General features: G+C 60.9%; 58 protein-coding genes and 2 pseudogenes (2 of these 60 running past the window's edge). 36 read left to right on the forward strand and 24 right to left on the reverse strand.

Annotated features, from left to right (window positions below; translation table 11 throughout):
* The 4 genes from ACA054_RS30255 to pilG all read right to left on the reverse strand — a co-directional run.
* Positions 1-1,883, reverse strand: the 5' portion of a protein-coding gene (locus ACA054_RS30255; protein WP_497687405.1) for a methyl-accepting chemotaxis protein. 178 nt of this gene lie to the left of the window's left edge; only the first 1,883 of its 2,061 coding nucleotides appear in the window; the start codon lies at positions 1,881-1,883; its stop codon lies off the left edge, out of view.
* A gap of 181 nt (positions 1,884-2,064) precedes the next feature.
* Positions 2,065-2,598 (reverse strand): chemotaxis protein CheW, encoded by a 534-nt coding sequence (locus tag ACA054_RS30260; protein WP_497687406.1) that lies wholly within the window; start codon positions 2,596-2,598, stop codon positions 2,065-2,067.
* A gap of 10 nt (positions 2,599-2,608) precedes the next feature.
* Complete coding sequence (gene pilH, locus ACA054_RS30265) at positions 2,609-2,974, reverse strand: twitching motility response regulator PilH (RefSeq protein ID WP_007987790.1); 366 nt, start codon at positions 2,972-2,974, stop codon at positions 2,609-2,611.
* Between the two features lie 57 nt (positions 2,975-3,031).
* Positions 3,032-3,436, reverse strand: a complete 405-nt coding sequence (gene pilG, locus ACA054_RS30270; RefSeq protein WP_046818327.1) for a twitching motility response regulator PilG — start codon at positions 3,434-3,436, stop codon at positions 3,032-3,034.
* Between the two features lie 242 nt (positions 3,437-3,678).
* Between pilG and ACA054_RS30275 the strand changes: the two are divergent.
* From ACA054_RS30275 to ACA054_RS30310, 8 genes and pseudogenes are all read left to right on the forward strand, one after another.
* Positions 3,679-3,756: pseudogene (locus ACA054_RS30275) on the forward strand (outer membrane lipoprotein carrier protein LolA); the annotation flags it as partial.
* Between the two features lie 25 nt (positions 3,757-3,781).
* Complete coding sequence (gene gshB / locus ACA054_RS30280) at positions 3,782-4,735, forward strand: glutathione synthase (RefSeq protein ID WP_497687407.1); 954 nt, start codon at positions 3,782-3,784, stop codon at positions 4,733-4,735.
* Positions 4,736-4,799: 64 nt separating this feature from the next.
* Positions 4,800-5,699, forward strand: coding sequence for an energy transducer TonB (locus ACA054_RS30285; protein WP_497687408.1), 900 nt, complete (start codon positions 4,800-4,802; stop codon positions 5,697-5,699).
* 172 nt (positions 5,700-5,871) lie between these two features.
* A complete protein-coding gene (locus ACA054_RS30290; RefSeq protein WP_497687409.1) occupies positions 5,872-6,444 on the forward strand; it encodes a YqgE/AlgH family protein in 573 nt (190 codons plus the stop codon).
* The gene (gene ruvX, locus ACA054_RS30295; protein WP_020797382.1) at positions 6,444-6,881 is read left to right on the forward strand and encodes a Holliday junction resolvase RuvX; all 438 of its coding nucleotides are present in this window, start codon (positions 6,444-6,446) and stop codon (positions 6,879-6,881) included. Before ACA054_RS30290 ends, ruvX begins: the two co-directional genes overlap by 1 nt.
* A gap of 86 nt (positions 6,882-6,967) precedes the next feature.
* Complete coding sequence (gene pyrR, locus ACA054_RS30300; RefSeq protein ID WP_497687410.1) at positions 6,968-7,471, forward strand: bifunctional pyr operon transcriptional regulator/uracil phosphoribosyltransferase PyrR; 504 nt, start codon at positions 6,968-6,970, stop codon at positions 7,469-7,471.
* A gap of 27 nt (positions 7,472-7,498) precedes the next feature.
* Positions 7,499-8,503 (forward strand): aspartate carbamoyltransferase catalytic subunit, encoded by a 1,005-nt coding sequence (locus ACA054_RS30305; RefSeq protein ID WP_007913665.1) that lies wholly within the window; start codon positions 7,499-7,501, stop codon positions 8,501-8,503.
* Positions 8,500-9,771: a dihydroorotase gene (locus ACA054_RS30310; protein WP_497687411.1), complete on the forward strand. Its 1,272-nt coding sequence runs from the start codon at positions 8,500-8,502 to the stop codon at positions 9,769-9,771. Before ACA054_RS30305 ends, ACA054_RS30310 begins: the two co-directional genes overlap by 4 nt.
* A gap of 83 nt (positions 9,772-9,854) precedes the next feature.
* Here the strand turns inward: ACA054_RS30310 and ACA054_RS30315 are convergent, their stop codons facing one another.
* Complete coding sequence (locus ACA054_RS30315) at positions 9,855-10,286, reverse strand: NINE protein (protein ID WP_497687412.1); 432 nt, start codon at positions 10,284-10,286, stop codon at positions 9,855-9,857.
* A 249-nt stretch (positions 10,287-10,535) separates the two neighbouring features.
* On the opposite strand from ACA054_RS30315, the gene ACA054_RS30320 reads away from it, so the two are divergent.
* Positions 10,536-11,153, forward strand: coding sequence for a C40 family peptidase (locus ACA054_RS30320; protein WP_497687413.1), 618 nt, complete (start codon positions 10,536-10,538; stop codon positions 11,151-11,153).
* Between the two features lie 133 nt (positions 11,154-11,286).
* On the opposite strand, the gene ACA054_RS30325 is transcribed toward ACA054_RS30320, so the two are convergent.
* Positions 11,287-12,321, reverse strand: coding sequence for a type IV pilus twitching motility protein PilT (locus ACA054_RS30325; protein ID WP_497687414.1), 1,035 nt, complete (start codon positions 12,319-12,321; stop codon positions 11,287-11,289).
* Positions 12,322-12,377: 56 nt separating this feature from the next.
* Here ACA054_RS30325 and ACA054_RS30330 point away from each other — a divergent pair, with 56 nt between their 5' ends.
* From ACA054_RS30330 to ACA054_RS30370, 9 genes are all read left to right on the forward strand, one after another.
* A complete protein-coding gene (locus ACA054_RS30330; RefSeq protein WP_497687415.1) occupies positions 12,378-13,064 on the forward strand; it encodes a YggS family pyridoxal phosphate-dependent enzyme in 687 nt (228 codons plus the stop codon).
* A gap of 21 nt (positions 13,065-13,085) precedes the next feature.
* A complete protein-coding gene (gene proC, locus ACA054_RS30335) occupies positions 13,086-13,904 on the forward strand; it encodes a pyrroline-5-carboxylate reductase (protein WP_497687416.1) in 819 nt (272 codons plus the stop codon).
* A 24-nt stretch (positions 13,905-13,928) separates the two neighbouring features.
* Entirely contained in the window at positions 13,929-14,516 is a 588-nt protein-coding gene (locus ACA054_RS30340; RefSeq protein WP_497687417.1) for a YggT family protein, read from the forward strand.
* A gap of 191 nt (positions 14,517-14,707) precedes the next feature.
* On the forward strand, positions 14,708-15,847 hold the full coding sequence (gene metX / locus ACA054_RS30345) for a homoserine O-succinyltransferase MetX (protein ID WP_497636995.1): 1,140 nt from the start codon (positions 14,708-14,710) through the stop codon (positions 15,845-15,847).
* Between the two features lie 7 nt (positions 15,848-15,854).
* Positions 15,855-16,475, forward strand: a complete 621-nt coding sequence (gene metW / locus ACA054_RS30350) for a methionine biosynthesis protein MetW (RefSeq protein ID WP_497687418.1) — start codon at positions 15,855-15,857, stop codon at positions 16,473-16,475.
* 25 nt (positions 16,476-16,500) lie between these two features.
* Entirely contained in the window at positions 16,501-16,935 is a 435-nt protein-coding gene (locus ACA054_RS30355; RefSeq protein ID WP_497687419.1) for a DUF4426 domain-containing protein, read from the forward strand.
* Complete coding sequence (gene rdgB, locus ACA054_RS30360; protein WP_033043028.1) at positions 16,932-17,528, forward strand: RdgB/HAM1 family non-canonical purine NTP pyrophosphatase; 597 nt, start codon at positions 16,932-16,934, stop codon at positions 17,526-17,528. Before ACA054_RS30355 ends, rdgB begins: the two co-directional genes overlap by 4 nt.
* 62 nt (positions 17,529-17,590) lie before the next feature.
* Complete coding sequence (gene hemW, locus ACA054_RS30365) at positions 17,591-18,730, forward strand: radical SAM family heme chaperone HemW (RefSeq protein ID WP_497690394.1); 1,140 nt, start codon at positions 17,591-17,593, stop codon at positions 18,728-18,730.
* A 9-nt stretch (positions 18,731-18,739) separates the two neighbouring features.
* Positions 18,740-19,063, forward strand: a complete 324-nt coding sequence (locus tag ACA054_RS30370) for a DUF3392 domain-containing protein (RefSeq protein ID WP_008063519.1) — start codon at positions 18,740-18,742, stop codon at positions 19,061-19,063.
* Positions 19,064-19,194: 131 nt separating this feature from the next.
* On the opposite strand, the gene trmB is transcribed toward ACA054_RS30370, so the two are convergent.
* The 4 genes from trmB to ACA054_RS30390 form a co-directional block, all read right to left on the reverse strand.
* The gene (gene trmB, locus ACA054_RS30375) at positions 19,195-19,920 is read right to left on the reverse strand and encodes a tRNA (guanosine(46)-N7)-methyltransferase TrmB (RefSeq protein ID WP_008065101.1); all 726 of its coding nucleotides are present in this window, start codon (positions 19,918-19,920) and stop codon (positions 19,195-19,197) included.
* 9 nt (positions 19,921-19,929) lie between these two features.
* On the reverse strand, positions 19,930-20,724 hold the full coding sequence (locus ACA054_RS30380) for a thiazole synthase (RefSeq protein ID WP_497687420.1): 795 nt from the start codon (positions 20,722-20,724) through the stop codon (positions 19,930-19,932).
* A 60-nt stretch (positions 20,725-20,784) separates the two neighbouring features.
* Positions 20,785-20,985 (reverse strand): sulfur carrier protein ThiS, encoded by a 201-nt coding sequence (thiS, locus tag ACA054_RS30385; protein ID WP_497637000.1) that lies wholly within the window; start codon positions 20,983-20,985, stop codon positions 20,785-20,787.
* A gap of 71 nt (positions 20,986-21,056) precedes the next feature.
* A complete protein-coding gene (locus tag ACA054_RS30390) occupies positions 21,057-21,437 on the reverse strand; it encodes a DUF423 domain-containing protein (RefSeq protein ID WP_497687421.1) in 381 nt (126 codons plus the stop codon).
* A 74-nt stretch (positions 21,438-21,511) separates the two neighbouring features.
* Between ACA054_RS30390 and mtgA the strand changes: the two genes are divergently transcribed.
* Entirely contained in the window at positions 21,512-22,234 is a 723-nt protein-coding gene (gene mtgA, locus ACA054_RS30395) for a monofunctional biosynthetic peptidoglycan transglycosylase (RefSeq protein ID WP_497687422.1), read from the forward strand.
* Positions 22,235-22,413: 179 nt separating this feature from the next.
* On the opposite strand, the gene rpoH is transcribed toward mtgA, so the two are convergent.
* The 4 genes from rpoH to ftsY all read right to left on the reverse strand — a co-directional run bounded on the left by rpoH (position 22,414) and on the right by ftsY (position 26,415).
* Positions 22,414-23,268: an RNA polymerase sigma factor RpoH gene (gene rpoH, locus ACA054_RS30400; RefSeq protein ID WP_008065085.1), complete on the reverse strand. Its 855-nt coding sequence runs from the start codon at positions 23,266-23,268 to the stop codon at positions 22,414-22,416.
* A 113-nt stretch (positions 23,269-23,381) separates the two neighbouring features.
* Complete coding sequence (gene ftsX, locus ACA054_RS30405) at positions 23,382-24,404, reverse strand: permease-like cell division protein FtsX (RefSeq protein ID WP_497687423.1); 1,023 nt, start codon at positions 24,402-24,404, stop codon at positions 23,382-23,384.
* Entirely contained in the window at positions 24,401-25,072 is a 672-nt protein-coding gene (gene ftsE, locus ACA054_RS30410) for a cell division ATP-binding protein FtsE (RefSeq protein ID WP_497687424.1), read from the reverse strand. Before ftsE ends, ftsX begins: the two co-directional genes overlap by 4 nt.
* The gene (gene ftsY, locus ACA054_RS30415; RefSeq protein WP_497690395.1) at positions 25,069-26,415 is read right to left on the reverse strand and encodes a signal recognition particle-docking protein FtsY; all 1,347 of its coding nucleotides are present in this window, start codon (positions 26,413-26,415) and stop codon (positions 25,069-25,071) included. The genes ftsE and ftsY overlap by 4 nt, the downstream gene beginning before the upstream one ends.
* 533 nt (positions 26,416-26,948) lie before the next feature.
* Between ftsY and ACA054_RS30420 the strand changes: the two genes are divergently transcribed.
* The 5 genes from ACA054_RS30420 (at position 26,949) to ACA054_RS30440 (ending at position 32,294) form a co-directional block, all read left to right on the forward strand.
* Entirely contained in the window at positions 26,949-28,304 is a 1,356-nt protein-coding gene (locus ACA054_RS30420; protein ID WP_497687425.1) for a M16 family metallopeptidase, read from the forward strand.
* Positions 28,297-29,787 carry a M16 family metallopeptidase gene (locus ACA054_RS30425; protein ID WP_497687426.1) on the forward strand — a complete coding sequence of 497 codons (1,491 nt, stop codon included), beginning with the start codon at positions 28,297-28,299 and terminating at the stop codon, positions 29,785-29,787. The genes ACA054_RS30420 and ACA054_RS30425 overlap by 8 nt, the downstream gene beginning before the upstream one ends.
* Positions 29,787-30,401 carry a 16S rRNA (guanine(966)-N(2))-methyltransferase RsmD gene (rsmD, locus tag ACA054_RS30430; RefSeq protein ID WP_497687427.1) on the forward strand — a complete coding sequence of 205 codons (615 nt, stop codon included), beginning with the start codon at positions 29,787-29,789 and terminating at the stop codon, positions 30,399-30,401. Before ACA054_RS30425 ends, rsmD begins: the two co-directional genes overlap by 1 nt.
* A 63-nt stretch (positions 30,402-30,464) precedes the next feature.
* The gene (locus tag ACA054_RS30435) at positions 30,465-31,463 is read left to right on the forward strand and encodes a hydrolase (RefSeq protein WP_497687428.1); all 999 of its coding nucleotides are present in this window, start codon (positions 30,465-30,467) and stop codon (positions 31,461-31,463) included.
* 3 nt (positions 31,464-31,466) lie between these two features.
* Complete coding sequence (locus ACA054_RS30440) at positions 31,467-32,294, forward strand: AraC family transcriptional regulator (RefSeq protein ID WP_497687429.1); 828 nt, start codon at positions 31,467-31,469, stop codon at positions 32,292-32,294.
* Between the two features lie 7 nt (positions 32,295-32,301).
* On the opposite strand, the gene ACA054_RS30445 is transcribed toward ACA054_RS30440, so the two are convergent.
* Both ACA054_RS30445 and ACA054_RS30450 read right to left on the reverse strand, forming a co-directional pair.
* Positions 32,302-33,156: a sulfurtransferase gene (locus tag ACA054_RS30445; RefSeq protein ID WP_497687430.1), complete on the reverse strand. Its 855-nt coding sequence runs from the start codon at positions 33,154-33,156 to the stop codon at positions 32,302-32,304.
* A 48-nt stretch (positions 33,157-33,204) separates the two neighbouring features.
* Positions 33,205-33,873 (reverse strand): TetR/AcrR family transcriptional regulator, encoded by a 669-nt coding sequence (locus ACA054_RS30450; RefSeq protein ID WP_497687431.1) that lies wholly within the window; start codon positions 33,871-33,873, stop codon positions 33,205-33,207.
* Positions 33,874-34,020: 147 nt separating this feature from the next.
* Here ACA054_RS30450 and ACA054_RS30455 point away from each other — a divergent pair, with 147 nt between their 5' ends.
* The 5 genes from ACA054_RS30455 to ACA054_RS30475 all read left to right on the forward strand — a co-directional run bounded on the left by ACA054_RS30455 (position 34,021) and on the right by ACA054_RS30475 (position 38,777).
* A complete protein-coding gene (locus ACA054_RS30455) occupies positions 34,021-35,451 on the forward strand; it encodes a coniferyl aldehyde dehydrogenase (protein WP_497687432.1) in 1,431 nt (476 codons plus the stop codon).
* A gap of 28 nt (positions 35,452-35,479) precedes the next feature.
* The gene (locus ACA054_RS30460; protein WP_497687433.1) at positions 35,480-36,025 is read left to right on the forward strand and encodes a twin-arginine translocation pathway signal protein; all 546 of its coding nucleotides are present in this window, start codon (positions 35,480-35,482) and stop codon (positions 36,023-36,025) included.
* Between the two features lie 128 nt (positions 36,026-36,153).
* The gene (locus ACA054_RS30465; protein ID WP_497687434.1) at positions 36,154-37,755 is read left to right on the forward strand and encodes a GMC family oxidoreductase; all 1,602 of its coding nucleotides are present in this window, start codon (positions 36,154-36,156) and stop codon (positions 37,753-37,755) included.
* Positions 37,756-37,864: 109 nt separating this feature from the next.
* Positions 37,865-38,344, forward strand: a complete 480-nt coding sequence (coaD, locus tag ACA054_RS30470; protein WP_180202280.1) for a pantetheine-phosphate adenylyltransferase — start codon at positions 37,865-37,867, stop codon at positions 38,342-38,344.
* A gap of 181 nt (positions 38,345-38,525) precedes the next feature.
* The gene (locus ACA054_RS30475; protein ID WP_003195146.1) at positions 38,526-38,777 is read left to right on the forward strand and encodes a YfhL family 4Fe-4S dicluster ferredoxin; all 252 of its coding nucleotides are present in this window, start codon (positions 38,526-38,528) and stop codon (positions 38,775-38,777) included.
* 129 nt (positions 38,778-38,906) lie between these two features.
* On the opposite strand, the gene ACA054_RS30480 is transcribed toward ACA054_RS30475, so the two are convergent.
* The 3 genes from ACA054_RS30480 to ACA054_RS30490 are packed head-to-tail and all read right to left on the reverse strand — an operon-like array spanning position 38,907 to position 40,951.
* Positions 38,907-39,227, reverse strand: coding sequence for a multidrug transporter (locus ACA054_RS30480; RefSeq protein ID WP_497687435.1), 321 nt, complete (start codon positions 39,225-39,227; stop codon positions 38,907-38,909).
* 53 nt (positions 39,228-39,280) lie between these two features.
* Positions 39,281-40,093: a bifunctional DNA-formamidopyrimidine glycosylase/DNA-(apurinic or apyrimidinic site) lyase gene (gene mutM, locus ACA054_RS30485; RefSeq protein WP_497687436.1), complete on the reverse strand. Its 813-nt coding sequence runs from the start codon at positions 40,091-40,093 to the stop codon at positions 39,281-39,283.
* Between the two features lie 42 nt (positions 40,094-40,135).
* On the reverse strand, positions 40,136-40,951 hold the full coding sequence (locus ACA054_RS30490) for an HDOD domain-containing protein (RefSeq protein ID WP_497690396.1): 816 nt from the start codon (positions 40,949-40,951) through the stop codon (positions 40,136-40,138).
* A gap of 231 nt (positions 40,952-41,182) precedes the next feature.
* On the opposite strand from ACA054_RS30490, the gene ACA054_RS30495 reads away from it, so the two are divergent.
* From ACA054_RS30495 to ilvD, 4 genes and pseudogenes are all read left to right on the forward strand, one after another.
* On the forward strand, positions 41,183-42,379 hold the full coding sequence (locus ACA054_RS30495) for a class I SAM-dependent rRNA methyltransferase (protein ID WP_497687437.1): 1,197 nt from the start codon (positions 41,183-41,185) through the stop codon (positions 42,377-42,379).
* Between the two features lie 206 nt (positions 42,380-42,585).
* Positions 42,586-43,827, forward strand: a complete 1,242-nt coding sequence (locus tag ACA054_RS30500; RefSeq protein WP_497687438.1) for a multidrug effflux MFS transporter — start codon at positions 42,586-42,588, stop codon at positions 43,825-43,827.
* Positions 43,811-43,888: pseudogene (locus ACA054_RS30505) on the forward strand (outer membrane lipoprotein carrier protein LolA); the annotation flags it as partial. The gene ACA054_RS30500 and the pseudogene ACA054_RS30505, both read left to right, overlap by 17 nt.
* Before the next feature lie 249 nt (positions 43,889-44,137).
* Positions 44,138-45,979, forward strand: coding sequence for a dihydroxy-acid dehydratase (ilvD, locus tag ACA054_RS30510; RefSeq protein ID WP_497687439.1), 1,842 nt, complete (start codon positions 44,138-44,140; stop codon positions 45,977-45,979).
* 98 nt (positions 45,980-46,077) lie between these two features.
* Here ilvD and mgtE read toward each other — a convergent pair whose 3' ends face one another.
* Together mgtE and ACA054_RS30520 are read right to left on the reverse strand one after the other, a co-directional pair.
* Positions 46,078-47,427, reverse strand: coding sequence for a magnesium transporter (gene mgtE / locus ACA054_RS30515; RefSeq protein WP_497687440.1), 1,350 nt, complete (start codon positions 47,425-47,427; stop codon positions 46,078-46,080).
* Positions 47,428-47,891: 464 nt separating this feature from the next.
* The gene (locus tag ACA054_RS30520; RefSeq protein WP_497687441.1) at positions 47,892-48,947 is read right to left on the reverse strand and encodes an HAD family hydrolase; all 1,056 of its coding nucleotides are present in this window, start codon (positions 48,945-48,947) and stop codon (positions 47,892-47,894) included.
* Between the two features lie 240 nt (positions 48,948-49,187).
* On the opposite strand from ACA054_RS30520, the gene ACA054_RS30525 reads away from it, so the two are divergent.
* Entirely contained in the window at positions 49,188-50,579 is a 1,392-nt protein-coding gene (locus tag ACA054_RS30525; RefSeq protein WP_497687442.1) for an L-cystine transporter, read from the forward strand.
* A 122-nt stretch (positions 50,580-50,701) separates the two neighbouring features.
* Here the strand turns inward: ACA054_RS30525 and ACA054_RS30530 are convergent, their stop codons facing one another.
* Entirely contained in the window at positions 50,702-51,214 is a 513-nt protein-coding gene (locus ACA054_RS30530; RefSeq protein WP_497687443.1) for a dihydrofolate reductase, read from the reverse strand.
* An 85-nt stretch (positions 51,215-51,299) separates the two neighbouring features.
* On the opposite strand from ACA054_RS30530, the gene ACA054_RS30535 reads away from it, so the two are divergent.
* Positions 51,300-52,670 carry a DUF2868 domain-containing protein gene (locus ACA054_RS30535; RefSeq protein ID WP_497687444.1) on the forward strand — a complete coding sequence of 457 codons (1,371 nt, stop codon included), beginning with the start codon at positions 51,300-51,302 and terminating at the stop codon, positions 52,668-52,670.
* A complete protein-coding gene (locus ACA054_RS30540; protein ID WP_497687445.1) occupies positions 52,663-54,039 on the forward strand; it encodes a GTPase/DUF3482 domain-containing protein in 1,377 nt (458 codons plus the stop codon). Before ACA054_RS30535 ends, ACA054_RS30540 begins: the two co-directional genes overlap by 8 nt.
* 132 nt (positions 54,040-54,171) lie before the next feature.
* Here ACA054_RS30540 and ACA054_RS30545 read toward each other — a convergent pair whose 3' ends face one another.
* Together ACA054_RS30545 and ACA054_RS30550 are read right to left on the reverse strand one after the other, a co-directional pair.
* A complete protein-coding gene (locus tag ACA054_RS30545) occupies positions 54,172-54,729 on the reverse strand; it encodes a phosphonate degradation HD-domain oxygenase (RefSeq protein WP_497687446.1) in 558 nt (185 codons plus the stop codon).
* Positions 54,729-55,069: the 3' portion of a TIGR03364 family FAD-dependent oxidoreductase gene (locus ACA054_RS30550; RefSeq protein ID WP_497687447.1), read on the reverse strand. The gene runs 793 nt beyond the window's last position; only the last 341 of its 1,134 coding nucleotides appear in the window; its start codon lies beyond the right edge, outside the window — the gene reads right to left on this strand; it ends in the stop codon at positions 54,729-54,731. The genes ACA054_RS30545 and ACA054_RS30550 overlap by 1 nt, the downstream gene beginning before the upstream one ends.

A 55,069-nucleotide genomic window follows, 5' to 3' on the forward strand; every position in this document is an offset into this window, starting at 1 on the left:
GCAGACGACGTCTGTTGTTGCGCGGCGTTGGAAATGCTCTGGATCAACGCCGCCAGGGTCTTGGACACCCCTTCGATTTCTTCCAGGGCCACACCGGCATCCTGCGCCAGACGCGCGCCGCGCACCACTTCGGTGGTGGTCTGCTCCATGGAAATGACCGCTTCGTTGGTGTCGGCCTGGATCGCCCGCACCAGAGTCTCGATCTGCCGCGTCGCAGCCGAAGAGCGTTCCGCCAGGCGCTGCACCTCGTCGGCGACCACCGCGAAACCACGCCCGGCATCACCGGCCATGGACGCCTGGATCGCCGCGTTGAGGGCGAGGATGTTGGTCTGGTCGGCAATGTCATCGATCAGGCTGACAATATCGCCAATTTCCTGGGAAGACTCGCCAAGACGCTTGATCCGCTTGGCGGTGTCCTGGATCTGTTCGCGGATGTTGTCCATGCCGTGGATGGTGTTGTGCACCACCTCGTTGCCCTTGTTGGCGATTTCCACCGAACGCTCGGCCACCGCCGAGGATTCGGCGGCGTTGGCCGACACCTGATCGATGGACTGAGCCATGTCGTTGATCGCGGTGGAGGCTTCGGAAATCTGTTGGGCCTGATGCTCCGAGGCCTGCGCCAGGTGCATCGCGGTGGCCTGGGTTTCCTGCACGGCGGCAGCGACCTGGCCGGCCGTGAGGTTGATCGTTGCCACCAGATCGCGCAGTTGATCCACGGAATAGTTGATCGAGTCGGCAATGGTTCCGGTGAAGTCTTCGGTCACCGTAGCGGTCACGGTCAGGTCGCCGTCGGCCAGGTCTTCGATTTCGTCGAGCAGACGCATGATCGCGTTCTGGTTGCGCTCGTTCTTTTCGGCGGTTTCGCGCAGTTGGCGATTGGTTTCGCGCACCATCACCAGGCCAATGAGGATGATCGACATCAACGCCGCCAGGCCCAGGACATAGCCGCCGATGGTGTCGGTGTCACGTCCTCCGGCAAGGTTTTCGAAGCCGCTGGCCAGGTGGGAAGCTTCGTCGAGCAGGGTTTGCGACAGGCTGAAAATATTGGTGGCCGACTCACGGACCTTGAACAGCTCCGGTGAGGTCTCGAGGATTTCATCCACTGAGCCGGAGACAAACTCGAACAGCTCGGAAATCTCGATCAGCCGCGCGCGCGCGTCACGGTCCTCGACCTGGCTAACCCGCAGCGCCGCGTTGCCCTGGAGCATACCGTTGAGCACCTGGCCGAAACGCGCCGCATCGCGGCCGAATGCATCGGCAGCCTGCTGTGAGTTCTCGTCGCCGGACAACACGGTATTGACCGCACCTAAAATACGTTCGGCCAACAGTGATTGACGCTGGGCCATCGCCACCTGCGCAGCCGGGGCGCCGCGTTGCAGCAGGGTTTCCACCACTTTTTCGTATTCGACCTGCAACTGCGGGACGGTTTCGGCCAGGGTCGCGGCGACCTGATGCAGCGACAACACCGTCTGTTCGCTGGACAGGATGGCGTCGGTGTTTTTCAGCAGGCGTTCCCAGTCCAGTTGCACGGCGCGCATTTCCGGGCGCACGCTGGCCGGTGCCGGTGGCAGGCCGGTGGCGGGGTCGCCTTTCTTCAGATAGCTCCAGCGCCGGGCAAAATCGTTGCGCGCATCGCTGAGCAACTTGAACGCCGCGGCCTTGCCGGCAGCGGCTTCGGTGGCATTCTTGGCAATGCGCTGGGACAGCACGCGCAGCTCACCGGCGTGGCCGATGTACTGTTTGTCGTAAGTGGCCTGGGTGTTGAGGTACGCGAAGTTGGCGAACAACAACATGATGAAGATGATCAGTGCGATGAACAGCGCGATGATCTGCGAACGACTGCGCGACGCTTCCATTGGCTTGTTTGCTTTTGCTTTTGTCATCGGTCTTCGCCTGTTAACCCATACCCTTCAATACTCGCCGAAGAACCTGTGGGAGCGAGCCTTGTGGTGAGGGGATTTATCCCCGTTGGGTCGCGTAGCGGCCCCCAAAAAAAGGACTGCTTCGCAGTCCAACGGGGATAAATCCCCTCACCACAAGGCTCGCTCCCACATGGGTCCGCGTTTATACCGCGACGTTCATGAACCCCTGCGACCGCGCCAGCGTAAACAGGCTGAACACCTGCCAGCCCTGCTCGCGCTGAAACCGGCCGGTGATGAACGGTGCGATCGGGCCGCCCAAAGCGTCTATCGGCTGCAGACTGTCCCGGACAAAGTGCTGCAAACCAACGACCTCGTCGACCAACAACCCGGCAAACACCTCGTCATGCTCCACCACCAACACTCGCCGCTGCTTGCGCGCCGCCGAGACTTCCTGGCCAAAGAAGCCGCACAGATCCATGATCGGCAACAACCGCCCACGCAGATTGGCCACGCCCTTGACCCAGGACTTGACCCCCGGCACCAGGGTAAAACGCGGCTCGTGCAACACTTCACCGACTTCGCCCATGGGCGCGACGTACCAGTGTTCGCCCAGGCGAAAACCGATGCCGCTCCAGCTGTCCTGGCGGGTCGGCTGGGAAGGTAAGTCCGCCGCCAGCAAACGACAGCGCCGGTCGATCTGCAGCAGCAGTTCGAAGGCGGTCAGTGATTCGCTCATGGCCCTGTGATCAACCGGCCAGCACGTTGTTCAGGGTCTTGATCAGGGTGTCTTCGTCGACCGGCTTGGTCAGGTAGTCCCTGGCCCCTTGGCGCGTGCCCCAGACCTTGTCGGTTTCCTGATCCTTGGTGGTGATGATGATCACCGGGATGTGCCCGGTTTCCGGGTCTTTGGTCAACTGGCGGGTTGCCTGGAAACCGTTGAGTCCGGGCATGACGATGTCCATCAGCACCGCGTCGGGTTTTTCCTGGCGGGCCAGGGCCACGCCGTCTGCGCCGTTTTCGGCTTTCAATACTTCATGACCGTGCTTTTCCAGCATGCCGGTCAGTTTGTACATTTCAGTCGGCGAATCATCGACGATCAGGATACGTGCCATGGTCTTCCCCATTCTTGTCGGCGCAGGGCCCAATGGCCGAGCGTCACTGTAGGTGTCTTACTGCGGCAAAACAGCGGCAAAGCCCGGAACATGGGCCTGGATCGCGTTCAGCAGTTCTTCCTTGCTGAAAGGTTTGGTCAGGAACTGGTCGGAGCCGACGATGCGCCCCTTGGCCTTGTCGAACAGCCCGTCCTTGGACGACAGCATAATCACTGGCGTGGACTTGAATGCACTGTTGTTCTTGATTAAAGCGCAGGTCTGATAACCATCCAGACGCGGCATCATGATGTCGACAAAGATGATGCCGGGGTGGTGATCGGCGATCTTGGCCAGGGCATCGAACCCGTCGATGGCCGTGATGACCTCACAACCCACGTTCTTGAGCAGTGTTTCGGCGGTGCGGCGAATCGTTTTCGAATCGTCGATCACCATGACCTTCAAGGCGCTGGGTTGCTGTTCCATAATTGCTCTACCGTCGCCTTTACGAATCTATTTGTCCATTTGCGGGTCGTCGAGGACTCGAAACCCTTGATGCTCAAGGGCCGGCACGACATGGCAGCCTTTTTAGCACAGTCTCCAAATCCAATCTATCGGCCGGCCCTGACAGTGGTTTTTCCTTGACCGGGGACACACTCAGCGCCACTCTGACGCCACTTTTATACGGTCCTTTGGATTGATCTTTTGTGGGAGCGAGCCTGCTCGCGATGGTCGTCAACGATGACGCTGACCGCCTGATGCCCCGAGGCGCTCTGAGGTTTATCGCGAGCAAGCTTGCTCCTACAGCCCCTAAATTTTGAGGAAACCACCATGAGCGTTCGTGTCGGGATTGTCATGGATCCTATCGCCAGCATCTCCTATAAAAAGGATAGCTCGCTGGCCATGCTGCTGGCCGCACAGAAACGCGGCTGGGAACTGTTCTACATGGAACAGCGCGACCTGTACCAGGCCGAAGGTCAGGCACGGGCGCGGATGCGTCCGTTGAAAGTGTTCGCCAACCCGGAAAAATGGTTCGAGCTGGAAGCCGAGCAGGACGCCCTGCTGAGCGATCTGGACGTGATCCTGATGCGCAAGGATCCGCCATTCGACATGGAATTCGTCTATTCCACCTATTTGCTGGAACAGGCCGAGAGCGCCGGCGTGCTGGTGGTCAACAAGCCGCAGAGCCTGCGTGACTGCAACGAAAAGCTGTTCGCCACGCTGTTCCCGCAGTGCACGCCACCGACCATCGTCAGCCGTCGCCCTGACGTATTGCGCGAATTCGCTGACCATCATGGCGATGTGATTCTCAAGCCGCTGGACGGCATGGGCGGGTCCTCGATCTTCCGTCACACCGCCGGTCACCCGAACCTGTCGGTGATCCTCGAAACCCTGACCCTGCATGGCCAGCAGCAGATCATGATCCAGGGCTACCTGCCAGCCATCGTCGATGGCGACAAACGCATCCTGATGATCGACGGCGAGCCGGTAGATTACTGCCTGGCGCGCATTCCCGCTGCCGGCGAAACCCGTGGCAACCTCGCCGCCGGTGGCCGTGGCGAAGCCCGTCCATTGACCGAGAAGGATCGCTGGATCGCGGCGCAAGTCGGCCCGATCCTGCGCGAAAAAGGTCTGTTGTTCGTCGGCCTCGATGTGATCGGCGAGCACCTGACCGAGATCAACGTCACCAGCCCGACTTGCATCCGCGAGATCGACAACGCGTTTGGCACCGATATTGGCGGCATGCTGATGGACGCCATCGATCAGAAGCTCAAGGCCCGTTGAAAAGCCAAACCAACATTGCGTTATCATGCGCGGCCTGTGAAAACGCGATGTTGGTTTCCTTGTCATGACCCTCCCGTCCGATCTGCCTCCCGAACTCGCCCATTACGGCGTGCGCCCGGCCGATCGCCTCGGTTTTACCCTGTTCCTAGCGGCGCTGATCCACCTGGCATTGCTGCTGGGTGTCGGATTCACGATGGTCGAGCCCAAGCAGATCAGCAAAACCCTGGAAATCACCCTCGCCACCTTCAAAAGCGAAAAGAAGCCGGAAAAGGCCGATTTCCTCGCCCAGGAAAATCAGCAAGGCAGCGGTACCCTGGATAAAAAGGCCATCCCCAAGACCACCGAGATCGCGCCGTTCCAGGACAACAAGGTACAGAAAGTTACCCCACCGCCAGCGGCCAAGCCTGAACAGCAGGAAGCCCCGCCCAAGGCTGCCGTGACCACCGTCGCGCCGAAGCCGAAGAAAGCCGCGGCGAAAACCGAAGAGCCCAAGCCCGTCACCAAACCTGCGGTGGCGGCACCGACATTTGACAGCGAACAGCTGTCCAGCGACATCGCCAGCCTCGAAGCCGAACTGGCCCAAGAACAACAGTTGTACGCCAAGCGCCCGCGCATCCACCGTCTGAGTGCCGCTTCGACCATGCGCGACAAGGGCGCCTGGTACAAGGACGAATGGCGTAAAAAAGTCGAGCGAATCGGCAACCTCAATTACCCCGACGAAGCCCGGCGCAAGCAGATTTACGGCAACTTGCGCCTGATGGTCTCGATCAACCGCGACGGCTCGCTGTATGAGGTGCTGGTGCTGGAGTCGTCCGGGCAACCGCTGCTGGACCAGGCGGCCCAACGCATCGTGCGGCTGGCAGCACCGTTTGCACCCTTTACCGGGGACCTGTCAGACATCGATCGCCTGGAAATCATCCGGACCTGGAAATTTGCCCGCGGGGACCGACTCTCAAGCAACTGACCACACCACAAAACCATTGTGGGAGCGAGCTTGCTCGCGATGGCGGTCGAACAGTCGACATCAATGTTGGATGTTAATCCGTCATCGCGAGCATGCTCGCTCCTACAGGGAAACGTGCCAGATTTGCATCCCCGGCTTGTCAGTTCGCCCCTCCAACGCCACACTAGCGCTCATGAAAAACGTCAGCCCCAGCTACCTCAAGCATCACTTCCTGATCGCCATGCCTCACATGGTCGACCCGAACTTTGCGCACACCTTGACCTATATTGTCGAGCACACGGCCAATGGTGCCATGGGGCTGGTGGTCAACCGTCCGCAGGACCTGAACCTGGCCGATATCCTCGAGCAATTGCGCCCGGACATCGAGCCGCCAGCGCTCTGCCAGCACGTGCCGATCTTCATCGGCGGTCCGGTGCAGACCGATCGCGGCTTTGTCCTGCACCCCAAGGGCCAGAGTTTTCAGGCGACCGTTGATCTGGAAAGCGAGCTGTCCCTGTCGACCTCCCAGGACGTGCTGTTCGCCATCGCCGATGGCGTCGGCCCGGCGAAAAGCGTGATCACACTGGGTTATGCCGGTTGGGAAGCCGGGCAACTGGAGGCCGAACTGGCCCAGAACGCCTGGCTGACCTGCCCGTACCATGCCGACATCCTGTTCAACACCAGCAGCGAGCTGCGCCTGGAAGCGGCGGCCAAACACCTGGGCGTCAATCTCAGCCTGCTCACCAGCCAGGCGGGGCACGCCTGATGGCCCTGCGGTTGATTCTGGGATTCGACTACGGCACCAAACAGATCGGCGTTGCGGTTGGCCAGGTGATTACCGGCCAGGCCCGCGAACTGTGCACCTTGAAGGCACAAAACGGGATTCCCGACTGGGATCAGGTCGAAGCGCTGATTAAAGAGTGGAAACCCGACGCCGTGGTGGTCGGCCTGCCGCTGAACATGGACGGCACGCCCAGCGACATGTGCGCCCGCGCGGAAAAATTCGCCCGGCGCCTGAACGGTCGCTTCAACCTGCCCTTCTACACCCACGATGAACGCCTGACCACTTTCGAGGCCAAGGGCGAACGCCTGGCCCGGGGTGGGCAGAAAGGCAGCTACCGCGACAACCCGGTCGATGCCATCGCCGCCGCCCTGCTGCTGCAAGGCTGGCTCGACGAGAACAGCGCATTGTTCCAATCCTAATCCTGAAGAGCCGTCACCCGTCTCTTTTAGCTACAACCCGAGCCACCTCAAGCAACGATCCGGCTCGGGCCCAAGAAGGAGCAACCATGAGCCTGCCCAATCCCGCCGAACTGATCAGCCAGATGGCGATCCGTCTCAAGGCACACCTGGAACACCGTGGCATCAGCGAACCGCGCTACATCGGCATTCGTACCGGTGGCGTGTGGGTTGCCCAGGCCCTGCTCAAAGAGCTGGGCAGCGCTGAACCTCTTGGCACACTCGACGTTTCCTTCTACCGCGACGACTTCAGCCAGAACGGCCTGCACCCGCAAGTGCGCCCGTCGGCCCTGCCGTTCGAGATCGAAGGCCAGCACCTGGTGCTGATCGACGACGTACTGATGAGCGGGCGGACCATCCGCGCCGCCATGAACGAACTGTTCGACTATGGTCGCCCGGCCAGCGTGACGCTGGTATGCCTGCTGGACCTGGACGCTGGTGAACTGCCGATCCGCCCGAACGTACTGGGCGCGACCCTGTCCCTGGCAGCCCACGAGCGGGTGAAACTGTCAGGGCCGGAACTCAAGCTCGAACTGCAAGACCTCGCCTTTTAATTCGCCCTATTGAGAGTCCCCCTCGCGATGACGCCTTTAGATACCAAGCGCCCGCTGCAGCTCAATGATCAGGGCCAGCTGCGCCACTTCCTCTCGCTCGACGGTTTGCGCCGCGAGCTGCTGACGGAAATCCTCGACACCGCCGACTCTTTCCTCGAAGTCGGCGCCCGGGCGGTGAAAAAAGTCCCGTTGCTGCGCGGTAAGACCGTGTGCAACGTATTCTTCGAAAACTCCACCCGCACCCGCACCACCTTCGAACTGGCGGCCCAGCGACTGTCGGCGGACGTGATCACCCTGAACGTGTCCACGTCGTCGGCGAGCAAGGGCGAAACCCTGCTCGACACCCTGCGCAACCTGGAAGCCATGGCCGCCGACATGTTCGTCGTGCGCCACGGTGATTCCGGCGCTGCACACTTCATCGCGGAACATGTTTGCCCACAAGTGGCGATCATCAACGGCGGCGACGGCCGTCACGCCCACCCGACCCAGGGCATGCTCGACATGCTCACCATCCGCCGGCACAAGGGCGGCTTCGAAAACCTTTCGGTGGCCATCGTCGGCGACATCCTGCACTCGCGGGTTGCGCGCTCGAACATGCTGGCCCTGAAAACCCTCGGTTGCCCGGACATCCGCGTGATCGCGCCGAAGACCCTGCTGCCGATCGGCATCGAGCAATACGGCGTGAAGGTCTACACCGACATGACCGAAGGCCTGAAAGACGTCGACGTGGTGATCATGCTGCGCCTGCAGCGTGAGCGCATGACCGGCGGTCTGCTGCCGAGCGAAGGTGAGTTCTACCGCCTGTTCGGCCTTACTACCGCGCGCCTGGCCGGGGCCAAACCGGATTGCATAGTCATGCACCCGGGGCCGATCAACCGTGGGGTGGAGATTGAGTCGGCGGTGGCCGACGGCCCGCACTCGGTGATCCTCAACCAGGTGACCTACGGCATCGCGATTCGTATGGCCGTGCTGTCCATGGCTATGAGCGGGCAAACTGCCCAGCGCCAATTCGAGCAGGAGAACGCCCAGTGAAGCTCAGCATTCTCGGCGCCCGCGTGATCGATCCGTCCAGTGGCCTGGATCAAGTTACCGATATTCACATTGAAGCCTGCAAAGTCATCGCCCTTGGCGCTGCGCCAGCCGGTTTTGTCGCTGTCGACACGATTGACGCCAAAGGCCTGGTGGCCGCCCCAGGCCTGGTCGACCTCAACGTCGCCCTGCGCGAACCGGGTTACAGCCGTAAAGGCTCGATCGCCAGCGAAACCCGTGCGGCGGCTGCCGGCGGCGTCACCAGCCTGTGCTGCCCTCCGAAAACCAAACCGGTGCTGGACACCTCGGCCGTGGCCGAGCTGATCCTCGACCGTGCCCGCGAGGCTGGCAACACCAAAGTCTTCCCGATCGGCGCACTGAGCAAAGGCCTGGACGGCGAACAGCTGGCAGAGCTGGTTGCATTGCGCGATGCCGGTTGCGTGGCCTTCGGCAACGGCCTGGAGAGTTTCCGCAACACCCGCACCCTGTGCCGGGCGCTGGATTACGCGGCCACTTTCGACCTCACGGTGATATTCAACTCCCAGGACCACGACCTGGCGGAAGGCGGCCTGGCCCATGAAGGCCCTACCGCGAGCTTCCTCGGCCTGCCGGGCATTCCGGAAACCGCCGAAACCGTCGCCTTGGCCAGGGATCTACTGCTGGTCGAACAGACAGGCGTACGTGCGCACTTCAGCCAACTCACCAGCGCGCGTGGTGTAGCCCTGATTGCCCAGGCCCAGCAGCGTGGCCTGAAGGTCACGGCGGATGTCGCCCTGTATCAATTGATACTGACCGACGAAGCGCTGATCGATTTCAGCAGCCTCTATCACGTGCAGCCACCGCTGCGCACCCGCGCCGATCGCGATGGTTTGCGTGCGGCAGTGAAGTCAGGCGTGGTTTCGGCCATCTCCAGCCATCACCAACCTCACGAGCGGGACGCCAAGCTGGCGCCGTTCGGGGCTACCGAGCCAGGCATCAGCAGTGTTGAACTGCTGCTGCCGCTGGCGATGACGCTGGTGGAAGACGGCTTGCTGGATCTGCCGACGCTGCTGGCACGCCTCAGTGCTGGCCCTGCCGAGGCCTTGCGCCTGCCGGCGGGCAAGCTGGCGGTGGGTGGCGCGGCAGATATCGTGCTATTCGACCCGGCGGCCTCGACTGTGGCCGGTGAGACCTGGCTGTCGAAGGGCGAGAACTGCCCGTTCCTGGGTCACAGCCTGCCGAGTGTGGTGCGCTACACCTTGGTGGATGGGCGGATCAGTCACCAGGCATAAAATCGCGTCGCCGGCATTCGCGAGCAGGCTCGCTCCCACAAGGACCGCATCAATCCTGTGGGAGCGAGCCTGCTCGCGAAGACTTACTGGAAGGCGCCGCGATTCTGCGCATTGCGAACGGAAACCTGGTCATTCAACGTCCAGAAGTCATACAGCACCCCCAGAAAGAACAACCCACCCGTCACCAGGTACAGCAACCCGCTGATCCACTTCCCCTGATACATCCGGTGCACACCGAACACCCCGAGGAACGTCAGCAGTATCCACGCCACGTTGTATTCGATGGGACCTGCGGTAAACCTCAGGTCCGCTTCACGGTCCATGGCCGGGATCAGGAACAGGTCGATCAACCAGCCGATCCCCAGCAATCCGAAGGTAAAAAACCAGATCGTCCCGGTCACCGGCTTGCCGTAATAAAAGCGATGGGCACCGGTAAATCCCAAAATCCACAGCAGGTAACCGATCACTTTGCTGTGCGTGTCCTGATGCGGGACGGGCGATTGATAGGTGTTCATGGATGACCTCGATTCACACGATAGATAAATATTCTTTAAATCTTTGTGACTTTTTTACAAGCAGCCGACGTATGGCACCTGATACTGTCCATTCCGCCAAACCCTTATGGCACCTGACTTCTGTCAGACAATTGCGTCAATTTAACGCTCATTTGGTTCCGTTAGACCCAGATGGAATCGACCAACGGCCTCGGAATGCCAAAAAAAGCTGTTATAAAGTTTCGCGCTAACTTATACGAGCCCTGCCTAATGCGTCCATTTTTCAAGACATGGCTAACCATTTGCCTATTATTGCCACTGGCCGCCCACGCCACCAATCGTGAGCAACGTCTTCCGAACGTTAATGGTTACACCCAAAAATCCCATGCTTCCGCTCCTTCGAGCAAAAGCAAAAAATCGGTCAAACTGGCTCCGCAGCTGGTCAGCAAAAGCAGCCTGGTGCCGCCGATGGCGACCAGGGAAAGCAGCAACGTGCTGAGCCGCGCCGTCAACGTCCTCGGTACGCCGTACCGCTGGGGCGGCAGCAGCCCGAGCAAAGGCTTCGACTGCAGCGGCCTGGTGAAATACGCGTTCAACGACGCCACGTTTGACCTGCCACGCACCTCCAATGCCATGGCCAGCGGCCACGGCGAGAAAGTCGATCGCAACGATTTGAAACCCGGTGACCTGATTTTCTTCAACATCAAGAGCCGTCGAGTCAATCACGTTGCCATCTACCTGGGCAACGACCGCTTCATCCACGCACCACGTCGTGGCAAGTCGGTGAGCATCGACACCTTGAAGAAACCGTACTGGGAAAAGCACTACGTGGTGGCCAAGCGGGTTCTGCCGAAAGATCAGAAAGCGTTGCAGGTTGTTCAGCGCTGACCTGAACGCATCCGGTATTTGCACCGAACATGATGGTCCCATCGCGAGCAAGCTCGCTCCCACATTGGAATGCATTCCCCTGTGGGAGCGAGCTTGCTCGCGATGGGGCCCATGAAAGCACAACATCTCTTCCTCAGAAGTTATCCGGCGACCGCGCCTTCTCCCGCGCCTGTTCGCGACTGACCACGCCCTTGGTCACCAAATTCCTCAAGCCCATATCCAGCGTCTGCATCCCCAGCGACCCTCCCGCCTGAATCGACGAGTACATCTGCGCCACCTTGTCTTCACGGATCAGGTTACGGATCGCCGACGTTCCGAGCATGATCTCGTGGGCCGCAACCCGCCCTCCACCAATCTTCTTGACCAGGGTCTGGGACACCACCGCCAGCAACGACTCGGAAAGCATCGAACGCACCATCGACTTCTCGTCGCCCGGAAACACGTCGATGATCCGGTCGATGGTTTTCGCCGCCGAGGTCGTGTGCAGCGTGCCGAACACCAGGTGGCCGGTTTCGGCAGCGGTCAATGCCAGGCGGATGGTTTCCAGGTCACGCATCTCCCCCACCAGGATCACGTCCGGGTCTTCGCGCAGGGCCGAACGCAAGGCTGTCGCGAAACTGCGGGTATCGCGGTGGACTTCACGCTGATTGATCAGGCATTTGCGCGATTCGTGGACAAACTCGATAGGGTCTTCAATCGTAAGAATGTGGTGATGGCGATGGCTGTTCAGGTAATCGATCATCGCTGCCAGGGTGGTGGACTTGCCGGACCCCGTCGGGCCTGTCACCAGAACCAGGCCCCGTGGCGCGTCGGTCATCTTGCGAAACACCTCGCCCATGCCCAACTCTTCCATGCTCTGAACTCTGGACGGTATCGTGCGAAAGACCGCTCCGGCGCCTCGACTCTGATTGAAGACATTGACCCGGAATCGCGCGACACCAGGCACATCAAAGGAAAAGTCGGTTTCCAGGTGCTTTTCGAACGCCACCCGCTGGGCGTCGTTCATGATGTCGTAGATCAGCGCCTGCACCTCCTTGTGATCCAGGGCCGGCAAGTTGATGCGCCGCACATCGCCATCGACACGGATCATCGGCGGCAGGCCTGCCGACAAATGCAGGTCGGATGCGCCTTGTTTGGCGCTGAACGCCAGCAACTCAGTGATATCCATAGCACCCCTCAATTCCAGTAGAATGCCGCCAACCTCAGACCGCTGGCGCCTCTTGAATGTCCACGATAGCAGACAACATTGAACAGGTTGGTTCACGCATCCGTGCCGCCGCCCTCGCCGCCCACCGCGATGAAAACAGCGTCCAGTTGCTGGCCGTCAGCAAGACCAAACCCGCACAGGCGCTGCGTGAAGCCCATGCCGCGGGCCTGCGCGACTTTGGCGAGAACTACCTGCAGGAAGCCCTGGGCAAGCAGCTTGAACTGACCGACCTGCCCTTGATCTGGCACTTCATCGGCCCCATTCAATCGAACAAGACTCGTGCAATCGCCGAGCACTTCGCCTGGGTGCATTCCGTGGATCGCTTGAAAATCGCGCAACGCCTGTCCGAACAACGCCCGGCCGAAATGCCACCGCTTAACATCTGCATCCAGGTCAATGTCAGCGGTGAAGCCAGCAAGTCTGGCTGCACTCCGGCGGACCTGCCGGCTCTGGCCAATGCCATCAGCGCCTTGCCGCGCCTGAAATTGCGCGGGCTGATGGCCATTCCCGAGCCGACCGAAGATCGCGCCGCCCAGGATGCCGCTTTCGCTGCCGTGCAAAGCCTGCAGGCCAGCCTGAATTTGCCACTCGACACACTTTCCATGGGCATGAGTCACGACCTCGAGTCGGCTATTGCCCAGGGCGCCACTTGGGTCCGTATCGGTACGGCCCTGTTTGGCGCCAGAGATTACGGTCAACCGTGACCCCATTTATAAGGACCTGACATGAGCAAGACGCGTATTGCCTTTATCGGTGCCGGCAACATGGCTGCCAGCCTGATCGGCGGCCTGCGGGCCAAAGGCCTGGAAGCGGCGCAGATCCGCGCCAGCGATCCGGGCGATGAAACCCGTGCCCGCGTGAGCGCCGAACATGGCATCGAAGTATTCGCCGACAACGCCCAGGCCATTGAAGGCGCCGATGTGGTCGTGCTGGCGGTCAAGCCCCAGGCGATGAAGGCTGTCTGCGAAGCCATTCGCACAAGCCTGAAATCCAATCAACTGGTGGTGTCGATTGCCGCCGGCATCACCTGCGCCAGCATGAACAACTGGCTCGGCGCCCAGCCGATCGTACGTTGCATGCCCAACACCCCGGCGCTGCTGCGTCAGGGCGTGAGCGGTTTATTCGCCACCGCCCAGGTGACCGCCGAGCAGCGCCAGCAAGCTCAAGAGCTGCTATCGGCAGTTGGCGTTGCCCTGTGGCTGGACGAGGAACAGCAGCTGGATGCGGTCACCGCTGTTTCCGGTTCCGGCCCTGCGTACTTTTTCCTGCTGATCGAAGCCATGACCGCCGCCGGCGTCAAACTCGGCCTGCCAGCAGACATCGCCGCCCAACTGACCTTGCAAACCGCCCTGGGCGCCGCCCACATGGCGGTGTCCAGTGACGTCGACGCCGCTGAGCTGCGTCGCCGCGTCACTTCGCCCGCCGGCACCACAGAAGCCGCGATCAAATCGTTCCAGGCCAATGGCTTCGAGGCACTGGTTGAAAAAGCCCTGGGCGCCGCCGCGCACCGCTCGGCCGAGATGGCTGAGCAACTCGGTCGCTAATCAGCACTTAATAAGGAATCAACAATGCTCGGAATCAACGACGCTGCCATTTTTGTGATCCAGACCCTGGGCAGCCTGTATCTTTTGATCGTGCTGCTGCGTTTCATCCTGCAATTGGTGCGGGCGAACTTCTACAACCCGCTCTGCCAATTCGCCGTCAAGGCCACGCAACCGCTGCTCAAGCCACTGCGCCGGGTTATCCCGAGCATGTTCGGGCTGGACATGTCCTCGCTGGTGCTGGCCCTGATCGTGCAAATGGCGCTGTTCGCGGTCATCCTGCTGCTCAGTGGTTACTCGGTCGATGTGCTGTTCCTGGCACCATGGGCGCTGATCGGCATCTTCGCGCTGTTTTTGAAGATTCTGTTCTGGGCGATGATCATCAGCGTGATTCTGTCCTGGGTCGCTCCGGGGAGCCACAACCCAGGCGCCGAGCTGGTCCAGCAGATCACTGAACCGGTACTCGCGCCGTTCCGCCGGATCATTCCGAACCTGGGCGGTCTCGACATCTCGCCGATCTTCGCCTTCATCGCGCTGCAATTGCTGCAGAGCTGGCTGATTCCGCGCCTTGCGCACTACGCGATGATGCCGAAAGAGCTTTTCGGCCTGATCTGATTCTGCGGCACCGCATCATCGTTCTTCGCGAGCAGGCTCGCTCCCACAGGGAAATGCATTCCAATGTGGGAGCGAGCCTGCTCGCGAATGCAGCACCTCGGTCTAACGGCATGAAATGAGGCCCGGCCTTTGCTTGCCGCTAACCCCACCGGTCTTTAGACTTACGCCTCATTTCAACGAGAGCAGGGTCGATGCCAGCTGCCTTTCCCCCCGATTCTGTTGGTCTGGTGACGCCGCAAGTGGCGCACTTCAGCGAAGCCCTGGCGTTGGCCTGCGGCCGTTCGCTCCCGGCCTATGACCTGATTTACGAGACCTACGGCACCCTGAACGCCACGGCGAGCAACGCCGTGCTGATCTGCCACGCCTTGTCCGGCCACCACCATGCCGCCGGTTATCACAGCCCCGACGACCGCAAACCCGGTTGGTGGGACAGCTGCATCGGTCCCGGCAAGCCCATCGACACCAGCAAGTTCTTCGTGGTCAGCCTGAACAACCTCGGTGGTTGCAATGGCTCTACCGGTCCGAGCAGCATCAACCCGGAAACCGGCAAGCCGTTCGGTGCCGACTTCCCGGTATTGACCGTGGAAGACTGGGTGCACAGCCAGGCGCGCCTGGCCGATCGCCTCGGCATCGCCCAGTTTGCGGCCGTGATCGGCGGTAGCCTTGGCGGCATGCAGGCGATGCAATGGAGCATCACTTACCCTGAGCGCATCCGCCATTGCCTGGCCATCGCCTCGGCACCGAAGCTGTCGGCGCAGAACATCGCCTTCAACGAAGTGGCGCGCCAGGCAATCCTCACCGACCCCGAATTCCACGGCGGTTCGTTCCAGGAACACAGCGTGATCCCCAAGCGCGGGCTGATGCTGGCGCGGATGGTCGGGCACATCACTTACCTGTCCGACGACTCCATGGGTGAGAAATTCGGTCGTGGTCTGAAAAGCGAGAAGCTCAACTACGACTTCCACAGCGTCGAGTTCCAGGTCGAAAGCTACCTGCGTTATCAGGGTGAAGAATTCTCCGGGCGTTTCGATGCCAACACTTACCTGCTGATGACCAAGGCCCTGGACTACTTCGACCCGGCGGCCAACTTCGACGATGACCTGGCGAAAACCTTCGCCGGCGCCACCGCCAAGTTCTGCGTGATGTCGTTCACCACCGACTGGCGCTTCTCACCTGCCCGCTCGCGGGAACTGGTGGACGCGCTGATGGCCGCGCGCAAGGACGTCTGCTACCTGGAAATCGACGCGCCGCAGGGCCACGACGCCTTCCTGATTCCGATCCCGCGCTACTTGCAGGCGTTCGGCAATTACATGAACCGCATTACGTTGTGAGATAGCCATGAGAGCTGATCTGGAAATCATCCAGGAATGGATCCCCGCCGGTAGCCGCGTGCTCGACCTCGGTTGCGGTGATGGCGAGTTGCTGACCTGGCTGCGCGACAACAAGCAGGTTACTGGCTACGGCCTGGAAAACGACGCGGATAACATTGCCGAGTGCGTGGCCAAGGGCATCAACGTCATCGAGCAGGACCTGGACAAGGGCCTGGGCAACTTTGCCAGCAACAGTTTCGACATCGTGGTCATGACCCAGGCGCTGCAAGCGGTGCACTACCCGGACAAGATCCTCGAAGAAATGCTGCGGGTCGGCCGCCAGTGCATCATCACCTTCCCCAATTTCGGTCACTGGCGCTGCCGCTGGTACCTGGCGAGCAAAGGCCGGATGCCGGTTTCCGAGTTCCTGCCCTACACCTGGTACAACACGCCGAACATTCACTTCTGCACCTTCGCGGACTTTGAGGCCTTGTGTCTCGAACGTGAAGCCAAGGTCATTGATCGGCTGGCCGTGGATCAACAGCATCGGCACGGGTGGGCCAGTAAGCTATGGCCTAATCTGTTAGGTGAGATCGGCATTTACCGCGTCAGCAGCCCGGGGCTTGCAGACCACAAGGTCGCGGTCTGAACACCTTATTTGGAGGAGAACGATCATGGGTCGTCTAGCGCTGTTTCTACTTACCGCCTGCCTGAGCGTCACAGCCATGGCTGCCGATGCGATCAAAGGTGATCGCAAGGAAGTCTTTGGCGACACGACGGTGCACTACAACACCTTCAACTCCACCTTCCTGACACCGGACATTGCCAAGGCCGCGGAGCTTACCCGCAGCAAGAACCAGGGCGTGATCAACATTTCGGTGATCAAGGACGGCAAGCCGCAGATGGCCCAGGTCAGCGGTACGATCAAAGACTTGACCAGCCAGAGCGTTAACCTGAATTTCCGCCAGATCACCGAACAAGGCGCGATCTACTACATCGCCCAGTTCCCGGTGGATCAGCAGGAAACCCGCACCTTCGACATCAAGGTGCAGACCGGTGACAAAATCAACACCATCAACTTCAACCAAGAGCTCTTCCCTGGCCAATGATCAACTTCACGCAACTCGTACTGGCCAGCCATAACGCCGGCAAACTCAAGGAACTCCAGGCCATGCTCGGCGAGTCGGTGCAACTGCGCTCGATCGGCGAGTTCAGCAGTGTGGAGCCTGAAGAGACCGGCCTGTCGTTCGTCGAGAACGCCATCCTCAAGGCCCGCAATGCCGCGCGCATTTCCGGCCTGCCGGCCTTGGCGGACGATTCCGGGTTGGCGGTGGATTTCCTCGGCGGTGCGCCGGGCATCTACTCGGCACGTTATGCCGATGGCAAGGGCGATGCGGCGAACAACGCCAAGCTGCTCGACGTGTTGAAGGACGTACCCGAAGCCGAACGCGGCGCACAGTTCGTCTGCGTGCTGGCGCTGGTGCGGCATGCCGACGATCCACTGCCGATTCTCTGCGAAGGCCTGTGGCACGGGCGCATCCTGACCCAGGCCAGCGGCGAACACGGTTTTGGCTACGACCCGCTGTTCTGGGTACCGGAGCGTGATTGCTCCAGTGCCGAGTTGAGCCCGGGCGACAAGAACCAGATCAGCCACCGCGCCCGTGCAATGGATCTGCTGCGCCAGCGTCTGGGCTTGAAATGACCGGTAAATCCTCCGCGTCGCCGCTGATCTTTGGTGGCGCCGCACAATCGCCTCGGGCGGCCATGCCAGTGCTGCCGCCCTTGGCGCTGTACATCCATATCCCGTGGTGCGTACGCAAATGCCCTTATTGCGATTTCAACTCCCACACCGCCAGCCCCGTGCTGCCGGAAGAAGAGTATGTCGACGCGTTGCTGGCTGACCTCGATCAGGACTTGCACGCCGTCTATGGCCGTGAGCTGAGTTCGATCTTCTTCGGTGGCGGCACGCCGAGCCTGTTCAGCGCCCAGGCGTTGGGTCGCTTGCTCAAAGGCGTGGAACAACGCATTGCCTTTGCAAGCGACATCGAAATCACCCTGGAAGCCAACCCAGGGACCTTCGAACAAGAGAAGTTCGTCGCCTACCGCGCGCTGGGCATCAATCGCCTGTCCATTGGCATCCAGAGTTTCCAGCAAGAGAAGCTCACCGCTTTGGGTCGCATCCACAACGGTGATGAGGCCGTGCGCGCCGCCGGGATGGCCCGTCAAGCGGGTTTCGATAACTTCAACCTGGACTTGATGCACGGTTTGCCCGATCAATCGCTGGACGATGCCCTGAGCGATTTGCGCCAAGCCATCGCCCTGAAGCCGACCCACCTGTCCTGGTATCAGCTGACCCTGGAACCGAACACCGTATTCTGGAACCAGCCACCGACGCTGCCGGAAGACGACACCCTGTGGGATATCCAGGAGGCCGGGCAGGCGCTGTTGGCCGAACACGGTTACGCCCAGTATGAAGTCTCGGCTTATGCCCAGCCGGGTCGCCCGGCACGGCATAACCTCAATTACTGGAGCTTTGGCGATTTCATCGGCATCGGTGCCGGTGCCCACGGCAAGCTCAGCCATCCGGACGGACGCATCGTACGCACCTGGAAGACCCGCCTGCCGAAGGATTACCTGAATCCGGCCAAACCGTTTCAGGCTGGCGAGAAAGCGCTGACCAATGACGAGATGCCGTTCGAGTTCCTGATGAACGCGCTGCGCCTGACCGCAGGCGTTGAGGCGCGGCTTTATCCGGAACGCACTGGAATGACCCTGGAAAGCCTCGCCGAAAGCCGTCGCGAAGCCGAACAAAGCGGCCTGTTGCAGGTCGAACCGTCACGTCTGGCGGCTACCGAGCGCGGACAACTCTTCCTCAACGACTTGCTGCAGAAATTTCTGACATAAGGAAATCGAATGGATTTGGTACTCGACCTGCTCGCCACCGCGTCTCGCTGGAGCCGCAGCAACCTCTCGGAAATCGCCCTCGCCCTGGTGGGTTGCCTGCTGGTGTTGTTCGGTGCGGATTTCAAGGGCTGGGTCGAGCAACGCCTGGGCAGCATCGCTGGCGCCTTGCGCGTACCGCTGATGTCCCTGCTGTGCATGATCGGCAGCGGTGCGGCGCTGATCTATGCCACGCCATGGATCGTCAAGGGCTTGAGTCAGTTCAACAACTACAGCCTGGCGCCGGTGTTGTTGGTGGTGCTGGTGCTTATCGGCGTAGTAGCCGACCGCCGCTAATCCTTGAGTACACCCAAAACAACTGTGGGAGCGAGCCTGCTCGCGAATGCGGTCTGACAGTCAACGAAGATGTTGAATGTTATGACGCTTTCGCGAGCAGGCTCGCTCCCACAGTGGGTATTGCGTAGGGTTTAGGACTGTTTTTCGAACTTCAGATCCCAAACGCCATGCCCAAGACGTTCGCCACGGCGTTCGAACTTGGTAATCGGGCGCTCGGCCGGGCGTGGCACGCACTTGCCGTCTTCAGCCAGGTTGCGGTAACCCGGGGCAACGTTCATCACTTCCAGCATGTACTCGGCGTACGGTTCCCAGTCGGTGGCCATGTGCAGAATACCGCCGACCTTCAACTTGCTGCGCACAAGCTCAGCGAAGGACGCCTGAACGATACGACGCTTGTGGTGACGGCTCTTGTGCCACGGGTCCGGGAAAAACAGCATCAGGCGATCAAGGCTATTATCGGCCACGCAGCGGTTGAGCACTTCGATGGCATCGCAATCGTAGACGCGCAGGTTGGTCAAACCCTGGGTCAGCACACCATTGAGCAGCGCGCCAACACCCGGACGGTGGACCTCGACGCCGATGAAATCCTGCTCCGGTGCAGCCGCGGCCATTTCCAGCAGCGAATGGCCCATGCCGAAACCGATCTCCAGCGAACGCGGTGCCGAGCGACCGAACACCTGGTCGAAATCCACCGGCGCGTCGGCCAGGGGCAGCACGAATAGCGGCGCGCCCTGCTCCAGGCCACGTTGCTGGCCTTCGGTCATGCGCCCGGCGCGCATCACGAAACTCTTGATGCGGCGGTGTTGGCGCTCGTCGCCTTCTTCCGTCTGGATTGGCGTGTCGTTCGATTCAGTCATCAATGGCTCTTACTTGATCAGACCATCCAGCGGCGAAGAGGCGCTGGCATAGAGTTTTTTCGGCATGCGGCCGGCGAGGTAGGCCAGACGGCCCGCGACGATCGCGTGTTTCATGGCTTCGGCCATCATGATCGGCTGCTGGGCGTGGGCGATGGCCGAGTTCATCAGCACCGCATCACAGCCCAGTTCCATGGCGATGGTGGCGTCGGAAGCAGTACCGACACCGGCATCCACCAGCACCGGGATCTTGGCTTCTTCGAGGATGATCTGCAGGTTGTACGGGTTGCAGATCCCCAGGCCCGAGCCGATCAGACCGGCCAGCGGCATGACCGCGATGCAGCCGATTTCCGCCAGTTGCCGGGCGATGATCGGGTCGTCGCTGGTGTAGACCATCACGTCGAAGCCTTCCTTTACCAGCGACTCGGCCGCCTTGAGGGTTTCGATCACGTTGGGGAACAGGGTTTTCTGATCCGCCAGCACTTCCAGCTTCACCAAGTTGTGGCCATCGAGCAGCTCACGGGCAAGGCGGCAGGTGCGCACGGCCTCGATTGCGTCGTAGCAACCGGCGGTGTTCGGCAGGAAGGTGTAGCGATCCGGCGAGAGGAAATCCAGCAGGCTCGGTTCGCCCGCGTTCTGGCCGAGGTTGGTACGGCGCACGGCGAAAGTGACGATCTCGGCACCCGAGGCCTCGATGGCCAGACGGGTTTCTTCCATGTCACGGTACTTGCCAGTACCGACCAGCAAACGCGACTGGTAAGTACGACCGGCCAGGACGAAAGGCTTGTCGCTACGAACGATGCTCATGGGGAATCCTCTGTAGGGGTGAGGGTCTTGCAGAATTCTGTCGGCCCTGGGGCCACGTGGCTAGCCGCCGCCGATGGCGTGCACCACTTCGACGTTGTCGCCGTCGCTCAACGCGGTGTCTGCGTGCTGACTGCGCGGGACGATATCCAGATTGAGTTCGACCGCCACCCGGCGTCCGGTCAGGTCCAGACGGGTCAGCAGGGCCGCAACGGTTTCACCGTCGGGCAGTTCAAAGGATTCGCCGTTCAACTGAATGCGCATGCCGAATGCCGCCATCATTTTTTGGGGCTGGCATTCTAGCCCGATCGTGACCTAAAGGTCAGCAACAAGCGTCAAGCGGTCAGCGGCAAGCGCCAGGCGGCGAGGCCCAGGCAAAGCCAGCCTATCAGGAACGCCAGGCCACCGAATGGGGTGATGATGCCGAGCTTGCTGACACCCGTCAGCGTCAGCACGTACAGGCTGCCGGAGAACAGCAGAATGCCGATGACAAAAGAAGCGCCGGCCCAGGTGACGAGGCGACCGGGAATCTGTGTAGCCAGCAACGCCACGCCCAGCAATGCCAGGGTGTGTACTAGCTGATAGGTGACGCCGGTATGGAAAATCGCCAGGTATTCGGCGCTCAGGCGGTTTTTCAGGCCGTGGGCGGCGAACGCCCCGAGACCGACACCGGTGAAGCCGAAAAAAGCGGCCAGCATCAAAAAGCCACGCAGCATGAAGAACTCCAGTCAGTCTCGATCAACAGGGTCTGTATAATGGCCCGCTCAACGGGTTCGGCCAAGCCATCTCTATGCTGCGTATCTATTTCCGTCGTTTCACCAAGGCCGTGCTCTGGTTCATGGGGGCCAGCGTATTGCTGGTGCTGATCTTTCGCGTGGTGCCACCACCCGGGACAACGCTGATGGTCGAGCGCAAGATCGAATCCTGGATTGATGGCGAGCCCATCGACCTGCAACGCACCTGGAAACCCTGGGATGAAATCTCCGACGACCTGAAAGTCGCGGTGATTGCCGGTGAGGACCAGAAATTTCCCGAGCATTGGGGCTTTGACTTCGGCGCGATCCAGAAAGCACTGGCCCACAACGAGCTTGGCGGCACGATCCGTGGTGCCAGCACCCTCAGCCAGCAAGTGTCGAAGAACCTGTTCCTGTGGTCGGGCCGCAGCTGGCTGCGCAAAGGCCTGGAAGCCTGGTTTACCGCGCTGATCGAGGTATTCTGGCCCAAGCAGCGGATTCTTGAGGTGTACCTCAACAGCGTCGAGTGGGATGACGGTGTGTTTGGAGCAGAGGCGGCGGCCAGGCATCACTTCGGTGTCGGCGCCAAATCGTTGTCCCGGCAGCAGGCCAGTTTGCTGGCAGCGGTGCTGCCCAACCCGCGGGTGTGGAGCGCCAGCCATCCGACCAATTACGTGGCGCGGCGCGCTGGCTGGATACGGCGGCAGATGAGTCAGTTGGGTGGAGACAGCTACCTGGTTGGTCTCAACGATTCGCGCCGGGCGCCGTGGACTCAATAACACCGCCGCCCCCCCTGTGGGAGCGAGCCTGCTCGCGAATGCGATCCATCATTCAATATTGATGTTGCCTGACCCACCGATTTCGCGAGCAGGCTCGCTCCCACATTGGTTTTGTGTGAGACCAGAAACAAAAAAGCCCCGATCAATGATCGGGGCGTTTTTTATTGCCTTCGTGCAGGTTACGCGGCGATCGACAATTTGAGCTTGTTCATCGCGCTCTTCTCGAGCTGACGGATACGCTCGGCCGACACGTTGTACTTCTGCGCCAGGTCGTGCAGCGTGGACTTTTCTTCTGCCAGCCAGCGCTGGTAGAGGATGTCGCGGCTGCGGTCGTCCAACACTTCCAGCGCTTCGTGCAGGTTGTGGTTGGAGTTGTCGCTCCAGTCGGCATCTTCCAGTTGACGGGCCGGGTCGTACCGGTGGTCTTCCAGATAGTTGGCCGGTGACTGGAAGGCGCTGTCGTCGTCGGCTTCGGCTGCCGGGTCGAAGGCCATGTCGTGACCGGTCAGGCGACTTTCCATCTCGCGTACTTCCCGCGGCTCGACACCGAGGCTTTCCGCCACACGGTGGACTTCCTCGTTGTTCAGCCAGGCCAGACGTTTTTTCTGGCTGCGCAGGTTGAAGAACAGCTTGCGCTGGGCCTTGGTAGTCGCGACTTTCACGATCCGCCAGTTACGCAGGATGAATTCGTGGATCTCAGCCTTGATCCAGTGCACGGCAAAGGACACCAGGCGCACACCCATTTCCGGGTTGAAGCGCTTCACGGCCTTCATCAGGCCGACGTTACCTTCCTGGATCAGGTCAGCCTGGGCCAGGCCGTAGCCGGAATAGCTACGGGCGATATGTACGACAAAACGCAGGTGGGCGAGCACCATCTGCCGAGCCGCCTCAAGATCCTGCTCATAATAGAGACTCTCGGCCAGTTCACGCTCCTGCTCCGGCGTCAGCAATGGAATGCTGTTGACGGTGTGCACATAGGCCTCCAGGTTCGCACCCGGGACCAGAGCATATGCAGGCTGCAAAGAATTGGTCATACGAAAAAACCTCCCACTTACATACTCGTGCCATTGGCACTGCGAAAATTGACCGGAAACCGAAAGACAAGTTCCCCTAAAAACTGCAAGGTCAATCACGCGCAAAAAAGATTCTACTTCGGCGCCAGCTCCCTGAGATGACGTGCGACTGCAATCCATGCACCGATATAACCCAACAGCACCGCGCCAAGCAAGAGAGACAGACCGTCGGCAACCGGTACGCCGGCCAGTGCGAAATCACTGCCGTACAAACCGGCCAACCCGACCACCGCATCGTTCAGCCAGTTCAGGCCGAACGCCAATACGCCCCAGGAAAGAATCCCAGCACCAAACCCGTACAGCGCCCCCATATAGAGAAAGGGTCTGCGCACATAGCTGTCAGTGCCGCCCACGAGTTTAATCACTTCTATCTCTGTGCGGCGGTTTTCAATATGAAGACGAATGGTATTGCCTATCACCAAAAGTAATGCAGAAACCAGAAGCACGGTCAGACCGAAGACAAATCGGTCGCCCAGTTTGAGGATGGCTGCCAGACGCTCGACCCAGACTAGATCAAGCTGCGCCTGTTGTACCTTAGGCAATTCGGAAAGTTTTTGTCTTAATGCTTCAAGGGCCGGCTTGTCGACTTCGGTCGGCGTCACCAGCACCACGCCAGGCAGCGGGTTTTCCGGCAGCTCCTTGAGCGCTTCGCCCAGGCCAGACTGCTGCTGGAATTCTTCCAGCGCCTGATCCCGGCCGACATATTCGGCATCGGCCACCCCAGGGATGCCCTTGATCTGTTCGCGCAGCGCCTCGCCATCAGCCGGGCTGGCTTCGATTTGCAGGTACAGGGAAATCTGCGCCGCACGCTGCCAGGAACCGCCCAGTCGCTCGACGTTACTTAGCAAAAGTGACAGCCCCATGGGCAAACTCAAGGCAACTGCCATCACCATGCAGGTGAAAAAGCTGCCGATGGGCTGCTTGCCCAAGCGGCGCAAGCTGTCCAGCAGACTGGCGCGATGGCTTTCGATCCAGGCGCGCAACAGCGTTGCGAAGTCCGGGCCATCATCGTCGTCGTGTTTTTTCTTCTGCGGTTGCGGGTCGGCAGCCTTGGGGGCCACGCGCTCGGAAACCTTTGGACTGCGAGTAGCACTCATTCGCTGGCCTCCCCATCGCCGATCAATCGGCCGCGTTGCAGTGTCAGCATGCGGTGGCGCATTCGCGCGATCAGCGCCAGGTCGTGGCTGGCGATCAGCACACTGGTGCCCAGGCGATTGATGTCTTCGAACACACCCATGATTTCTGCCGCCAGGCGCGGGTCGAGGTTACCGGTCGGTTCGTCCGCCAGCAGCAGGGCCGGGCGGTGAACGATGGCGCGGGCAATGCCGACTCGCTGTTGCTGACCGGTGGACAAGTCGCCGGGATACAGATCGGTCTTGTCCGACAGCGCCACGCGTTCCAGGGCCGAGTCTACGCGCTTGGCGATTTCGGCCTTGGACAAACCCAGGATCTGCAACGGCAGCGCGACGTTGTTGAACACCGTGCGATCGAACAGCAACTGGTGGTTCTGGAACACCACGCCGATCTGTCGACGCAGGAATGGGATCTGTGCGTTGCTGATGGTGCTCAGGTCTTGCCCGGCCAGCAGTAGCTTGCCGCTGGTCGGACGCTCCATGGCCAGCAACAGCCGCAACAAGGTGCTCTTGCCGGCGCCGGAATGGCCAGTGACAAACAAAAACTCGCCCCGACGGACTCGAAAGCTCAGCTCATGCAAGCCGACGTGACCGTTCGGGTAGCGCTTACCGACCTGTTCGAAACGAATCATGAACGCTCCCGCTCGGCAAACAGTGCCTGGACAAAGGGCTCAGCTTCAAAAGTGCGCAAATCGTCGATGCCTTCACCGACGCCGATGTAGCGGATCGGCAGACCAAACTGCTTGGCCAGGGCGAAAATCACCCCGCCCTTGGCGGTCCCGTCGAGCTTGGTCAGCGCCAGGCCGGTCAGTTCGACGGTCTGGTTGAATTGCTTGGCCTGGTTGATGGCGTTCTGGCCGGTGCCGGCATCGAGTACCAGCAACACCTCGTGCGGCGCGTCGGCATCGAGCTTGCCGATCACCCGGCGAACCTTTTTCAGCTCTTCCATCAGGTTGTCTTTGGTGTGCAGGCGACCGGCGGTGTCGGCGATCAGCACATCGATGCCACGGGCCTTGGCGGCCTGCACGGCGTCGAAGATCACCGAAGCCGAGTCAGCCCCGGTGTGCTGGGCGATGACCGGAATCTTGTTGCGTTCGCCCCAGACCTGTAATTGCTCGACCGCGGCAGCGCGGAAGGTGTCGCCGGCGGCAAGCATGACTTTCTTGCCTTCCAGCTGCAGTTTCTTCGCCAGCTTGCCGATGGTGGTGGTTTTACCGGCGCCATTGACGCCAACCACCAGAATCACGAATGGCTTGTTCTGCGAGGTGATTTTCAGCGGCTGCTCGACGGGCTTGAGCATGGCCGTCAGCTCGCCCTGCAAGGATTTGTACAACGCATCGGAATCGGCCAGTTCTTTGCGCGCAACCCTCTGGGTCAGGTGCTGGATGATCACCGAAGTCGCCTCCACACCGACATCGGCGGTCAGCAGACGGGTTTCGAGGTCATCGAGCAGCTCGTCATCGATGGCCTTCCTGCCCAGGAACAGGCTCGCCATGCCTTCGCCGATGCTGGCACTGGTCTTGGACAGGCCTTGCTTGAGGCGGGCGAAGAAACCGGCTTTGGTTTCTTCGGTGCGTACCGGCTCCGCTGGAACGTCGACGGGCGCTGCGACAACAGGAGCAATAACAGGAACAGGAACGGGTGCAGGTGCAGGTGCAGGTGCAGGTGCAGGTGCAGGTGCAGGCTCTGGCATTTGAACAACCGGCGCAACCGGTGGAGCGAACGCTGCGACGACAGGTTCTGGCGCAGTCTCGACCGCTGGTGCAACAACCGGTTCTGGCACCGGTACCCGGACCGGCTCCGGCGCCCACGCAGCCGGCGCTGGAATCGGCGGTGTAACGTGCGGCGCCAGCTCATCTTCGACCAGTGCCACCGGCTCTTCCGCCACCGGCAAGGTCAGCCAGGGCTCGGCGACCGGGGTCAGCGGCAATTCGGCGACGATTTCAGCAGCAGTCTCGACAACCGGTTGCAGCATCGGCTCGGCGATCGGCAGCACAACTGGCGCAGGTTCGGCGGCATCTATAACCGGCGCAGGCGTCGGTTCAGGAAGTGGTTGTGGCTGTTCGACGACGGGTTCCTGCGGCTTTTTGCGCAGCCATCCGAACAGGCTTTTCTTTTCACCAGCCGCAGCTGGGGTCTTCTTGTCGTCGTTGGAACCAAACATGGAGGACGGCTATCTCACGGTAGCGACGCGCCAACGGGCGCCCCGGCAAATGAATATTCGATGCAGAACAGACTGCGATTGACCCAGCTTGTTCATGCGCAACATTTTGTCGAGGTGCGAAACGGCACCCTGCAAAAACGATTTCACTAAGGACTGATGGCGAAAAATCGGCGAAAAAGCAGAGTTTAGTTGATAAACCACAGCTTACTGCCGCAAACCCAAACAACCTGATCAAACGCAAAGGCCTGATAGGCGTGGCCGCCAGTAAAACGGATCAGTATCCTAGCACCCTCTCGCCCGCTGACGCTAAGAACAAGCGGGCAGCCCCAAAGGTTTAAAAACGAATGAATGCCCTAGCCCGCCGCGCTGCAGGCCTGCTGCTCAGCACACTTTGCCTGCCCCTCTCGGCCTTGGCGGCCGACCCGCAACCGACCCACGAATTCACCCTCGACAACGGCCTGAAGGTCGTCGTGCGCGAAGACCATCGCGCGCCGGTGGTGGTTTCCCAGGTCTGGTACAAGGTTGGCTCCAGCTACGAGACGCCCGGCCAGACCGGCCTGTCCCATGCCCTGGAACACATGATGTTCAAGGGCAGCGAAAAAGTCGGCCCCGGCGAAGCGTCGCTGATCCTGCGCGACCTCGGTGCCGAAGAGAACGCCTTTACCAGCGACGACTTCACGGCGTATTACCAGGTCCTGGCCCGCGACCGCCTGGGCGTGGCCTTCGAGCTGGAAGCCGATCGCATGGCCAGCCTGCGCCTGCCGCCCGACGAGTTCGCCCGCGAGATCGAAGTCATCAAGGAAGAACGGCGCCTGCGCACTGACGACAAACCCATGTCCAAGGCCTACGAGCGCTTCAAGGCCATGGCTTACCCGGCCAGCGGCTATCACACGCCGACCATTGGCTGGATGGCGGACCTGGACCGGATGAAAGTCGAAGAGCTGCGTCACTGGTACCAATCCTGGTACGTGCCGAACAACGCCACACTGGTGGTGGTCGGCGACGTGACGCCGGAAGAAGTGAAAACCCTGGCCCAGCGCTACTTCGGCCCGATCGCCAGACGTGAGATACCGGCGGCGAAGATTCCGCTGGAACTGGCCGAGCCCGGCGAACGCCAGATCACCCTGCACGTGAAGACCCAATTGCCCAGCCTGATGCTGGCCTTCAACGTGCCGAGCATCGCCACCACCGAAGACAAGCGCCTGGTCAACGCCTTGCGGCTGATCTCGGCCCTGCTTGACGGCGGCTACAGCGGACGCATCCCGACGCAACTTGAGCGCGGCGAAGAACTGGTGTCCGGCGGCTCGTCGAGTTACGACGCCTACACCCGTGGCGACAGCCTGTTCACCCTGTCGGCAACACCCAACAGCCAGAAGAACAAGACCATCGCCCAGGCCGAAGCCGGTTTGTGGAAGCTGCTTGAACAACTGAAAACCACCGCGCCGACCACCGAAGAACTGGAACGCGTGCGGGCACAGGTCATCGCCGGGCTGGTGTACGAGCGCGATTCGATCACCAGCCAGGCCACGGCCATCGGCCAGCTGGAAACTGTCGGCCTGTCGTGGAAATTGATGGACACCGAGCTCGCCGACCTGGAAAGCGTGACACCGCAAGATATCCAGAACGCCGCCAAGCTGTATTTCACCCGCGAACGTCTCAGCGTCGCCCATGTACTGCCGGAGGAGACGACTCATGAGTGAGCATAAAAAACCGCGCCTGGCCCTGCTCGGCCTGATCGCTGTCGCCCTGATCGGGTCCGCCGCGTTCTATTTTTCCAAGACTGGCGAGTCCAATGCCAGCGAAGCGCTGGACAAGGCCAAGGCCAGCCAGAAGCTGCAATCGCTGACCGAACTCAACGGCAAGGCGCCGAGCCATCGCAAACTCGACGTGCAGACCTGGAGCACCGCCGAAGGCGCCAAGGTGTTGTTCGTCGAAGCCCGCGAGCTGCCGATGTTCGATATGCGCCTGATCTTTGCCGCCGGCAGCAGCCAGGACGGCGACGCACCAGGCCTGGCGCTGCTGACCAACGCCATGCTCAACGAAGGCGTGGCCGGCAAGGATGTCAGCGTCATTGCCCAGGGCTTTGAAGGGCTGGGGGCCGATTTCGGCAACGGCGCCTACAAAGACATGGCGGTTGCGTCCCTGCGCAGCCTCAGTGCCGCGGACAAGCGCGAACCGGCGCTGAAGCTGTTCGCCGAAGTCGTTGGCAAACCGACCTTCCCCGCCGACTCCTTTACCCGCATCAAGAACCAGATGCTCGCCGGTTTCGAATACCAGAAACAGAACCCCGGCAAACTCGCCAGCCTCGAGCTGATGAATCGTTTGTACGGCGATCATCCGTACGCGCACGCCAGCGATGGCACGGCACAAACCGTTCCGGCCGTCACGGTCACGCAACTACGCGCGTTCCACCAGAAAGCCTATGCCGCGGGCAACGTGGTGATCGCGCTGGTTGGCGACCTGTCCCGCGCCGAAGCCGAAGCCATTGCCGCGCAGGTCAGCGCCGCCCTGCCAAAAGGTCCGGCCCTGCCGAAGATCGAGCAACCCGCCGAACCCAAGGCCAGCATCGGCCACATCGAGTTCCCGTCCAAGCAGACCAACCTGATGCTCGCGCAACTGGGCATCGACCGTGACGATCCGGATTACGCGGCACTGTCCATGGGCAACCAGATCCTCGGCGGTGGCGGTTTCGGCACTCGACTGATGAGCGAAGTGCGCGAGAAACGTGGCCTGGCGTATGGTGTGTACTCGGGTTTCAGCCCGATGCAGGCACGCGGCCCGTTCATGATCAACCTGCAGACCCGCGCCGAGATGAGCGAAGGCACCCTGAAACTGGTGCAGGATGTTCTCGCCGATTACCTCAAGACGGGTCCGACCGAAAAAGAACTCGACGACGCCAAGCGCGAACTGGCCGGCAGCTTCCCGCTGTCCACCGCCAGCAACGCCGATATCGTCGGCCAGCTGGGCGCGATCGGCTTCTACAACTTGCCGCTCAGTCACCTGGAAGACTTCATGCAGCAGTCGCAGAACCTGACCGTCGAGCAAGTCAAGGCGGCAATGAACAAACACCTGAGCACGGACAAACTGGTCATCGTCAGCGCTGGCCCGACCGTGCCGCAAAAGCCGTTACCGGCCCCTACTGATAAACCCGCCGAGCAACCGCTCGGGGTTCCGGAGCATTAATGGCCACTTCTCGCCCGAAAAAACCTGTCCACAACGTGCATAACGGTGTGAACCAGCTGCGCATCATCGGCGGCCAATGGCGCAGCCGCAAGCTGAGCTTCCCTGACGCTCCGGGCTTGCGCCCGACGCCCGACCGGGTGCGTGAAACCCTGTTCAACTGGCTCGCACCCTACGTCCCGGGCGCCAAGGTGCTCGATCCGTTCGCCGGTAGCGGCGCGCTGTTTCTCGAAGCCTTATCCCGTGGCGCAGCTATGGGCCAGGCGCTGGATGCCAGCAGCCTCGCCGTGTCCAGCCTCAAGGAACATTTGGGCACGCTGCGCTGCACCACCGGCCAGGTCCAGACCGCCGATGCCCTTCGTTATCTGGAAACCCAGCCAGCGGTTGCCTACGACCTGGTGTTCCTCGATCCGCCGTTCAACCAGAACCTGCTGCCCGCCGTTTGCACGCTGCTCGAAGAGCGCCAGTGGCTGGCCGAAGATGCCTGGGTGTACACCGAAAGCGAAAGCGCACCGTCGACCCTCGGTTTGCCGGGCAACTGGCGCCTGCACCGGGAGCAAAAATCCGGGCGGGTCTATTATTCGTTGTGGCAACGTATGGCAGAGATCGCCGATTAATCGATCGGCTTGAACAAGGCGCATGTTTCCGTGGAGGCATGCGCCGCTGCTTCGAGAAAAATCGTGTCCCATCCGCCAGAATGCTTCACTCCGGCCTTCGGCCTCGGCAATCCGCACTTGCAGACCTTGTGGGGACCGCTGTGGCGCAAAACCACCCACCTGCAACGTGAGCGTGAACGCCTGTGGCTCGAGGATGGCGACTTCCTCGACCTCGACTGGCATGGCCCGCACAGCGTCGATGCGCCTTTGGTCCTGGTGTTGCACGGCCTGACCGGCTCGTCGAATTCACCTTACGTTGCCGGGATACAAAAAGCGCTGGGTAACCAGGGCTGGGCCAGTGTCGCGCTGAACTGGCGCGGCTGCTCCGGCGAACCCAATCTGTTGCCGCGCAGCTACCATTCCGGTGCCAGTGAAGACCTGGCCGAAACCATCAGGCACCTGCGGGCAAAGCGTCCTCTTGCGCCGTTGTATGCCGTCGGTTATTCCCTGGGCGGCAATGTGCTGCTCAAGTATCTGGGCGAAACCGGCAGTGCCAGCGGCGTGCTCGGTGCGGTGGCGGTGTCGGTGCCGTTTCGCCTGGACCATTGCGCCGACCGCATCGGTCAGGGTTTCTCCAAGGTCTATCAGGCGCATTTCATGCGCGAGATGCTGGCCTACATCAAGAATAAGCAACGGCAGTTTCACCACGACGGGCGCGAGGACGGCCTCGCGGCCCTCGCTGCGCTGGGCTCGCTGGAAAACATGCGCACGTTCTGGGATTTCGATGGCCGGGTGACCGCGCCACTCCATGGTTTCGCTGATGCCCAGGACTACTATCGCCGCGCGTCGAGCCGCTACTTCCTCGGCGAGATCTGTACGCCAACCCTGATCATTCAGGCAGCTGATGACCCCTTCGTTTTTCCCCATAGCCTGCCGCAGGCAGACGAGTTGTCAGCCTGCACGCAATTGGAATTGCAGGCCCGGGGCGGGCATGTAGGGTTTGTCGATGGTTCGTTCCGCCAACCGGGGTACTACCTGGAACGGCGCATCCCGCAGTGGCTGACAAGCATGGGCCGCGGGTAGGTCATGGGCAACGCTCACGGCGAGTCCATCCACTTCTGGCAAACGGCACCGCTGGCCGGGATCGAGCTGCTGTCGGCACGCTACATCGAGCACCGTTTCGCCCCGCATGTGCATGACGGCTATGTGATCGGCATGATCATGGCCGGCGCCCAGCGCTACCGTTATCGCGGCGCCGAACACCTGGCAGGCAGCGGCACACTGGTGCTGATCAACCCTGATGAACTGCACACCGGCCACAAGGGGACGGAGGACGGCTGGCTGTACCGGGCATTTTATCCCGACAGTAGGCAAATTCTTTCACTGTTGGCCGAGCTTGAACTGCCGACCCATAACCTGCCGGCGTTCGGCGCCACGCTGTATCGTGACCAGGATCTGGTGAACGGCTTCTGTCAGTTGCATCGCCTGCTGGAAAGCCCCGCAACAGCCCTGCAACAACAGACCGCCTGGCGAGAACTGATGCTGTCACTGCTGCAGCGCCACGCGGCGGTTCCTGATGCCGGCAAACCGGGCAAGGAACACCGGGCGGTGACATTGGCCAAGGACCTGCTGCACGCGCAATTGGCCGCGCCTCCTTCGCTGGAAGAACTGGCAGCGGCGGTGAACCTGTCACCTTTCCACTTCGCCCGGGTATTCCGCCGCGTCACCGACATGCCGCCGCACACCTGGCTGATGCAACAGCGCATCGCTCGGGCGCGGGCGTTGTTGCAGGGCGGTTGTTTGCCGCTCGAAGTCGCAACGCAACTGGGATTTGCCGACCAGAGTCATCTGAGTCGGCAGTTCAAGCAGGTGTATGGGGTGGGACCTGGAGCGTATCGCAGCGCCCGCCTCTAAAAGATCTTTATTCGCCAGTGGCAACGCCGCGAGCAGGATCATTGATCCACTCACTCCACGACCCGGCATACAGCGCCCCCAACGGATAACCCGCCAGACACAACGCGAACAGATTATGGCAAGCCGTCACGCCGGACCCGCAGTACGCCACCAGATCGGTCGGCGAGCGATCACCCAGCTTCGCGGCGAAACGCTGCTTGAGCTGATCGGCTGGCAGGAAACGCCCGTCGCTACCCAGGTTGTCGGTGAAGGCCGCACATTGCGCGCCGGGGATGTGCCCGGCAATCGGGTCGATCGGTTCAACTTCACCCTTGAAGCGCGGCAAGGCACGGGCATCGAGCAAAGTCAGTTCGGGTTGCGCCAGACGCTCGTGCAACTGCTCGGCGCTGAGAATCAGCGCGTTGTCCGGTATCCCGGTAAATGTGCCGCGACTGTTCGACGGTGGATCAAGACTCAGGGGCAGGCCCGCCGCGTGCCAGGCCTTGAGCCCGCCATCGAGGATGAACACGCCGTCACGCTTGCCCAGCCAGGCCAGCAGCCACCAGGCCCGCGCAGCAAAGGCACCCGGACCGTCGTCGTACAAGACCACTTCGCTGTCGGCGTTGATACCCCAGGCTTGCAGGCGCTCGATCAGGTCCGCCGGCTCGGGCAATGGATGACGCCCGGTCACGCCCTTAAGCACTTTTCCACTCAGATCACGCTCAAGATCGGCAAAAGCCGACCCGCCGATGTGCCCTTGTGCGTAGCTGCGCTGGCCATAATCCAGGTCTTCGAGGGCAAAACGACAATCAAGAATCACCAACCCCGGCTTGTCCTTTTTCAGGTCCAGTGCTTGCGGGCTGATCAGTTGCGCAATGGGCATAACGGGCTCCTGTGATGGGCGATTTTCGATCCTGCTGCACTCTTTATTTCATACTTCTTCCAGCGCCTGGGCCAGCGGCACGTAAAACTCTTCAAACAGCGCATCGACCGCCTCACGAGCCTGATCCGTGACGAAACCCGCCTCCAGCACCAGTACCTGGTATACGCCGCGCTTGATGGCTTGCTCGCTGAGGTGGCTGGAGTTTTCCCGCGTGGTGCACAAAAAGCGCACCCAGGAAGTGAGGATGATCCAGGCATTGATCGTCAGGGACTCGATCTGCACCCGATCCATCTTCAGGATGCCGGCGGCGACAAAACCTTCGTAGATGGCGGCACCCTGAATGACGCAGCGCTGGGAAAAGCGCCGGTAGCGGGCGGCCAGTTCCGGGTCACTGTCGAGCAAGTGCTCCAGGTCCCGGTGCAAAAACCGGTAGCCCCACATGGCTGACAACAGCTCCTTGAGGTAGAAACGCTTGTCTTCCACCGTGGCTGCGCGCCCCTGAGGCGGGCGCAAAAAACTGTCCACCAGGCTCTCATACTCACTGAACAGCACAGCGATGATCGCCTGCTTGTTGGGGAAGTGGTAGTACAGGTTGCCCGGAGAAATCTCCATATGGGCGGCGATGTGGTTGGTGCTGATGCTGCGCTCGCCCTGCTGGTTGAACAGCTCCAGGCTGTTCTGCACGATGCGCTCGCTGGTTTTGATCCTTGGGGCCATGGCTTGAGCTTTAATTCAGAGTGCGTTGAGGGGCATCTTACGGCCTATCCGCGAGCGGATAAAACAATGCAGTGCCGAGGATGGTATTTGACTTTTTAGAGTATAGACTCTAGAAATGCTCTCATTACAATAAATCCGGAGCCCACCATGACTGCCGACATTTCCTACCTGCAAAACCTCCAGCAGCCTCTGGAAGAGCTCCGGGTCCTGTTCGACGCACAGCGCGCGGCCTATGCCGCCAACCCGATGCCACCCGCGGCCCAGCGCCAGCAATGGCTCAAGGCACTACGGGATTTGCTGGACAACGAACGTCAGGCCCTGATCGATGCAATCAGCCAGGATTTCAGCCACCGCAGCGCCGATGAAACCCTGCTCGCCGAATTGATGCCCAGCCTGCACGGCATTCATTACGCCAGCCGCCACCTCAAGGGCTGGATGCGCGCGTCGCGGCGCAAGGTCGGTGTCGCCTTTCAGCCGGCTTCAGCAAAGGTGGTCTACCAGCCACTGGGCGTGGTCGGGGTCATTGTTCCGTGGAACTATCCGCTGTACCTGGCCATCGGGCCTCTGGTCGGCGCGTTGTCGGCAGGTAATCGGGTGATGCTCAAGCTCAGCGAATCGACCCCGGCCACAGGTTTGCTGCTCAAGGCATTGTTCGCGCGAATCTTTCCCGAAGACCTGGTCTGCGTGGTGCTGGGCGAAGCCGATATCGGCGTGGCGTTTTCGCGCCTGCCTTTCGATCACCTGCTGTTCACCGGCGCCACCAGCGTCGGCAAACACGTGATGCGCGCGGCGGCGGAAAACCTGACGCCGGTCACGCTGGAACTGGGCGGCAAGTCCCCGGCCATTGTTTCCCATGACGTACCGCTAAAGGATGCCGCCGAACGCATCGCTTTCGGCAAGACCCTCAATGCCGGCCAGACCTGCGTGGCTCCGGATTACGTGCTGGTGCCGGAAGATCGCATCGGCTCGTTCGTGGAGGCCTATCGGCAGGCGGTTCGCGGTTTTTATCCAACCCTCGCCGACAACCCGGACTACACCGCAATCATCAATGACCGACAACTGGCGCGACTCAACGGTTATGTCAGCGACGCCACCAGCAAAGGTGCGCTGCTGATTCCATTGTTCGATAAAGGGCAGGGTCGCCGCATGGTGCATAGCCTGCTGCTCAACGTCAGCGACGAGATGACGGTGATGCAGGACGAAATCTTCGGCCCGCTGCTGCCGATCGTGCCCTACAAGGATCTGGACCAGGCGTTTGCCTACATCAACCAGCGGCCTCGCCCACTGGCCCTGTACTACTTCGGCTACGACAAGCGCGAGCAGAGCCGCGTGCTCAACGAGACCCATTCCGGAGGTGTATGCCTCAACGACACCCTGCTGCACGTGGCTCAGGATGACATGCCGTTCGGCGGCATCGGTGCGTCGGGCATGGGCCATTACCACGGCCACGAAGGCTTCCTGACCTTCAGCAAGGCCAAGGGTGTGCTGATCAAGCAGCGGTTCAACGCGGCGAAACTGATCTATCCGCCCTATGGCAAATCCATTCAGAAACTGATCCAGAAGCTGTTTATCCGCTAACGATAGTCACCCTCGGGTAATAACAATAATGCACCCAAGCCTGTCCGATACCCCCGCGCTGTCACGGCGCGGCCTGCTCAAATTCAGCCTCGGCGCCAGCGCCTTTCTTGCTACCGCCGGGTTGGGGGCTAGCCTGAGCGGCTGCTCATCGAGCGCGCCTGCCAGTGGGTTCACGGCGCTGCGCAGTGGCGACCTGCTGTTTCTGCGGGCCCTTGTCCCGGTGATGCTCAATGGTGCAGTAACGGCCGCAAGCATGCCCGACGCCGTCGAGGGCACCCTGAAAAGCCTCGATTACAACCTCGATCACCTATCACCGGAAATGCTCAAGCTCACCCGGCAATTGTTCGACGTGCTGGGCATGGCCGTGACCCGCGGGCCGCTGACCGGGATCTGGGGCAGCTGGGAAAACGCCAGTGCCGACGATATCCGGCACTTCCTCGATCGCTGGGAAAACAGCTCGCTGAGCCTGCTGCGCATGGGTCACAGTTCGTTGGTGCAACTGGTGATGATGGCCTGGTACGGGTGCAAGGAATCGTGGGTGCATTGCGGGTATCCCGGGCCGCCAACGGTTTGAGACCGGGTCGACGCCTTCGCGAGCAGGCTCGCTCCCACAGAGATCGCGTACCCCTTGTGGGAGCGAGCCTGCTCGCGAAGGCGTCTGCCGCCTCACCACATCATCCAACAATAAAAGAGAACCCGAAGATGCCCGTACCCGACCCGTTCCGCGAAGGCATGGCCCGTGGCTGGAAAACCCATGACGGCTCGCAACTGACCCAGGACCTGACCCTCGAAGCGGATGTGGCGATCATCGGCAGCGGTGCCGGCGGCGGGACCACGGCCGAAATCCTCAGTGCGGCCGGCTACAAAGTGCTGTTGATCGAGGAAGGTCCGCTCAAGACCAGCAGCGACTTCAAGTTGCTCGAAGACCAAGCCTACGCCAGCCTCTACCAGGAAGGCATCGGCCGCATGAGCAAGGACGGCGCGATCACCATCCTCCAGGGTCGGGCGGTGGGCGGTACCACGCTGATCAACTGGACCTCCAGCTTCCGCACTCCGGAACCGACCCTGGAACACTGGGCCAAAGAACACAACGTGAAGGGCCACTCCCCTGCTGAAATGGCGCCCTGGTTCGAGAAAATGGAACAGCGCCTGGGCGTCGCTCCCTGGATGGTGCCACCCAATGCCAACAACGATGTGATCCGCAAGGGTTGCGAAAAGCTCGGTTACAGCTGGCATGTCATCCCGCGCAATGTGCGCGGCTGCTGGAACATCGGCTATTGCGGCATGGGCTGCCCGACCAACGCGAAACAATCGATGATGGTCACGACCATTCCGGCCACCCTGGAAAACGGCGGCGAGCTGCTTTATCTGGCCCGCGCCGAAAAACTCATCATCAGCGGCGACACAGTCACCGGGCTGCAATGCGTGGCGATGGACGAGCGCTGCGTCGAGCCCACCGGACGCACTATTACCGTCAAGGCGCGGCATTACGTGTTGGCCGGCGGCGGTATAAATAGTCCGGCGCTGCTGTTGCGCTCCGACGCGCCCGATCCGCACCAGCGACTGGGCAAACGAACCTTTCTGCATCTGGTGAACATGTCCGCCGGTTTGTTCGACGAGGTCATCAACCCGTTCTACGGCGCGCCGCAGTCGATCTACTCCGACTATTTCCAATGGCAGGATGGCACCGCCGGCAAGATGGGCTACAAACTGGAGGTCCCGCCGCTGCACCCGGCGCTGGCCGCCACCCTGCTGGGCGGCTTCGGCCAGGAAAATGCCCAGCACATGGCCAACCTGCCGCACACCCACGCCATGCTGGCGTTGCTGCGCGACGGATTCCACCCGGACAGCCCCGGTGGCAGCGTCGAACTGCGCGGTGACGGCACACCGGTGCTCGACTACCAGGTTTCACCCTATGTCTGGGACGGTTTACGCCGGGCTTTCCACAGCATGGCCGAGATCCAGTTCGCCGGAGGTGCCAAGGCCGTGATGCCAATGCATGCCGATGCCCGTTACGTCAAAACCCTGGGCGAAGCGCGCACGCTGATCGACGGGCTCAGCCTGGAGCTGTACCGCACGCGTCTGGGCAGCGCCCATGTGATGGGCGGTTGCAGCATGGGCGAAGACCCGAAGAATGCGGTCACCGACAGCCTTGGCCGGCATCATCAACTGGGTAATCTGTCGATCCATGACGGCTCGCTGTTCCCCACCAGCATTGGCGCAAACCCGCAGTTGTCGGTCTATGGACTGACGGCGCAACTGGCGTCTTCCCTGGCCGAACGTTTGAAAAAGTCATCAAAATGACGAATATCCCCATCGTCTATAGTGCTTTCTTACCCAAAAGGCGACTTGGCCGACCGGTTAGGCTGCGATACCATCCGAGTCCCCAACGCACTCCCGCCAGGACGACGCGATGAACCGAGTGTTGTACCCAGGTACCTTCGACCCTATTACCAAGGGCCATGGCGATCTGGTCGAACGCGCCTCGCGCCTGTTCGATCACGTGATCATTGCCGTCGCCGCCAGCCCGAAGAAAAACCCGTTGTTTCCCTTGGAACAGCGTGTGGAGCTGGCCCGCGAAGTCACTAAACATTTGCCGAACGTTGAAGTCGTCGGCTTCTCGACGCTGCTGGCGCATTTTGCCAAAGAGACGAACGCCAACGTGTTCCTGCGTGGCTTGCGCGCAGTCTCGGACTTCGAATACGAATTCCAGCTGGCCAACATGAACCGCCAGCTGGCCCCGGATGTGGAAAGCCTGTTCCTTACCCCGTCCGAGCGTTATTCGTTCATTTCCTCGACGCTGGTTCGTGAAATCGCAGCCTTGGGCGGCGATATCACCAAGTTCGTGCACCCGATAGTGGCGGATGCCCTCACACTTCGATTCAAGAAGTAATCCCGATCTGTAGGAGCCGGCTTGCTGGCGATCAATACAACGCGGTGCACCTGATGCACCGCCTTCGCCAGCAAGCCGGCTCCTACAGTACGTCGTAGTCGCGTGCACCGCGGGCGTCAATGCGGCACAATTAGCGCATTGATTTATTGCGCCCGGGCCTGCCGCCCCGGCTGGAGTTAGCATGTCCCTTATCATCACCGACGATTGCATCAACTGCGACGTCTGCGAACCCGAGTGCCCCAACGCCGCCATTTCCCAAGGCGAAGAGATCTACGTGATCGATCCGAACCTGTGCACCCAGTGCGTCGGCCACTACGACGAACCGCAGTGCCAACAGGTCTGCCCGGTGGATTGCATCCCTCTGGACGAAGCCCATCCAGAGACCGAAGAGCAGTTGATGGAGAAGTACCGGAAGATTACCGGGAAGGCTTGATAGTGCGGGGCCTGGCCCGACGCCTTCGCGAGCAGGCTCGCTCCCACAGATCGTGCGAACACCCGAGATCCCCTGTGGGAGCGAGCCTGCTCGCGAAAGGGCCATCAGCTACGAAGAAGCTTTCTTTGATCACTCCCGCCGCTCAAACCCCTCCCCAATACACCCCAGACACCGCGCGAACGCCGCTTTCGCCGGATCGACCACCAATGCCTGCCCCGCATCGCCAACGCCGCCACTGAACGCGGTGAACGGCAACGACACGACAAACGCCCCTGCCCCGATCACCGTCGCCACGACCAACAAGGGCCGGGCGATCAGCAGGTCGCCGATCATCGCGTAGGCAGGGGGATTCTGGATGGTATACAACGGATCGCCGCTGCCGCTATTGGCGGCGGCAGACGTGCCGATGCCCAGCAACAGCGTGACGACAAGGGTTCGAATCAGGTTCATGGCGCGGTCCTTCGGCTAGTCAATCGGAACACTGACTATAGACCGTCGGCTTTTCAGCTCTGGCAGCGCGGGCAAAAGACGCTGGCGCGCTGCCCGAGTTTCACTTCGCGCAGTTGCGTACCACAGACCTTGCAGTGCTCGGCACCACGGCCGTACACGAACAGTTCCTGCTGGAAATAGCCCGGCTGCCCGTCCCCGCCGATAAAGTCGCGCAGTGTGGTGCCACCGCGCTCGATGGCCGCCGCCAGAATGCGCTTGATCTCGATCGCCAGCTTCAGATAGCGCGCCCGGGAAATGCTCTTGGCTTCGCGGCGCGGGTCGATCCCGGCGGCGAACAGGGCTTCGGTCGCATAGATATTGCCGACGCCGACCACTACCGCGTTGTCCATGATGAACGGCTTGACCGCCATCGAGCGCCCCCGAGACTGCTGGAACAGCCGCTCGCCGTCAAACAGGTCGGTCAACGGTTCAGGCCCCAGGCGAATCAACAGCTCATGATTCAGCGGATCGAGGCTCCACAGCATCGCACCGAACCGCCGCGGATCGGTGTAGCGCAACGCCAGGCCCGATTCCAGCTCAATATCCACATGCTCATGCTTGGCCGCCGGTAGACCGATTTCCACCAAGCGTAAATTCCCCGACATCCCCAAATGGCTGATCAAGGTGCCGACCTCGGCATTGATCAACAGGTACTTGGCGCGCCGCTCCACCAGCACGATGCGCTGCCCGGACAAGCGCACATCAAGGTCTTCGGGGATCGGCCAGCGCAGGCGGCGATCACGCACGATCACCCGGTTGACGCGCTGGCCTTCCAGGTACGGCGCAATCCCGCGACGGGTGGTTTCGACTTCTGGCAGTTCAGGCATGGTGCTCTCGATTCAGGCGCTCGGTGAGAAGAGGTTCGCCACTCAGCGATGAGCGCCGAGGTCGCGAATCGTCTGCTTGAGGGTTTCGAAATCGTAATCCGAGAGGCCCACGTAATCGAGCACCAAATGCCCGATGCTGTTCCACTCGTGGTCTTCGGCCTGGTTGCCCAGCACCCGGTAGGACGCACAAATGTGCTCGGCCATTTTCAGGATCGCCAACAGGTTTTTCAGGGCGCTGTTGCGTGACGACTCGTCGCTGAATATCGCCAGGGCATTGTGATGATTGGCGATCGCGGCAGACACGTGATCCGGCAGGCGCCAGGACTTGGCCGTGTAGTACCCGACCACTGCGTGGTTGGTGTTGAACGCCTGGTTCTCGGTGTCCACCACCCGGTAATCGGGACCAGCGTTGGCATAGGCCTGTTCCAGCACGCTCATGTAGTTGGGGAACCGCTGCAGCATCAGTGGCACGCCGCAGTCATGGAACAGGCCCAGGGCATAGGCTTCATCGCCGGCCTGGGCGCCAATGCGCTTGGCCAGGGTCAGGCAAGTCATCGCCACGTCCTGGGCGGTGTCCCAGAAACGGTTCAAGGTGACGATGGTGTCGTCGTTCATCTCGCCCTTGATCGACTGCGCATTGATCAGGTTGATGATCGAACGGCTGCCCAGCAGATTCACCGCGCGCTGGATCGAGGCGATCTTGTTGCTCAGGCCGTAATACGGCGAGTTAACGATTTTCAGCAAGGAGCCAGAGAGGCCCGGGTCCTGGGAAATCAGCTTCGCGATCACGTCCAGGTCCGGGTCGGGCATGTACTGCTCCATCTGCAGATCCACCATGATCTGCGGTTGGGCCGGCACACTGATGCCTTGCAGGGATTGCTGGATTTGTTCGGCGGTAAGCTCTTGGGACATAAGTACACACTCTGGGTCAGGCGCAGATTCTAACTTTTCTGAATTGGATCCGACACCTTGGCCGGTGCACCGATTGAAGTTTCACCTGGTCCCGGCCTGACTCACCGCGTGTCCACCCACCGCGCCGTGGCCTTGCGCAACACGGTATACTCCCGCTCTTTTTTCCGGAGCGACGTCATGTCCCTGCCTAGCCTGCGCCTCAAAGCCAACGCCGACCGTCGCCTGCGCAACGGTCACCTGTGGGTCTACAGCAACGAAATCGATGTGGCTGCCACCCCGTTGCACGGCTTCAAGGCCGGCGACCAGGCGATCCTCGAAGCCGCTGGCGGCAAGCCGCTGGGCATCGTCGCCATGAGCCCGAACAACCTGATCTGCGCTCGCCTGCTGTCGCGCGATATCAAGTTGCCACTCGACAAGTCGCTGCTGGTGCATCGCCTGAACGTCGCCCTGTCGCTGCGCGATCGCCTGTTCGACAAGCCGTTCTATCGCCTGGTCTACGGCGACTCCGACCTGCTGCCAGGCCTGGTGGTCGACCGTTTCGGCGACATCCTGGTGGTGCAGATCGCCTCGGCGACCATGGAAGCCCATAAAGACGACGTCATCGCGGCACTGACCCAGGTGCTCAAGCCAAGCGGCATCCTGTTCAAGAACGACTCCGCCGCCCGTGATGCCGAAGGCCTCAACCGCTACGTCGAAACCGTGTTCGGCCTGGTGCCGGAGTGGGTTGCGCTGGAAGAGAACGGCGTGAAATTCGAAGCGCCGGTCATCCAGGGCCAGAAAACCGGCTGGTTCTACGACCACCGCATGAACCGCGCACGCCTGGCGCCATACGCCAAAGGCAAGCGCGTGCTCGATCTTTACAGCTACATCGGCGGCTGGGGTGTGCAAGCGGCCGCGTTCGGCGCCAGTGAAGTGTTCTGCGTCGACGCATCGGCCTTCGCCCTCGACGGCGTCGAGCGTAACGCCGCGCTGAACGGTTTCGCCGAGAAAATGACCTGCCTCGAAGGCGATGTGTTTGATGCCCTGAAAGAACTGAAAGCCAGCGAAGAACGTTTCGACGTGATCGTGGCCGACCCGCCGGCGTTCATCAAACGCAAGAAAGACATGAAAAACGGCGAAGGCGCCTACCGCCGCCTGAACGAGCAAGCCATGCGCCTGCTCACCAAGGACGGCATCCTGGTCAGCGCATCCTGCTCGATGCACCTGCCGGAAGACGACCTGCAGAACATCCTGCTGACCAGCGCCCGCCACCTGGACCGCAATATCCAGATACTGGAACGTGGCGGCCAGGGGCCAGATCATCCGGTGCATCCGGCGATTGCCGAGACGCGTTACATAAAGAGCATTACCTGCCGGTTGCTGCCAAACAGCTAACAACACCAAACCACTGTAGGAGCGAGCATGCTCGCGATGGACGTCAACGATTACGCGAGAAGCCTGACACCCCGCGTCGTTCTCGGGTTCATCGCGAGCATGCTCGCTCCTACAAGAGATTCAGAACGGTCCCACACGTTCTGCATTGACTTACCTGTTCATCAAGTCGACCCTCGGCCATCCCTCACGGATTGAGCGCGTTGTTGATGACCCCTTCCCCGCACACCGCGAAAAAATCGTCGCTCATCCTGCTATTGATGACCATGACGCTACTGGGTGTTTTCCCTCTGGACGTGGTGCTCCCGTCCTTTCCCGCACTCTCTGACTACTTCCGGACCTCAGCGTCCGACATTGCCCTTTCGGTCAGCCTGTTCGCCATTGGCCTTGCGCTATCCGTGGTGCTGGTCGGACCGTTGTCGGATTTGTGGGGGCGCAAGAACCTGTTGCTGACCGGGATCGCCATCTCGACGGTCGGCGCAACCGGCTGCCTGCTTTCCAGCGAATACAGCTGGTTTCTGGTGTTTCGCGTCATCCAGGCAGTGGGTTGCGGATCCTTTGTGCTGTCGCAAGCGCTGATTCAGGATTTGTTTGTCGGCCGGGAACAGGAGCGAATCAGGATCTGGATGACGACCGGCGGCGGGGTGTTCATTTCCATATCGCCGCTGCTCGGAACCTGGCTGCAATTGCATCTGGGCTGGGAGGGCAGCTTCTATGTCTTTATCGGGTTGGCGGTCATTGTCTGGATAAAGGTTGGCGTATTGCTTAAGGAAACCCCGCGCAATCGTAAAACCTCGCCCGGTCGCTTTTTCAGTGCCTATTGGCGGCTGTGCTCCGATCTACGCTTCATGGGTTACTGGCTTATTTCCGGCCTGGCCTTTGCCTGCCATTTTTCCTTCATCGTCATTTCGCCGATCATTTTCATGGAGCGCCTGGCACTCTCGCCCTACGAATTTGCCTGGGCATTGTTGCTGTACGGCGTGGCTTATGTGTTCGGCGGAATAATTGCCAGCGTGCTCCACCGGCGCCTGCCGGCCAATTCGCAGATAGTTATCGGCCTGGGACTGATCGCACTGTCGGGATTAATCATGCTGTGGCTGGCGAATCAGTTCGGGCTCAGTGCCGCTGCGGTGCTGATCCCCATGCTCATTTGTACGGCCGGCACCACCATTGCCAGGCCTATCGCCAATTCCAAGGCCATGACCCTCTATCCACAGGATGCCGGTACGTCCTCGTCGGTCGGCGGCGTGATGATCTTCATGTGCGGCGGCGTGATCAGCGTGGTGATCAATCTTGCGTCTGAAGACCTGACGACTGCCCTCGCCTTGTGTTTCCTGATCCTAAGCGCGGTAGGCCTGGCGGTGAACGCACTGATCACGCAGCGCGATCCTGCTTTATGTAGGAGCGAGCCTGTCGAATCGTCGCACCGTCGCGATGGTCGTCAACGATAACGCTGGAAACCTGACACCCCGCGGCGCTCTCAGGTTTTTCGCGAGCAGGCTCGCTCCTACAGGGGGCCGTCCGCACGTCTTGTGAATGCTGCCTCCACGCTTGCAGGCATTCCCTCCAGCCGCCAGCCGTGTAGAATCGCGAACATTCATCGCCAGTCATCCCCGGCGGGTTTATGAGCTCAAGCTGAAGCGCGCGGCGATCCCGCAAAGTTATCGGCAACTTCCGGACACACGGCCATTTCTGAGTGTTCCAGACGTCAATAGAAGCTCACTTCCCTTTTGATACCTGATTAGCCGCCCGGAGTGCTTCATGCCTGATTACCGCTCGAAAACATCCACCCATGGCCGCAACATGGCCGGCGCCCGCGCACTGTGGCGCGCCACAGGGATGAAAGATGACGACTTCAAAAAGCCGATCATCGCCATTGCCAACTCCTTCACCCAGTTCGTACCGGGCCACGTCCACCTCAAGGACCTGGGCCAACTGGTCGCCCGCGAAATCGAACGCGCTGGCGGCGTGGCAAAAGAATTCAACACAATCGCCGTCGATGACGGCATCGCCATGGGCCACGACGGCATGCTGTATTCGCTGCCGAGCCGCGAGATCATCGCCGACTCCGTCGAGTACATGGTCAATGCCCACTGCGCCGACGCCATCGTCTGCATCTCCAACTGCGACAAGATCACCCCGGGCATGCTGATGGCGTCCCTGCGCCTGAACATCCCGGTGATCTTCGTCTCCGGCGGCCCGATGGAAGCCGGCAAGACCAAACTGGCCAGCCACGGGCTCGACCTGGTCGACGCCATGGTGATCGCCGCCGACTCCAGCGCTTCTGACGAGAAAGTCGCCGAGTACGAGCGTAGCGCCTGCCCGACCTGCGGTTCGTGCTCTGGCATGTTCACCGCCAACTCGATGAACTGCCTGGTCGAGGCCCTGGGCCTGGCATTGCCGGGCAACGGTTCGACCCTGGCCACCCACAGCGACCGCGAGCAGCTGTTCCTGCAGGCCGGCCGCACCATCGTCGAGCTGTGCAAGCGTTACTACGGCGAGAACGATGAGTCGGTGTTGCCGCGCAACATCGCCAACTTCCAGGCGTTCGAGAACGCCATGACCCTGGACATCGCCATGGGCGGTTCCACCAACACCATCCTGCACTTGCTGGCTGCTGCCCAGGAAGCCGAGATCGATTTCGACCTGCGCGACATCGACCGTCTGTCCCGTCACGTGCCGCAACTGTGCAAGGTCGCGCCGAACATCCAGAAGTACCACATGGAAGACGTGCACCGTGCCGGCGGCATCTTCAGCATCCTCGGTTCGCTGGCCCGTGGTGGCTTGCTGCACACCCAGCTGCCGACCGTGCACAGCCGCAGCATGGAAGAAGCCATCGCCAAGTGGGACATCACCCAGACCACCGACGAAGCCGTGCACCATTTCTTCAAGGCCGGTCCTGCGGGCATCCCGACGCAAACCGCGTTCAGTCAGTCGACCCGCTACGACACCCTGGACGACGACCGTGAAAACGGCTGCATCCGCAGTGTCGAGCACGCCTACTCGCAAGAAGGCGGCCTGGCCGTCCTCTACGGCAACATCGCACTGGATGGCTGCGTGGTGAAAACCGCTGGCGTCGACGAATCGATCCACGTGTTCGAAGGCAACGCCAAGATCTTCGAAAGCCAGGACAGCGCCGTGCGCGGCATCCTCGCTGACGAAGTGAAAGAAGGCGACATCGTCATCATTCGCTACGAAGGCCCGAAAGGCGGCCCAGGCATGCAGGAAATGCTGTACCCGACGTCGTACTTGAAATCCAAAGGCCTGGGCAAAGCCTGCGCCCTGCTCACCGACGGCCGTTTCTCCGGCGGCACCTCGGGCCTGTCCATCGGCCACGCTTCGCCTGAAGCGGCTGCCGGCGGCGCCATCGGCCTGGTGCAGGATGGCGACAAAGTGTTGATCGACATTCCAAACCGCTCGATCAACCTGTTGGTCAGCGACGAAGAACTGGCTGCACGCCGGGTCGAGCAGGACAAGAAAGGCTGGAAACCGGTGGAAGTGCGTCCACGTAAAGTGACCACTGCCCTGAAGGCCTACGCCCTGCTGGCGACCAGTGCCGACAAGGGTGCTGTGCGCGACAAGGCGATGCTTGACGGTTTGTAAGCGTCTATCGTAGAAACACAAATGCCCCGCACTTGCGGGGCATTTTGCTGAAGACTCAAGCAGTCTGATGTGCGATTTTTTTACCTGATCATGCGCGGCTATACCGAAAGGTCCAGCACCTGTGAAGCAATGCCCAGGTAAATCAACACTCCCGTTGCGTCGGCAATCGAGGTGATCAGCGGCGCACTGGCCGTAGCCGGGTCCAGGCGCATGCGGCTGAGCAGAAAGGGCAAACTCATGCCGATCAAGCTGCCTATTATTACGATCAAAACCATGCTGCTGGCCACGATCAGGGCAATATCGGGGCCACCGCGCATCAGGCCCAGCCCGGCCACTGCGAACGCCATGGTCAACCCTAACCCCAGCGCGACAATGCACTCGCGCCCCAGTAGCCGTAACCAATCGCGCAAAACCACTTCGCCAGTCGCCAACGCCCTGACCATCAGCGTTGCTGCCTGAGAGCCCGAGTTGCCGCCGCTATCGACCAGCAACGGCAGGAAGAACACCAGGGCAATATTAGCCGCGATAATTTCCTCGAAGGCGGCGATGCCAGCCCCGGAAAACAGGTTGCCGAACACCAGCAGCACCAACCAGAACACTCGCTTGCGATACAGCAAACCGATGGTTGCATTCTTGATATTGCCGATCTTCAGACTGATCGATGCACCTTTGTGAAAATCCTCGGTCGCTTCCTGCTCCACCACGTCCAATGCATCGTCAGTAGTGACAATGCCCACCAATCGATGGTCACGATCAAGAATTGGCAGCGCGAGCAGGTCGTAACGGCCAATCTTTTTCGCGACTTGCTCCTGGGTGTCGTTGACCCGCGCGGATATCACCGGCTGCACCATCAGCTGTGACACTGGGGTATCCCCCGGGGCGAGGATCAATTCTCGCAGCGACAGAGTACCCAGCAAGCGCCGCTCGTCGTCCAGCACGTAGGTCTGATAAATGGTTTCGGCATCCGCCGCGCCCAAGCGCAACGCGGCAATGGCTTCACTGGCGTTCATTCCCGCCTTGAGCGTTGAATATTCCGACGTCATCAAGGCCCCGGCGGTACCTTCCAGGTAGCTGCTTAGCCGGCGCAAATCATCACGTTCCAGCTGGGCGAGCGCCGGCAGCAGTGCCTCGCGCTGTTCATCGTCGAAGCGGTTGAACAAATCCGCACGCTCATCCGCCGACATCGCGGCAATCAGCGTGGCCAGCGTCGCGCGCGGCAGTGCACGGGAGAGTTCGACTTGTCGCTCCAGACTGAAATAGCCGAAGACCTGGGCACGCCGGGTTAGGGGCTCCATTGCGAGCAGTTGGATAATTTCCGGGGTCTTCAGGTGGTTGAGCTGCTCAGCAGCGTCGGCTGGCTGGAGTCGCGTCAGGGATGCATGAGCATCGTGCGGGCGTTGCTCGCTGAGCAGGGTGCTCAGGTTCGTTGCAATTGCAGATATAGTCATTTTGTTTCTCCGGGCACCGCGGCGCGCCCGGAGTAGGCGCAGACAGGGCTGACGTCAGCTCACAGGCAAGTCCACCGCGGAAGCGGTTGATATGGAGTTATTAGTTCGAAGTGAACTTAAACTGGGAAGGTCCATGTAAGGGCGTCGTCTCTTGAGCCGCACATGCGGCGGGTCGGAGTTTATGAAAAGCGAATAGGCGAAACAACCGCCGGATAGGTTGTCCGCCTATTTTCAGATATTTCCTACAGGTGTTTGCCGGATTTCAAACGCGCCAGCCCGGTGCGGGGTTCTATGGTTGAGGCAAAGTCATAAACTGATTTCTTGGTTGGTATTCGTTCTGCCCTTCAGCAGGCGGTTACGACCCAAGCAGACTCGCCCACAGGGGATTGGGGCCTACACAAATCCCGTGTCCTGCAAAGACCCAAAACGGGAGCGAGCCTGCTCGCGAAAGCGGCGCCGCAGTCTTACTTGATTTCTTCAGGTGTGACGATCACCCAATTCTTGTCAGCCGTCACCGGCAAACCTTCCTTGGCCTGGGCCGCGGCGTTCTTGGCCATCATGCCCTGGATCTGGGTCATGTACTTGTCCTTGCGGTTGACCCACAGGTGGATGCCGCCCTTGGCCACGTCGACGCCGTGGAACAGCATGTAACCGTCGCTGGTCGGGGTATCGCCGCCGACGAGCACCGGTTTTTTCCACTCGTCGATGTAGGTCAGGATCGCCGCGTGCTTGCCGGCCATCCAGGTCGCCGGGGTCCACAGGTACGGGGTCAGTTCGAGGCCCAGGTTGGCCTTCTCGTCATATTTGCCAGCGGTGATCTGCTTGCGCGCGGTGGTCAGTTCGCCGGTCTTGGGGTCCTTGAGCAGCATCGACACACCAATTACGTTCTGCGGTTTGACGTTGTAGCCGTACTTCGGATCGGCCGCGACCATGCGTACCAATTCTTCGGAGGCGGCGGTCATTACATAGACCTCGATGCCATTCTCCATCAACTTGTTGTAGAGCTCTTGCTGGCCGGTGAAGATTTTCGGCGGGTTGACGTCGAGTTTCTTGACTACGTCGCCTTCGTAATAAGTCGCTGGCACCGGTTTGCCGGAGGCCATCAACTCGTCGACGTAGCCCTTGAGCTCCTGAAGCGTGAAGCCGGAGAACACCTGGGCGACCCACGGGTAGCAAACCATGTCGTCGAGTTCGCAGAGGCGGTAGTAGTAGCTGAACAGGCTTTCCTTGTGGTCGGCGGTGTCCTTGAACGGGATCAGTTTCAGGGAGGGGTCGAGTTTGTCGCGGGTGATCAGGCCTTTGTTTTCCATGAACGGCAGCAACGACTCTTCGAGGTCGTAGCGGTAACTGGTGTTGTCCATGTCGAACACCGCGTAGTTACCTTTGTTGGCGTTGGCGGCAATCATCGCGTCCAGCGCCTTGGCCTGATCGGCTGGCCAGTGTTTCAGATCCGTGGCGAATACCTGGCTGGCGAGGCCAAGGCAAAGAGCTGCAGCCAGTAATTTCGGTGCGAACTTCATCGATGTTTCTCCCTGAGTGAAAGACATCGACGCTAACAAATATGTATGACAGTCCTCGTCTGTCAGCGACTGCCAACGTGCCTATTACGCCAACTGCATCCCTGAGTGCGACATGTGCTTATTCCAAAAACGACAGTTTCAAGACGTTTTTGATATTAATTCATTGTAAATCAAGCTGTTAGGCTTGCCGGTTCGCAGCTGCCCCGGAAGGTGGCTGGCACAAGTCACTTCGGAGTTCTCATGAATCTGCCGCTGATCCTCAATCTGCTGGTGTTCCTCGCGCTACTTTTTGGTCTCGCACAAACCCGCCACTCTACATGGAGCCTGGCGAAAAAAGTCCTGCTCGCACTGGTGCTGGGCGTGGCGTTCGGTGTGGCGCTGCACACTGTCTACGGTGCCGGCAACCCGGTGCTGAAAGCCTCGATCGGCTGGTTCGATCTGGTGGGCAACGGTTATGTGCAATTGCTGCAAATGATCGTGATCCCGTTGGTGTTCGCCTCGATCCTCAGTGCCGTGGCCCGTCTGCACAACGCCTCGTCGCTGGGCAAGATCAGCTTCCTGACCATTGGCACGCTCCTGTTCACCACCGCCATCGCGGCATTGATCGGCATCGGCCTGACCAACCTGTTCGGCCTGACCGCCGAGGGCCTGGTGGCCGGCACCCAGGAAATGGCCCGCCTGCAAACCATCCAGACCGACTACGCCGGCAAGGTCGCCGACCTGAATGTGCCGCAGTTGCTGCTGTCGTTCATTCCGCAAAACCCGTTCGCCGACCTGGCGCGGGCCAAGCCGACGTCGATCATCAGCGTGGTGATCTTCGCTGCGTTCCTCGGGGTTGCGGCGCTGCAGCTGCTGAAGGATGACGTGGAAAAAGGTCAGAAAGTGATCAACGCCATCGACACCCTGCAAGCCTGGGTGATGCGTCTGGTGCGCCTGGTGATGAAGCTGACCCCGTACGGCGTGCTGGCGCTGATGACCAAAGTGGTCGCTGGCTCCAACCTGCAAGACATCATCAAGCTCGGCAGTTTCGTGGTGGTGTCCTACATCGGCCTGGGCCTGATGTTCGTGGTGCATGGGGTGCTGGTGTCGGCGGCAGGGATCAACCCGCTGCGGTTCTTCCGCAAGATCTGGCCGGTACTGACGTTTGCCTTCACCAGTCGTTCGAGCGCTGCAACGATCCCGCTGAGCATCGAAGCGCAGACCAGCCGCCTGGGCATCCCGCAATCCATCGCCAGTTTCGCCGCTTCGTTCGGCGCGACCATTGGCCAGAACGGCTGCGCCGGCCTGTATCCGGCGATGTTGGCGGTGATGGTGGCGCCGACTGTTGGCATCAACCCATTGGACCCGCTGTGGATCGCGACGCTGGTGGCGATTGTCACGCTGAGTTCGGCGGGTGTGGCTGGCGTTGGCGGGGGCGCGACGTTTGCCGCACTGATCGTGTTGCCGGCGATGGGCTTGCCGGTGTCACTGGTGGCGTTGCTGATTTCGGTCGAGCCGCTGATTGATATGGGGCGTACGGCGTTGAACGTGAGTGGTTCGATGACGGCGGGTGCTATTACTAGTCAGGTGATGCAGCAGACGGATAAAGAACTGCTGGATGCGGATGAGCATTCGGCGTTGACTCACGCTTAAGTCTTTTAGCGGCGGAGCGGGCATCTTCGCGAGCAGGCTCGCTCCCACAGAGTTCGGCGGTGTTCACACCACTTATGATTCACCGCAAAACCATTGTGGGAGCGAGCCTGCTCGCGAAGCTTTTAGGCTTTTTCCCAGACTTCGAAGTTGTACGCTGGCTTGTCATCCACAGCCGGATTTTCGATGTTGGAAACCAGCTTCCACTGCCCCAAATCAAACTCCGGAAACCAAGCATCCCCTTCCGGGCTCAGCGCCACACGGGTCAAATACAATCGATCAGCCTGCGCCAACCCCTGCGCATACAACTGCGCCCCGCCGATCAGCATCAGCTCATCGACGCCCTGCTCCTTCGCCCATTCTTCCGCGCGAACCACGGCCGCCTCCAGCGAGGGATAAACCTCCGCGCCTTCGAGCAGCAGATCCACCTGACGGCTGACCACGATGTTCAAGCGGCCCGGCAACGGGCGACCGAGGGAATCCCAGGTCTTGCGCCCCATGATGATCGGCTTGCCCAGGGTGGTGGCCTTGAAGTATTTGAAGTCCCCCGGCAGGTGCCAGGGCATGCTGTTGTCGACGCCGATCACGCGGTTTTCACCGAGGGCTGCGATCAGGCTGAGGGGGAGTGATTTAGTCATGGCGGCGAGGATACCAGAGGCGCGCTTTCCCCGATAAGCGCCACAGCGGTTATGCTCTCAGTTCAATTGAGCGACGGGATGCCGCGTGACTGAACTGAATAATCTCTGGCTGACAGAAACCATCCGCCTGCGCGAAGAACACGCAGGCCCCCTGGAAGATCTGGAGGCCATCCGACTGGCCCGCAGCGCCGGCGGCGATTTGCCGACGCGCATTCAGCGCCGCGCCCTGTGGCTGGCCGAACGCGATGGTTTGAGCGATGCACTCCAGCACTGGCTGCAAGGGGCGCGACTGGCGCTGATCGTATTGGCGGTGCTGGCCGTGGTCAGCGGCGCTGGCCTGGCCTTTGCCGCAATGGGCGACGGTCTGCACCCGGTGAATGTGTTCTGGGCGCTGGGCAGTCTGCTCGGGCTCAATCTGATCCTGCTGCTGAGCTGGGCCCTGGGCCTGGTGTTTGCCGGTGAACACGGCGCCAGCCTCGGGCGCTTGTGGCTGTGGCTAAGTGAAAAACTCGCCCGGGACGCCAAGGCCGCGCAACTGGCGCCGGCCCTGCTGCTGTTGCTGCAACGCCAGAAACTCAATCGCTGGGCCATCGGCGTGTTGGTCAATGGCTTGTGGTTGTTGGCGATGCTCAGTGCGCTGGTGATTCTGCTGACGTTGATGGCGACCTGGCGCTACGGCTTCGTCTGGGAAACCACGATCCTCAGCGCCGACACCTTTATTGCCGTGACCCAAGCCCTGGGTACGCTACCGGCCTTGCTCGGCTTCAGTGTGCCAACCGAGGAGATGATCCGCGCCAGTGGCGACGCCGCACTGAACATCGAAAGCGCCCGCCAAGCCTGGGCGGCGTGGCTGGTGGGCGTATTGCTGATTTACGGCGTGGTGCCGCGCCTGTTGCTGGCAGTGTTTTGTTTGTGGCGCTGGAAGGCCGGGCGGAAAACCTTGCATCTCGACCTGAACCTGCCCGGCTACGCGCAACTGCGCGAACGACTGATGCCCACCAGCGAACGCCTGGGTGTCAGCGATGCCGCGCCAGCACAACTTCATCGTGTGGAAAGCGGCGTCAGTGAACAGCAAAGCGATGGCGCACTACTGGTCGCCATCGAACTGGACGACGACCGCCCGTGGCCGCCACAACTGCCGAAGAACGTCAGCAACGCCGGCATCCTCGACAGCCGCGAATCGCGACACAAACTCCTCGAACAACTGAGCCGCTTTCCTCCTGCGCGCCTGGCGATCGCTTGCGATCCACGGCGCTCGCCGGATCGCGGCAGCCTGGCGCTGATGGCCGAACTGGCCCGCAGCGCCAGCGCCACCCGCATCTGGTTGCTGCAAGCGCCGCCCGGTGGAGCGCTGGATGCCGAACGCCTCGGCGATTGGCACGTGGCGCTGCAACAGCTGGAACTGCCGTTCGCCGATTGCGCACCGATGAACTGGCTGGAGACGGGTCATGACTGACACCAGGAAGCAGCCTCTGAAACTCGCGGTCGTCGGCCACACCAACGTCGGCAAAACCTCGTTGTTGCGCACCCTGACTCGCGATGTCGGTTTCGGCGAAGTCTCCCACCGCCCCAGCACCACGCGGCATGTCGAAGGCGCGCGGTTGTCGGTGGACGGCGAGCCGTTGCTTGATCTCTACGACACGCCTGGACTGGAAGACGCCATCGCCCTGCTCGACTACCTCGAACGCCTGGAGCGCCCCGGCGAGCGACTGGACGGCCCGGCACGACTGGCACGCTTTCTAGAGGGCAGCGAAGCACGGCAGCGCTTCGAACAGGAAGCCAAGGTCCTGCGCCAGTTGCTGGCGTCGGACGCCGGGCTCTATGTGATCGACGCCCGGGAGCCGGTCCTTGCCAAGTATCGCGATGAGCTGGAAGTGCTGGCCAGTTGTGGCAAACCGCTGCTGCCGGTGCTGAATTTTGTCAGCAGCACCAACCACCGTGAGCCGGCGTGGCGTGAAGCACTGGCGCGCCTGGGTTTGCATGCGCTGGTGCGATTCGACAGCGTCGCGCCACCGGAGGACGGCGAACGTAGGCTCTATGAAAGCCTCGCCCTGCTGCTGGAAACAGCCCGGCCGCAACTGCAACGCCTGATCGCCGACCAGCAGGCCCAACGCCTGGCCCGCGAGCAAAGCGCGGCGCGGTTGATCGCCGAGCTATTGATCGATTGCGCAGCCTGCCGACGCAGTGTGGTCAGCGATGCTGAACAGGAGCAGCAAGCGATCAGCGAACTGCGCAAAGCCGTGCGACAGCGAGAGCAGCGCTGCGTCGAGTCCCTGCTCAGGCTTTACGCCTTCCGCCCACAGGACGCCGCCGCCAGTGATTTGCCGCTGCTCGACGGTCGTTGGGGCGATGATTTGTTCAATCCGGAGACCCTCAAGCAACTGGGCGTGCGGGTCGGAGGAGGTATCGCCGCGGGTGCCGCCGCCGGGGCCGGAGTCGATCTGCTGGTCGGCGGCATTACCCTGGGTGCGGCCGCACTGGCCGGGGCCATCGCCGGCGGCGCCCTGCAAACCGCCCGCAGTTATGGCAGCCGCTTGCTGGGCAAGCTTAAGGGCCAGCGTGAGCTGACGGTCGATGACAACGTTCTGCGACTGTTGGCACTGCGTCAACGCCAACTGCTCCAAGCGCTGAATGCCCGCGGGCACGCGGCAATGGATAGCATTCAGGTGGCCACACCCCAGGACAAGAGCTGGCGCGAGAGCAAACTGCCCGAAGCCTTGAACAAGGCGCGGGCGCATCCGCAGTGGTCGTCGCTCAATGCGCATCCGAAGTTGAATCAGGCGGAGCGGCAGGAGCAGGTTGAGGTGTTGGCGCAGCAGCTTTAAAGGCTGGAGTGTTTGTGTAGTCTGGACTGACCCCATCGCGAGCAAGCTCGCTCCCACAGTGGTACGGCGTCGATCGCAGATCCAATGTGGGAGCGAGCTTGCTCGCGATGGCAGCGACTCAGTTCCAAAGGTTTACGCAGCCAGCAAGCGCGCTGCTTTTTCCTTCAACACCGCCAAGTCAATCACCGGCACAAACATCTCCTTCGCCAGTTCATCCCACTGGCGCATCCGCAAACTCACGGCACACAACGGGTCCTGTTCAAACGCCTCAGCCTCTTCAACCGTCATCACCCCACCCTGATATTCCAGGGTGCGGCGACTGGCTTCGCTCAAGCGTTCATAGTACCCAGGCTCTTTAAGCGTCAGATAACGCTTGGCTTGCACGTGGTACTCCACCAACCTCGCCATGCGCTCGCTGAATCCCGCACGGCGCAAATAGTCCGCGCCCAGACGCTCATGACTGACCACGCCGAAGCCGCCCATGTTCTGCGCACTTTCAGCGCAGATATGCCCGATGTCATGAAAGAACGCCGCCAGCACCACTTCATCGTCGAAGCCTTCGGTCATGGCCAGCTCCGCGGCCTGGGACATGTGCTCGATCTGCGACACCGGCTCACCGATGTAGTCGCTGGCGCCAAAACGTTCGTACAACCCGAACACCTCGGCGATCATTTGCTCGTTACGCTCCATCAGGTTTCCCCCAATACAGTGGCGACGTTACGTTCGGCCATTGCCGGCCCGACGCTCATGCCGACGCCGGTGTGCATCAATGCCACGCTCAGGCCTTTTGCCGGGCGCAGGAACGAAAACGGTCCAGGCCCCCGTGAACCATAGACGCCCTGCCAGCGTTCGACCACTTGAACTTTACAGCCCAGCGTTTGCTCGGCCAACTCGATCATCCAGTCGTCCACCTGCTCGCCGTTGAAAGGCGACGGATCACTGCCGTAATGGTGAGAGTCGCCAATGATCAATTCACCATAGGGCGTCGGGCTGATCAGCAAGTGAATGCCGTTTTCATGCAGGTGCGGCG

The organism is Pseudomonas sp. LBUM1653, from assembly GCF_059716115.1.

Excerpts from the sequence above, each read along its gene's own strand:
- ACA054_RS30370 (WP_008063519.1), top strand. The coding sequence starts at position 18,740 with ATGGATTTGGTACTCGACCTGCTCGCCACCGCGTCTCGCTGGAGCCGC.
- ACA054_RS30495 (WP_497687437.1), top strand. The coding sequence starts at position 41,183 with ATGTCCCTGCCTAGCCTGCGCCTCAAAGCCAACGCCGACCGTCGCCTG.
- ACA054_RS30260 (WP_497687406.1), bottom strand. The coding sequence starts at position 2,598 with ATGAGCGAATCACTGACCGCCTTCGAACTGCTGCTGCAGATCGACCGG.
- ACA054_RS30325 (WP_497687414.1), bottom strand. The coding sequence starts at position 12,321 with ATGGATATCACTGAGTTGCTGGCGTTCAGCGCCAAACAAGGCGCATCC.
- ACA054_RS30425 (WP_497687426.1), top strand. The coding sequence starts at position 28,297 with ATGAGTGAGCATAAAAAACCGCGCCTGGCCCTGCTCGGCCTGATCGCT.
- ruvX (WP_020797382.1), top strand. The coding sequence starts at position 6,444 with ATGGCCCTGCGGTTGATTCTGGGATTCGACTACGGCACCAAACAGATC.
- mgtE (WP_497687440.1), bottom strand. The coding sequence starts at position 47,427 with ATGACTATATCTGCAATTGCAACGAACCTGAGCACCCTGCTCAGCGAG.
- ACA054_RS30540 (WP_497687445.1), top strand. The coding sequence starts at position 52,663 with ATGACTGACACCAGGAAGCAGCCTCTGAAACTCGCGGTCGTCGGCCAC.
- ACA054_RS30380 (WP_497687420.1), bottom strand. The coding sequence starts at position 20,724 with ATGAGCATCGTTCGTAGCGACAAGCCTTTCGTCCTGGCCGGTCGTACT.
- thiS (WP_497637000.1), bottom strand. The coding sequence starts at position 20,985 with ATGCGCATTCAGTTGAACGGCGAATCCTTTGAACTGCCCGACGGTGAA.
- ACA054_RS30450 (WP_497687431.1), bottom strand. The coding sequence starts at position 33,873 with ATGGCCCCAAGGATCAAAACCAGCGAGCGCATCGTGCAGAACAGCCTG.
- trmB (WP_008065101.1), bottom strand. The coding sequence starts at position 19,920 with ATGACTGAATCGAACGACACGCCAATCCAGACGGAAGAAGGCGACGAG.
- pilH (WP_007987790.1), bottom strand. The coding sequence starts at position 2,974 with ATGGCACGTATCCTGATCGTCGATGATTCGCCGACTGAAATGTACAAA.
- ACA054_RS30390 (WP_497687421.1), bottom strand. The coding sequence starts at position 21,437 with ATGCTGCGTGGCTTTTTGATGCTGGCCGCTTTTTTCGGCTTCACCGGT.
- rdgB (WP_033043028.1), top strand. The coding sequence starts at position 16,932 with ATGATCAACTTCACGCAACTCGTACTGGCCAGCCATAACGCCGGCAAA.
- ACA054_RS30440 (WP_497687429.1), top strand. The coding sequence starts at position 31,467 with ATGGGCAACGCTCACGGCGAGTCCATCCACTTCTGGCAAACGGCACCG.
- ACA054_RS30455 (WP_497687432.1), top strand. The coding sequence starts at position 34,021 with ATGACTGCCGACATTTCCTACCTGCAAAACCTCCAGCAGCCTCTGGAA.
- ilvD (WP_497687439.1), top strand. The coding sequence starts at position 44,138 with ATGCCTGATTACCGCTCGAAAACATCCACCCATGGCCGCAACATGGCC.
- ftsE (WP_497687424.1), bottom strand. The coding sequence starts at position 25,072 with ATGATTCGTTTCGAACAGGTCGGTAAGCGCTACCCGAACGGTCACGTC.
- ACA054_RS30525 (WP_497687442.1), top strand. The coding sequence starts at position 49,188 with ATGAATCTGCCGCTGATCCTCAATCTGCTGGTGTTCCTCGCGCTACTT.
- rsmD (WP_497687427.1), top strand. The coding sequence starts at position 29,787 with ATGGCCACTTCTCGCCCGAAAAAACCTGTCCACAACGTGCATAACGGT.
- ACA054_RS30445 (WP_497687430.1), bottom strand. The coding sequence starts at position 33,156 with ATGCCCATTGCGCAACTGATCAGCCCGCAAGCACTGGACCTGAAAAAG.
- coaD (WP_180202280.1), top strand. The coding sequence starts at position 37,865 with ATGAACCGAGTGTTGTACCCAGGTACCTTCGACCCTATTACCAAGGGC.
- ACA054_RS30355 (WP_497687419.1), top strand. The coding sequence starts at position 16,501 with ATGGGTCGTCTAGCGCTGTTTCTACTTACCGCCTGCCTGAGCGTCACA.
- ACA054_RS30285 (WP_497687408.1), top strand. The coding sequence starts at position 4,800 with ATGACCCTCCCGTCCGATCTGCCTCCCGAACTCGCCCATTACGGCGTG.
- ACA054_RS30315 (WP_497687412.1), bottom strand. The coding sequence starts at position 10,286 with ATGAACACCTATCAATCGCCCGTCCCGCATCAGGACACGCACAGCAAA.
- ACA054_RS30520 (WP_497687441.1), bottom strand. The coding sequence starts at position 48,947 with ATGAAGTTCGCACCGAAATTACTGGCTGCAGCTCTTTGCCTTGGCCTC.
- ACA054_RS30475 (WP_003195146.1), top strand. The coding sequence starts at position 38,526 with ATGTCCCTTATCATCACCGACGATTGCATCAACTGCGACGTCTGCGAA.
- ACA054_RS30320 (WP_497687413.1), top strand. The coding sequence starts at position 10,536 with ATGCGTCCATTTTTCAAGACATGGCTAACCATTTGCCTATTATTGCCA.
- metW (WP_497687418.1), top strand. The coding sequence starts at position 15,855 with ATGAGAGCTGATCTGGAAATCATCCAGGAATGGATCCCCGCCGGTAGC.
- ACA054_RS30460 (WP_497687433.1), top strand. The coding sequence starts at position 35,480 with ATGCACCCAAGCCTGTCCGATACCCCCGCGCTGTCACGGCGCGGCCTG.
- rpoH (WP_008065085.1), bottom strand. The coding sequence starts at position 23,268 with ATGACCAATTCTTTGCAGCCTGCATATGCTCTGGTCCCGGGTGCGAAC.
- pyrR (WP_497687410.1), top strand. The coding sequence starts at position 6,968 with ATGAGCCTGCCCAATCCCGCCGAACTGATCAGCCAGATGGCGATCCGT.
- pilG (WP_046818327.1), bottom strand. The coding sequence starts at position 3,436 with ATGGAACAGCAACCCAGCGCCTTGAAGGTCATGGTGATCGACGATTCG.
- ftsX (WP_497687423.1), bottom strand. The coding sequence starts at position 24,404 with ATGAGTGCTACTCGCAGTCCAAAGGTTTCCGAGCGCGTGGCCCCCAAG.
- proC (WP_497687416.1), top strand. The coding sequence starts at position 13,086 with ATGAGCAAGACGCGTATTGCCTTTATCGGTGCCGGCAACATGGCTGCC.
- mtgA (WP_497687422.1), top strand. The coding sequence starts at position 21,512 with ATGCTGCGTATCTATTTCCGTCGTTTCACCAAGGCCGTGCTCTGGTTC.
- ACA054_RS30465 (WP_497687434.1), top strand. The coding sequence starts at position 36,154 with ATGCCCGTACCCGACCCGTTCCGCGAAGGCATGGCCCGTGGCTGGAAA.
- ACA054_RS30530 (WP_497687443.1), bottom strand. The coding sequence starts at position 51,214 with ATGACTAAATCACTCCCCCTCAGCCTGATCGCAGCCCTCGGTGAAAAC.
- metX (WP_497636995.1), top strand. The coding sequence starts at position 14,708 with ATGCCAGCTGCCTTTCCCCCCGATTCTGTTGGTCTGGTGACGCCGCAA.
- gshB (WP_497687407.1), top strand. The coding sequence starts at position 3,782 with ATGAGCGTTCGTGTCGGGATTGTCATGGATCCTATCGCCAGCATCTCC.
- ACA054_RS30545 (WP_497687446.1), bottom strand. The coding sequence starts at position 54,729 with ATGGAGCGTAACGAGCAAATGATCGCCGAGGTGTTCGGGTTGTACGAA.
- ACA054_RS30500 (WP_497687438.1), top strand. The coding sequence starts at position 42,586 with ATGACCCCTTCCCCGCACACCGCGAAAAAATCGTCGCTCATCCTGCTA.
- mutM (WP_497687436.1), bottom strand. The coding sequence starts at position 40,093 with ATGCCTGAACTGCCAGAAGTCGAAACCACCCGTCGCGGGATTGCGCCG.
- ACA054_RS30290 (WP_497687409.1), top strand. The coding sequence starts at position 5,872 with ATGAAAAACGTCAGCCCCAGCTACCTCAAGCATCACTTCCTGATCGCC.
- ftsY (WP_497690395.1), bottom strand. The coding sequence starts at position 26,415 with ATGCTGCAACCGGTTGTCGAGACTGCTGCTGAAATCGTCGCCGAATTG.
- ACA054_RS30330 (WP_497687415.1), top strand. The coding sequence starts at position 12,378 with ATGTCCACGATAGCAGACAACATTGAACAGGTTGGTTCACGCATCCGT.
- ACA054_RS30340 (WP_497687417.1), top strand. The coding sequence starts at position 13,929 with ATGCTCGGAATCAACGACGCTGCCATTTTTGTGATCCAGACCCTGGGC.
- ACA054_RS30420 (WP_497687425.1), top strand. The coding sequence starts at position 26,949 with ATGAATGCCCTAGCCCGCCGCGCTGCAGGCCTGCTGCTCAGCACACTT.
- ACA054_RS30480 (WP_497687435.1), bottom strand. The coding sequence starts at position 39,227 with ATGAACCTGATTCGAACCCTTGTCGTCACGCTGTTGCTGGGCATCGGC.
- ACA054_RS30305 (WP_007913665.1), top strand. The coding sequence starts at position 7,499 with ATGACGCCTTTAGATACCAAGCGCCCGCTGCAGCTCAATGATCAGGGC.
- hemW (WP_497690394.1), top strand. The coding sequence starts at position 17,591 with ATGCCAGTGCTGCCGCCCTTGGCGCTGTACATCCATATCCCGTGGTGC.